The following is a 56,673-nucleotide window of genomic DNA, read 5'->3' on the forward strand; positions in this document are numbered from 1 at the left end:
TGCGGGGGCAGGTGCGGGGCTATTGGGTTAACACAGATCATGGCGCGTTATATCGACGAGATCCTGCAACCGGGCGAGCGTGTGCTGTATTCGACCAATGCGCATTGGATCTTCTATTTTCCGGCCATCGTGGCCTGGATCGTGGCGCTGGCGCTGCTGATCCTGTCGCGGCAGGTCACGGTTGACGGGCTCGTCTTGCTTTGCCTGGGAGGCGCGGGTCTCGTGGCCCTGGCGGCCTTGTACTGGACCATCAAGGGCTGGTTCCATCGCTTCACCACCGAGACCGACGTCACCAATCTCCGGGTCGTGCACAAGACCGGGTTCATCAAGCGCCGTACCTTCGAGATGGCGCTGGACAAGGTCGAGAGCGTCGACGTCGACCAGACCATTCTTGGACGGATTCTCAACTATGGCGACGTGACGATTCGCGGCGTCGGCGAGGGAATCGAGACGATCAAGACCATCGCCTCGCCGCTCGCCTTCCGTAGTTCGATCACCACGCGGTAGGACCGCGCGTAATCATGAGCATGCAGCAAAATACTTCCGCAACTACCGCGCCGGGTTCGACCGTCGACGCCGCCGAGATCGCGAAATTCTCAAAACTCTCGGCGGAGTGGTGGGACCCCAAGGGCAAGATGGCGCCGCTGCACCGGATCAACCCGCTGCGGCTCGGCTACATCCGCGATGCCGCTTGCCGCAAGTTCGAGCGCAATGTGCGCAGTCTCAATTGCCTCGGCGGCCTGCGCGTGCTCGACATCGGCTGCGGCGCTGGCCTGCTCTGCGAGCCGCTGTCGCGCCTGGGGGCGCAGGTCATCGGCATCGACCCTTCGGCGAGCAACATCGCCGCCGCGAAGCTGCATGCCGACAAAAGCCATCTCGCGATCGACTACCGCTGCACCACGGTGGAAGAGATTGATCCGCGCGAGCGCTTCGACATCGTGCTGGCGATGGAGGTGGTCGAGCACGTCACCGACGTCGGCGTTTTCCTGAAGCGCTGCGCATCGATGCTGAAGCCGAACGGCCTGATGGTGGTCTCGACGCTGAACCGGAACTGGAAGAGTTTTGCGCTCGCGATCGTCGGCGCCGAATACGTCCTGCGCTGGCTGCCCCGCGGTACCCACGAGTGGAGCAAGTTCGTCACCCCCGACGAACTCGCAAAATACCTGCTCGACAACCGCCTCGTCATCACCGAGCAGACCGGCGTGGTCTACAGCCCCTTTGCCGACAAATGGACCCTCTCCTCCGACATGGACGTGAACTACATGGTCGTGGCGGAAGGGATGGTGTAAGGCCGCTGCATCCCAACCATTTGGTGTCGTCCTGGCGTGGGCCGCCAAGGAGCCATTATCCCAGGGAGAAGTTGTGGCGCGAGGTGGCAACTCCGAGTCTTCGGAAAGCCACTCCCTGGGTCATGGGTCTCGGATCTGCGCTACGCTTGTCGAGGATGACCGTGAGGGTATGGCGAGAGCATCGCTCCTATGACGCAGGCATGATTGACCTGTTGTCGCGCCGCCGGCAGTTTGCACGAGCCGTCATATAGCCCGCCAACCCATCCCATGTTCACCATCGCCAGCCTCTGGATTCCCTTCACCGTCATTGCCGCGCTCGGGCAGGTCGCACGCAATGCGATGCAGCGGTCGCTGACGAAGCCGCTGGGGACCTGGGGCGCGACCAACATCCGCTTCCTGTTCGGCTTCCCATTCTCGCTGCTGTTTCTCGCGGTGGTGCTCGTCGTCTCCGGCGATCATCTCAGCATGCCGCCGGTCGCGTTCTGGCCGTGGCTCCTGCTCGGCGCACTCAGCCAGATCGTCGCCACCGGGTTGATGCTGCTCGCCATGAATGACCGCTCCTTCGTGGTGACGACGGCCTACCTCAAGACCGAAGCAATCCAGACCGCGATCTTCGGCTTCGTCTTCCTCGGCGATCACCTGACTTGGCTGAAGGTGCTCGCGATCGTGATCGCGACCGCCGGGGTCGTCATCACCGCGCTCCGGCCAGGCGGCGAGAAGAGTTTTGCCGAATTGAAGCCGACCATCACCGGCCTCGTCGCCGCGGCAGCCTTCGCACTCTCCGCGGTCGGCTTTCGCGGCGCGATCATCACGGTGCCGAACGTGTCGTTCGTGACGGCGTCGTCCTTCACGCTAGTGCTCGGCCTGTTCGTGCAGACGCTGGTGCTGACGACCTATCTGCTCTGGCGCGCGCCGAACGTATTGCGGGGCATCCTGGGACTATGGCGGCCGTCGATGCTTGCAGGCTTCACGGGCGCCTTCGCATCACAATTCTGGTTCCTTGCGTTCGCGCTGACCGCGGCCGCCAATGTCCGCACGCTCGCTTTGATCGAGGTGCTGTTCGCGCAAGGCGTGGCGTATTACTCGTTCAAGCAGCCGATCGCGCCGCGCGAGCTTGCAGGCATAGCGTTGATCGTGATCGGGGTCGCTGTTCTGGTAGGGACTTAATTCCGGTCTTCCGGCAGCACCGGTAACGGCGACACCTCGATGCCTTCGTCGATCAGCGACTTGGCTTCGTCGGGCGAGGCCTCGCCATAGATCGGACGGTGCTCCTTGTCGCCATAGTGCATGGCGCGGGCTTCGTTGGCAAAGCGCTCGCCGACATTGTCGGCGTTCTTGACGATGTGGTCGCGCAATTCCTTCAGCTTGGCGCGCAGCTCGCGCTCCTGCGCCATCAGCAGCGAGGTCGGTCCTGACGGCGCTGCCTCGGGTGCAGGCGTAGTGGACGCCGTGGGCTCCGGCGGCGGCGTAGCGCGCCCGCGGCCCTTCTTGCCGACGATGCGCGGGGCCATGATCGCCTTGTCGACCCTGGCCGAGCCGCAGATTGGACAGGTGACGAGCTTGCGCTTCACCTGGGAATCATAGGCCGACGAGCTCTGAAACCAGCTTTCGAAGGCATGGTTCCGGTCGCAGTGCAGTGCGTAGCGGATCATACCGATCCCCGCACGAGATGCAGATAGTCCGGCCCGGCCTTGGCATCGGAGACGCCGAAGCGGCGGCCGTGCTGCAGCGAGGGGATCGCCCGGCGCGCCGTCTCGACCTTGGCCGGGTCGATCTTGGCCATGATGACGCCGGGCTCGACGCCACCCTCGGCGAGGATCTCGCCCCAGGGGTCGATGATAAGGGAGTGGCCGTAGGTCTCGCGCTTGTTCTCGTGTAGGCCGGCTTGCGCCGCGGCGAAGATGAAGCAGCCGGTCTCGATCGCGCGCGAACGCAGCAGCACGTGCCAGTGCGCTTCCCCGGTCTTGCGGGTGAAGGCCGAGGGCACAGTGATGAAGGATGCGCCGCTCTCGGCCAGCGCGCGGTAGAGCGCAGGGAAACGGACATCGTAGCAGATCGTCAGACCGACACGGCCCCAGGGGAGGTCGGAAATTACCGCCGTCTCGCCCGGCTGGTAATTGGCGGATTCGCGATAGCTCTCGCCGTCCGGCAGCTCGATGTCGAACATGTGGATCTTGTCGTAACTCGCGAGCACGTTGCCCTCGGGCCCGATCAGAAAGGAGCGGTTGACCGCTTTCTCCGGCGAGAAACGCAGCGCCAGCGAGCCGACATGGATGTGGATCCCGAGTTCCGCTGCGAGCGCCCGATACGCCTTCAGAGAGGTGTCGTCCTCTTCGCTCTGAAGATGCTCGAACAATGCCTTACGGTTCAGCTGCATCATGTTGCTGACTTCGGGCGTCTGCACGTAGTCGGCGCCGTTTGCCGCAGCCTGCCGGATCAGCTTGGTAGCCTGCGCGAGGCTCGGTTCGGGCAAGAGCCCGGTGCGCATCTGCACCATTGCGGCGGTGAAGGTCCGATCCTCGCTCATGAGACGGCCTTGACGCTGTCGAGCATGCGGTCGAGCTTGCCTTCACGGTCGAGCGCGTAGAGCTCGTCGCAACCGCCGACATGGGTTCCACCGATCCATATCTGCGGGAACGTCGAGCCCTCGCCGGCGCGGTCGTACATGTCCTGGCGCCAGGACGGGTTCTTGGCGACATCGAATTCCGTGAAGATCGCCTTTTTGCGGGTCAACAGCGACCTTGCCGCGGAACAATAGCCGCAGCCCGGCCGGGTGTAGATCTCGACAGCAGCAGTCATGGCGTCCAGCGCTTTCATGTCATGAATTCATTGAATTATATGGGACGAGGGCCGCTTTCGACAACCCGGGCAAAGACCAGCACGTCGACCTGGGCGGCCTTGGCGCGCAGCAGGGCCCGCGCGCAGGCATCCAGCGTGGCACCCGATGTCAGGACATCATCGACCAGGACGATGCGACGGCCCTGAATCTCGGCTTGGCGGTCGGGGGATACCTGGAACGCGCCCTGCACATTGGTGGCGCGCTGGGCCCGCGATAGCCCGATCTGCTGCTCGGTGGCGCGCACCCGCCGCAACACTTCGCCCCGGACCTCGACGCCGCTCTGCCGCGCGATGATGCGCGCCAGCGCGCCGGACTGGTTGTAGCGGCGCCGCCAGGCCCGCCGCCAATGCAGGGGGACGGGAATCAGCATGTCGGTGCCAGAGAGCAGCTCTGCGCCCGCGCGCGTCATCCAGCGGCCCATGGCGGGCGCCAAATCAGTGCGGTCCTGGTATTTCAGCGCATGGACCAGCGTGCGCGCAACATCGTCATAGCGCACCGCCGCGCGTGCCCGCGTGTAAGCCGGCGGGTTCGCGATGGCCTCCATCGACAGCATGTTGGGACCGGGGTCATACACAAAGGGAATGCCGAGCCGCGGGCAATAGGGCCGTTCAATGAACGACAGTCGCGCCCAGCAGGAAGCGCAAACGCCCTCGCCGTCGACAGGCTCGCGGCAGGACACGCACTGCGTCGGCAGTGCGATGTCGAGGGCGAGCCGTGCCGCGCGCGACAGCACCTGACGGCCAGCCGTCCACGCGGCACGCAATGGTGCGGCGATGGATCGGGAGGGAGCGGTTTCGGCTTCCATCAGGGAAGGCTAGCGTTCCAGGATCATCTGCTCAAGTCACCCTCTCGGCCGCGGACGCAGCGCTCTTGCGGCGCGCTGCCGAGCCGGGGCCCAGAAAAGCCGCATGCGCAGAAGCGTGGGTCCCAGCTCTGCGCAGCGTCACTTCGTGCCGCACCGTGTTCGGGACACGAGACCGATTGCAATAGCCAGCATGATCGGCGTAACCAGCGGCATGGCCCAAATTCCGCAAACCCCGCCCGCTTTGTTCGACCGCGCCTTGCTGCATGCACGGCAGCAACGCGCACTTGCGCAAGGCCCGGTCACCTTCCTGCTCGACCGCGTGGCCGAGGATATGTCCGACCGGTTGGCTGCGGTGACGCGGGAATTTCATGCGGCGGTGGATCTGTGGACGCCCGGCGAGGGTCTCGCGGCGTTGCGGACGTGCCTGCCTTCGATCGAGCGGATTGCGTCGGGTGCGGCCGGCGAGGAAAAGCTGCCCTTCGAGCCGGAGAGCCGCGACCTCATCGTCTCGGCGCTGGCGCTGCAATTCGTCAACGACCTGCCGGGTGTGCTCGCGCAAATTCGTCGCGCCCTGAGGCCGGACGGGTTGCTGCTCGCCGCCATGATCGGCGGCGACAGCTTGACCGAGCTGCGTCAGGCGTTTGCGGCCGCCGAAGCCGAATGCGAAGGCGGCGTGTCGCCGCGCGTCGCGCCGTTCGCGGACTTGCGCGACATCGGCGCGCTGTTGCAGCGCGCTGACTTCGCGCTGCCGGTCACCGACGTCGACCGCGTCGTGGTACGCTATGGCAATGCGTTCGCTTTGATGCAGGATCTTCGCCGCATGGGTGCGGCCAATGTGCTGATCGAGCGTCGCCGCGTGCCGAGCCGTCGCACGACGCTGTTGCGGACGGCGGAGATCTATGCCGAACGCTTCGCCGATGCCGACGGCCGCGTCCGTGCGACGTTCGATATCATCTGGCTCTCCGGCTGGGCCCCGCATGCGAGCCAGCAGCAGCCGCTCAAGCCCGGCTCGGCCAAGGCGAGCCTCGCCGAGGCGGTGAAGAAGGCGAGAGAAATATAGGCTGTCTCTCCCCGTCATGGCCGTGCTTGACCTGGTCATCCACATCATTCAGCTCGGCACGAAGATCGTGGATGCCGGAGACAGCCAGCCGTGAGGCTGAGAGCGTGATGGCTCCCTGAGGTCACATCAGCAAATCGATCAAATGCGGGATCAACGGGATGTCGGCGGGCGGCATCGGGTAATCGCGCAGTTTGTTGGCGCGGACCCAGGCCAGAGCCTGGCCTTCGCGCGCCGTAACCTGCCCCTCCCAGCGCCGGCAGATGTAGAGCGGCATCAACAGGTGAAAGGTCTCGTAGCCGTAGCTCGCAAAGGTGAGCGGGGCTAGGCACGGCTCGGCGACCGTGATGCCGAGCTCCTCGTGGAGCTCGCGGATCAGGCTCTGCTCGGGCCGCTCGCCGGGCTCGAGCTTGCCGCCCGGGAATTCCCAAAGGCCGGCCAGCGCCTTACCCTCGGGGCGTTGCGCGATCAGGACGCGCTTGTCGGCGTCGACCAGCGCGCAGGCCACCACCAATGTGAGTTTGAGATCGGCCATGCCCATCGTTTGCTGAAGGATCGCTCGCAACGGTTCGTTAACCCAGCTTGGGGCCGCGTTCTACGGCCTTCATAAGTCATATTTAATCGACGGTTCCTAGAGTGGAAACGCTGAAACCATTCCGGGTCTCGCTCCATGCGCGCTGCCATTGGCATCATCATCCGCCGATTCGTCCACGACCGGCGCGGCAATATCGCGCTGATCTTCGCACTCTGCTGCGTGCCGCTGATCACCGTGGTCGGCTGTGCGGTCGACTACTCTCGTGCGACGCAGATCCGCTCCAAGCTTCAGGGCGCGGCCGATGCGGCCAGCGTCGGCTCGGTGGCCAAGTCCTCGCCGGCCTTTGCCGCCGCGGGCACGATGACCTCGGACGGCCCGATTTCCGTCGGCGTTACCGATGCCCAGAACATTTTTGATGCCAACCGCGCCAACCTGACCGGCTACACGCTCAAGAACATCACGCCGACGGTGGTCAAGAGCGGCTCGACCGTCAAGTCCACGGTCTCATTCAGCGCCGAGCTGAACACCATGTTTCTCGGCGTAATCGGCAAGACCGCGCTGACCGTGAGCGGCACGTCGACCGCGACGGCCAGCATGCCGCTCTATATCGACTTCTACCTGCTACTCGACAACTCGCCTTCGATGGGCGTCGGCGCGACGCCCGGCGACGTGCAGACGATGGTCAACAACACGTCGGACAAGTGCGCGTTCGCCTGCCATGATCTCAAGGACAAGAACAATTATTACGACCTTGCCAGGAAGCTCGGCGTGACCACCCGGATCGACGTGCTTCGGAGTGCCACGCAGTCGCTAATGGACACGGCGAGCGCAACCGAAACCTATTCAAACCAGTTCAGAATGGCGATCTATGATTTCGGCGGCTCCGCAAGCACGCTCGGTCTGCGCAATCTGTTCTCGCTGTCGGCGTCGCTCTCCAGCGCCAAGTCGGCGGCCGGCAAGATCGACTTGATGTCGGTGAACGGCCAGAACGAGAACGGCGATCAGGACACGGCATTCACCGCGATATTTCCTGCGATTGACAAGGAGATCAGTTCACCCGGCCCCGGCACGTCATCCAGCCCGCTCAAATATCTGTTCTTCGTATCTGATGGGGTTGCTGACGAGAGCAACACCGCATGCCTGAAGCCGCTCTCAGGCAGCACACGATGCCAGTCGCCGCTCAACCCATTGCTGTGCAAGGCCATGAGGGATCGCGGGGTCAAGGTTGCGGTCTTGTACACGACGTATCTCGCGCTGCCCACCAACAGCTGGTACATGAAATGGATCAATCCGTTTAATGCTGGGCCCTATGGTCCGTCGCCGAACAGCGAGATCGCGCAGAACATGCAGAGCTGCGCCTCGCCGGGCCTGTATTTCGAGGTCAGCCCGACGCAGGGCATCTCCGAAGCGATGAATGCGCTGTTCAAGAAGGCGGTCGCCGACGCGCGGATCTCCGGGTGAGATGAAGCAGAGCTCCATCGCCGTCATCCTGAGACGGTCGCTTCTTCAGCGGCCCTCGCGGCAGAACGGCGGCCCAGTTCTCCCCGTGCGGCGGTAGCGCGGCCGTTCGTCCTTGGAGGGAAGGCGTGCATCGCTGCGCGCTGCGCGCTTCGCACCTCAATGATGGAGCCTTCAGGACCTGTAGTCGCCGTTGATCGCGACATATTCCTTGGTGAGGTCGCAGGTCATGACGCGGTCGCGGCCCTTGCCAAGGCCGAGCGAGACTTTGATCGCGATCTCCGGTGCCTTCATCGCTTCCGAGACCTGCGCTTCGTCATAGGACGGATCGCGCGCGCCGCTCTTGGCGACGCGAATGCCGTTGAAGGAGATCGAGAGCTTGTCGCGATCGGCCGGCTCGCCGGCCTTGCCGACCGCCATCACCACGCGGCCCCAATTGGCGTCCTCGCCGGCGATCGCGGTCTTGACCAGGGGTGAGTTGGCAATCGACATCGCGATCTTGCGCGCCGAGGCCTTGGTCTTGGCGCCCTCGACGGTGATCTCGACCAGCTTGCGTGCGCCTTCGCCGTCGCGGGCCACCTGCTCGGACAGATTGGCGAGCACCTGGTTGAATGCCTTGACGAAGGCCTTCAGCCTGGGATCGCCGGCCCGGCTGATCTTCGGCGCACCATGTTTCGCCGCGGTGCCGGTCGCGAAGGCGAGCAGCGTGTCCGAGGTCGAGGTGTCGCCGTCGATCGTCACTGCATTGAAGGTGTCCTCGACGCCCCTCTTGAGCATGGCTTGCAGCGCGGCGGGCGCGATCGGCGCGTCCGTGAAGATGAAGGACAGCATGGTCGCCATGTCGGGAGCGATCATGCCGGCGCCCTTAGCCATGCCGTTGATGGTGACCTTGGCCTTGCCGAGCTTGACGGTCGCGGTCGCGACCTTCGGGAAGGTGTCGGTGGTCATGATCGCCTTGGCCGCGGCGAGATAATCGCCGGGCTCCGCGGTCTCGGCGAGGCGGCCGAGCACGCCGTCGAACTTGGTCGCGTCCAGCGGCTCGCCGATCACGCCGGTCGAGGCGAGAAAAATCTCGCTCTCGCTGCATCCAACGGCCTTGGCCGCGATCTTCGCGGTCAGCGCGGTGGAGGCGCGGCCGGTCTTGCCGGTGAAGGCATTGGCGTTGCCGGAGTTGACGACCAGAGCGCGAGCCTTACCGCCCTTCAATTTGGCGCGGCACCATTCGACCGGCGCGGAGGGGCATTTCGACCTGGTGAAGACTCCGGCCACGGCCGTGCCCTGATCCATCACCGCCAGCAGCACGTCGGTGCGGTTCTTGTAACGGATGCCGGCCTCGGCGGTCGCAAGACGGACGCCCGCGATCACGGGCATGTCGGGAACGGTTTTTGGGGCGAGCGGGGAGACGGTTGAAGACATCGCGGGGGCGCCTTGGTGGATCTGACATGCAGATGGCCGGGCGATGCCCGGCCATTGCGATGCTTAGATACTCTTGGCGTCAGCGAAGTGACAGCAAATTCTTACTTCTTCGCCGGCGGCGCCATCTTGCTGTCAGACGGCTTGGCGTCCGACTTGGCGGCGTCCGCTGCCGGCTGGTCCAGCCGCTCGACCTTGGCCTCGGCACGCAGCTTGGCGACGTAGTCGGCCTGGGCCTTGCGGGTGACGTAGTTCTCGATCTGGGTCTTCACCTGCTCGAAGTCCGGCGCCTTGCGGTTGCGCTTTTCCTCGACCTTGATGATGTGCCAGCCGAACTGCGACTTCACGGGGTCGGAGATCTTGCCCGGCTCGAGCGTGAAGGCGACGGCCGAGAATTCCGGCACCATCTGCTCCTTGGTGAAGAAGCCGAGGTCGCCGCCGTCGGCAGAGCCCGGGTCCTTGGATTTCTTCTTGGCAAGCTCGGCGAAATCAGCGCCCTTGTCGAGCTCGGCCTTCACTGCCTTGGCCTCGTCCTCGGTCTCGACCAGGATATGGCGGGCGCGCACCTCCTGCTCGCCGGTGATCTGCTTGGAGGCCTCGTCATAGACCTTCTTCATGGCGTCGGGGGTGGTGGCGGCCTTGCCCTCGCCGGCAAGCAGGCTGTCCATCAGGAGGCGGTTGCGGGCGAATGCCAGGCGCTTCTTGAACTCCTCGCTGTCGGCGACCTTCTTGTCTTCGGCAGCCTTGCTGACGATCTTCATGTCGATCAGGAAGGACAGGACGTTCTCGTCCTTGGTCGCCGGGTCCATCTGGGCCAGGCTGGGTCCGAGTTCTTCCTCGGCCATGGCGACGTCGCTCTTCTTGATTTCCGCGCCATTGACCTTCGCCAGCACCGGATCGTCGGCGGCGCGGAGCGGCCCAGCGCACGCCAGGGACAGCGCCAAAGCGAGGCAGCCGGCCAGGGCGGACGCATGGCGGAAACGCTGGCCGGTGGTTACCGGGAACGAGGTGGTCATGGAAAATCCTTATGTTGAAGCAGGGGGCTGCTCGAGCGGGGCGGACACTCGCCCAATTCAGGGGGGCTTGGCAACGCGAAAAGTCTGTCAAAATGATGAATTAGCCGCAATGCGGCCGCCGTTGACAAGGCTAGAGGCCGGCCATATCTCTGGCCGGTCGCGTCCATGGCGATAGCGTTTATTTTGCTGCGTTTTTGGCCGTTGAACCCAGACTTGCTCAATTCCCACCCATATGGCGGACCACCCCCGCAGTCCGGGCTGAAGGCGCCATCGGCGTCACGGTGAGTTGATAGGCAGGCGGGTGACAACTTCTTGGCTGCAACGCGGTTAAATCGCGAACACAGGAACTAGGCATGATCGGCGCGCTCGCCCGCAAGTTTTTCGGCTCCGCCAACGACCGGCGGGTGAAGGGATATCAGTCCCGCGTCAACGCGATCAACGCGCTGGAGCCCGAAGTCTCGAAACTCTCTGACGAAGCGCTCAAGGCCCGCACCGCCGAGTTCAAGAAGCAACTCGCCGAGGGCAAGACGCTCGACGACCTTCTGGTGCCTGCCTTCGCCACAGTGCGCGAGGCGGCCAAGCGCACGCTCGGCCAGCGCCATTTCGACGTCCAGCTGATCGGCGGCATGGTGCTGCACGAGGGCGACATCGCCGAGATGAAGACCGGCGAAGGCAAGACGCTGGTGGCGACGCTCGCGGTCTACCTCAACGCGCTCGCCGGTAAGGGCGTCCACGTCGTCACCGTCAACGATTATCTCGCCCGCCGCGACTCCGGCTGGATGGGTCAGATCTATGGCTTCCTTGGCATGACCACCGGTGTGATCGTGCACGGCCTCGACGATGCCGAACGCAAGGCGGCCTATGCCTGCGACATTACGTATGGCACCAACAACGAATATGGCTTCGACTATCTGCGCGACAACATGAAGTACCGGCTCGAGGACATGGTCCAGCGGCCGCACTTCTTCGCCATCGTCGACGAGGTCGACTCCATCCTGATCGACGAAGCGCGCACGCCGCTGATCATCTCCGGCCCGCTCGACGACCGCTCCGACTTCTACAACACCATCGATTCGTTCCTGCCCAAGCTCGACAAGACCGATTACGACGTCGACGAGAAGCAGCGCACGGTGACGCTCACCGAAGCCGGCATGGAGAAGATCGAGACCTTGCTGCGCGACGCGGGCCAGCTCAAGGGCGAGTCGCTCTACGACGTCGAGAACGTCTCCGTCGTGCACCACATCAACCAGGCGCTGCGCGCCCATACGCTGTTCACGCGCGACAAGGACTACATCGTCCGCGACAACGAGGTCGTCATCATCGACGAGTTCACCGGCCGCATGATGCCGGGCCGCCGCTATTCGGAGGGCCTGCATCAGGCGCTGGAAGCCAAGGAGCACGTCCAGGTTCAGCCTGAGAACCAGACGCTGGCCTCGATCACCTTCCAGAACTATTTCCGCATGTACGAGAAGCTCGCGGGCATGACCGGCACGGCCGCGACCGAAGCGGACGAATTGTTCGACATCTACAAGCTCGAGGTCGTGGAGATCCCGACCAACCTGCCGGTCGCGCGCCTCGACGAGGACGACGAGGTCTACCGCACCCAGCAGGAAAAATACGGCGCGATCCTCGCCGAGATCGAGCGTGCCAATTCGCGGCTCCAGCCGGTGCTCGTCGGCACCGCCTCGATCGAAAAGTCGGAAGTGCTCGCCGAATTCCTCAAGAAGAACGGCTACAAGCAGATCGATTTCGGCAAGGAGAACGCGCTCGACAAGCTCTATGCTGCGGCCCGCGCCGGCAAGCCGGCAAAGCTGTTCGCGGTGCTGAACGCGCGCTTCCACGAACAGGAAGCCTATATCGTCGCCGAAGCGGGCGTGCCCGGTGCGATCACGATCGCGACCAACATGGCCGGCCGCGGCACCGACATCAAGCTCGGCGGCTCGCTCGAGATGCGTATCCAGCAGGAGACCGCAGGCATCGAGGACGAGGCCGAGAAGGCCAAGAAGATCGAGCAGATCAAGGCCGACATCGCGCACTTCCGCGATCTCGTGCTGAAGGCCGAGGAGACCATCGAGATCGAGCCGGCGAAGGGGAGCAAGCCAGCCAAGACCGTGAAGAAGCCGGGCGGCCTTTATATCATCGGCTCGGAGCGGCACGAATCCCGCCGCATCGACAACCAGCTCCGCGGCCGTTCCGGCCGTCAGGGCGACCCCGGCCGCTCGAAATTCTTCCTGTCGCTCGAAGACGATCTGATGCGCATCTTCGGCTCGGACCGTCTCGACAGCATGCTCCAGCGTCTCGGCCTGCAAGAGGGCGAGGCCATCATCCATCCCTGGATCAACAAGGCGTTGGAGAAGGCGCAGCAGAAGGTCGAGGCGCGCAACTTCGACATCCGCAAGAACCTGCTCAAGTTCGACAACGTCCAGAATGACCAGCGCAAGGTGATCTTCGATCAGCGCGTCGAGCTGATGAAGGACGAGAGCGTTGTCGAGACCGTCACCGACATGCGCCACGCTTTCATCGACGATCTCGTCGCCAAGCACGTGCCCGAGCATGCCTATGCCGAGCAGTGGGACGTGGCGGGCCTGAAGGACGAGCTGAAGCGTGTGCTCGATCTCGACCTGCCGGTCGACGAATGGGCCAAGGAAGAGGGAATCGCCGACGAGGAGCTGCTGAACCGCATTGAGACCAAAGCCGACGAGCACATGGCGGCCAAGGTCGCGCAATGGGGGCCCGACGTGATGCGTTACGTCGAGAAGACCATTCTGTTGCAGACGCTCGACCATCTCTGGCGCGAGCACCTGATCATGCTCGACCATCTGCGCCAGGTCATCGGTCTGCGCGGTTACGGCCAGCGCGATCCCTTGCAGGAGTACAAGACTGAGGCCTTCAATCTCTTCCAGGAGATGAGCGCACATTTGCGCGAGGCCGTCACCGCGCAGCTGATGCGCGTCGAGATCGTCCCGCCGGAGCAGGAAGCCCCGCTGCTGCCGCCGATGGAGGCGCACAAGTTCGACCCGAACACCGGCGAGGACGAAATGGCCATCGCCAGCGTCTCGCTCGGAGCGCAGGCCACTGATGCCGCCCTTCGCGATCCCAAGAACCCGGCAAGCTGGGGCAAGATCGGCCGCAACGAGGACTGCCCGTGCGGCTCGGGCAAGAAGTACAAGCACTGCCACGGCAGGTACGCTTAGCCAGTGATTTCAAACGGTTACACGGACGAACCACCTGCTGTAAATTTTCGGCCGTCCAACTCTTGAAAGCATTTCGATCCTGGTGGTGCTTGCCGAACTTCAGGGGCACCGGCAGTCACCATCACTACCGTGGTCACCAAGTCTAACCGCCAACAATCGCCTGCGGCGATACTCGCTACGCTCGTGTGCCGTGGTTGAAGTTTCGGGTGTTAGGCCAACCTACCATCAAGTCAATCACACTTCAGCCGACGACGGCCAAAGCATGATCGTGCAAGCTTGCATATAGCCCCGTCACACGCCAAATGCAGACACACTTTGGTACGGGGTGGCTGAGCGGTCTTCCTTTTACGTCCTGTTCGTCAGCGCTAGCAGGCACAGCCCCATTTGGCCGAAGCTGTGCAGCTCGAGGGTCGCAGTGCAGCGTTGCCCTCATCATGCCACCGATGTTGGGGCGTCGGCAGCTTGTGACCCATCCAATCTCGTTTTTGAGGTGATGCCCTCACTGAACTCCGCTCGCTTAGTGCAAGCTCGACAGGTTTAGCACCCGAGATCTGCTGTAGGGATAGTCGCTTCTATTTAGTCCAGTGCGGTACTGCAGACGAACAAGTCTTGCCATGCAGGTCTGCATCCCTGGAGCCCATCAAGCCAGCCATTTCTCTATTGGCATTTCGGCCATCACTGCCCTGGCGCAGCTATGGTCACGGTCTCTTCCATGATCTTGGCTTGATCGCCGTCTCGGACGATGATGGCGGTGTAGTAGCCCCGCAGCGGTTGGTCCGCGAGCTTGGCTCGCCATTCGCCAGCATTGAAGACAAAATTCCCAACAGACCGGGTTACGTTCCGCTCTACCGAGTAATCGTGCAGGTCCAGATTGACGACATCCTGCAGATTCCGACGAATGGCTTCTCGGCCCACGAACATCCCGCTCGGCGTTACTCTGATGGCATCCTCAGTGAAGGCGCCCGCCATGGCATCGACGTCTTTGCGATTATAAGCCTCGGCAAAGTTCTTTTGGAGTTCGGCGTACTGGTCGCCACTGACCTGCGGCTCCTGTCCAGCAGCCACACCCGAGATCACCGCCATGCCTAAGGCAAGTACGATCATACGCACCATCGATGTGACTCCCAATTTTACCCGGAGAAACTTGAAAAGTGGTCAAAGCTACACGTTTCAGATTAGAATTGATGCTGGTGGTAGCCGTTCTACTGCTACCGCCGACTTTCACACCGCAGACTTCAAGAGCCAGAGGTAATCAATGATCCCTTGAGGAGGAAGAACATGAATCGACGAACCATACTCGCTATGGGGCTGCTGTCAGCGGCATTCGTCGCAGCAGGATCTCAGATGGGGCTCACGCAGAGCAATCTTCTGCTAGGCACCTGGAAGCTCAACCTCGAAAAATCAAAATTTAGTCCTGGCCCACCACCGAAGAGCCAAACCCTCAATTTCCAACGGGCAGGGCAAGATCTCCAGAATACTGCCGAAACGGTCGACGCACAGGGTCAGGTCACAAAAATAGTCTTCATGCACATCTATGATGGGAAGCCTCACCCCACGACAGGCAATCCCTTGTTTGATGCGACGACCTACACCCCAGTCGATGATCACCACGTGAAGTGGGTCCGATCCAAAGCTGATAAGCCCATTCAAACCGGCTCGAACGAGATATCAGCTGACGGCAAAACCTTTACTGTTACTATCGAGGGCGTCGGTGCCAATGGTCAGCCAATTAGTAACGTAGCCGTTTACGACCGGCAGTAGATTGCGTTTCAATCCTTAGCGCCGCACCAGCGATCTTGGCTTCACTGGTGCGGTGCGTCTGCAAGCAAGTTAGGCGTCAGGAATAGTGGCGCCGGCCAGCCAATATGAAGTAGCCTGGGGCGCTGCAGACGAACAGTCTTGCCATGCCAGTCTGCATCCCTGGAGTCCGTCAAGCCAGCCACGTCATTCTTCTATTGACATTTCAAGCGACGCCAGCCGCTTAGCGAAGCTCGTCAACCCCGATCAGCAAAAACCGGCCAAGCTTTGCAGGGTCACTTCTCTGGGAATTCCCTCGTAAAGGTCGCTGATCCCAAATTTGAATTACCCGGGCCGAAAGCGGTGACGGTGATCTGATAAGAATGGCTGCCGCTCGGCGGGCTTGGTGGCGAGTAGTTCTTCAGAGCTCCACAAGCTACCGTTGATTGCCCTTTGTACGGCACCGTTCCGCCACCGTGATTGTAGCTCGGTACCTGAAGATCAACCATGTGGAATTGCAGCGTCGTCGTCCCCTTCGGCACGCCGCTCAACGAGAACACTGGCGAACTCAATCCGCACCATCGAAAGTTCATCGAGAACGCCGATGCATCTGCCGTGCTCATCGCTAGCAATGCGGCCGCACAAACTACCAACCGAATACGCATTTCTATTTCCTCCAATCGTCTAGAGGCCAACGACAATCGATTGGTTGTCCGCGTACAATACCAACCTGACCCGTTCCAAATAGAGTGCCACCAATCAGCCATTACATCTAATGGCATTCCAAGCGACTCTGCTGCTTGGCGAAGCACTTCTCAGCTATCGCAACCCCATCATCGCTACTTCGGCGGTGCATCGTAGAGCGGCTTGCCCTTGTCGACGATGTGCACCGTCAAGAGCTTGATCGTCTTGTCACCGACGACCTTGTAAGCACCGTGCGGCGTGTCTCGTACGTTCAAGCCAACAGTGCCAGTCGGGATCGGCATCTGCCTTCCATCGGGCAGTTCGATCGTACCCCCTTCGAGGAAGTAATATGACTCGTCGCCATGATGAATGTGGCGCATCGAGACATCCCCGGGCTTCAGCTCGCTAATGCTCGTGATGATCTCCATGTTCGTGCCAGTGAGGTCACCTCGCTTCAGCTCTTTACGAAAGGGAGAGTCCTGCGCACCAGCGGCTGGGGCCACGATGAAAGCCAAAGCAATGCCGAGCAGCACCATCTTCATTGCAATCCTCCCTGGTGTAATTCACGTTGAAAGCTCACCGGTAAAACGGCAGCATCGTTCAGTTTGCAGCCACCCACAAGCTGCTTCCGCAACGCATCAATCCCGGGGAAACTTCGGTCGCTAACAGCAGCCCAAAACGCTAGAGCTACCCCGGCAGCCCAAGACGAGCCCCGACGATGCGTTCGGGCTAGCTGCGCGGTCCAGACACTCGGGCAAAGCAAAACGCATCAGACGCTCTGAGCGAGTTAGGGCGCACCGGGAGCCTACGATGCACAGGAGACGAGACAGGGTTCTCGACAAAAAATTGACAGGGCTAATTTCCGGGGTCGTAAGTTGCTGAAATCATTATCTGCAATGGCAATACAAGCACTGCCGCGGCAGGTACGCGTAAGGCTTGAATGTATTAGTGGGGCGCAACACCGGCGCCTCATTCTCGAGTGTCGTCGCCCGACTGACCGGGCGATCCATTACGCCACGGCTTCTCGGCTCAATCGCGACCGTCTCCGGAATACTGGATCGCCTGTTGCAGTGCGCAAGTGCGCACAAGGCGGGCGATGACAGTTGAGCGTGACGCGCCCAGCTCTCACCCCACCGTCGTCCTGGCGAAGCCAATTACCCAGGGGAAGTCGCGGCGCGACGCAGGCAACCGCCAGTCGTCGCCAAGTAAATGCGGTGGTAATGGGCCCTGGATCAGCGCTCCGCCCCGGACAACGCTGCGCGTTGCCAAGAACTTCGCTTGTCAAGGACGACGTGCTTTGAGAAGCCGAACTTAATCAGCCCTCAATTCGAGCTGTCGATCAAGCTCTCCAGCAGCCGCTTGAGCTCACTCGTCGATTTGTCGCCGTAGCTCTCCAGGATGTGCTCCTCCTGGTCCACCGCAAGCGAGTTGAGCTTCTTGCTCAGCACCTTGCCGCGGTCGGAGATGAACATCAGCACCTTGCGGCGGTCGTTCGGATCCTGCACGCGGTAGACCAACGTGTCCGAGACCATGCGGTCGATCATCTTGGTCAATGTCGGATGGTTGAGCAGCACGGCATCGGCGAGTTCGCCCATCGAATGCCCGTTGCCATCCGACAGCACTTTCAGGATGCGCCATTGCTCGACCGGCACGCCCTCTTTGCTCAACCGTAGTTCGAGCTGCCGGTTGATCTCCCGGTTGGCTTGCGCGAGCAGATAGGCGAGATGATCGGTGATCGGGGAGTTTTCTTTCGAGGATTTTGCCACGGCTAAGACTTCGTCTTGACCCAAATGAGTGAATGTCTTGCAATCAATGCCGCATCTATATGCACTTCAATTGTTGAATATTCAATATTTTCAAAATAGGATCATTGCCCAACAAAAGGGCGGAAGCCGCGGCCGCCTGCTCAATGTGCTTTCAAGTCTGGTCCCAGACAGGAGTTGGCGTGCGCGCGACGGTAAACTTCCCGGCTCACGGCGGCCCGGCGTTGCCGCCGTCCTTGCTGTTCAGGAATCTGTCGTCATCGGCGGCTGATGGTGTCTTGTCGCCCAGGGATCACGCCTTCTTCAAGCGGCGCCGCGCGAACAAGCTACGGATCGGCGGCTTCATCTGCTGCACCGGCTCGCCTGGAGTTTGGGGCCCCTGTGCGACCAACAGCGCCAAGCTCGCCGTTGCCGAGATCAACAAGCGCGGCGGCATTCTCGAGCGCGAAATCGAGCTTTCCATTTACGACGCCGGCGGACCGCTCGACGAGGTGCTGAACCGCGCCGAGCAGGCGATCGCGTTCGACGAGGTCGATCTCATCGTCGGGCTGCACACCAGCGCGGTCCGTGTCGGCTTGCGCGACGTCACTACGCGTCATCGCATCCCCTACATCTATACGCCGGTCTATGAAGGCGGCGAGTGCACGCCGGGCGTGATGGCGATCGGTGAGACGCCGCGCTGGCAGAGCCGGCCCTCGATCCACTGGCTCGCCGAGGTCAAGAAGGCGTCGCGCTGGTACCTGATCGGCAGCGACTATGTCTGGCCCTGGCAGTCGCATCGCGCCGTGAAGAATTACATCAAGGAAACCGGCGGCCTTGTCGTCGGCGAGGAGTTCGTTCCTCTCGGCGAGGACAATCACCAGCCTCATCTGGCGCGCATCCGCGCCGCGAGGCCGGATGTCGTGCTGATCTCGCTGATCGGCACCGACAGCATCACCTTCAACCGTGCCTTCGGCGAATGCGGGCTTGCCGCGACGACGCTGCGGCTGGCCGGCGCGATGGACGAGACGGTCCTGCTCGGCATCGGCGCCGACAACAGCGAGAACATGTTCTGCGCCTCCGGCTATTTCCCGGGCATCGGCTCGCGGAGCAACGACGACTTCCAGATCCGTTATCGCGCGATGTTCGGACCAAACGCTCCGCCGATCGGCTCGCTCGGCCAGTCCAGCTACGAAGGACTGCGTTTCCTCGAAGCCGTCGCGAATAAGGCAGGTTCGTTGTCCATGGCTCCGATGCTCGCGGCGGGGCGCAACATCGTTTATGGCGGCGCGCGCGGCCCGGTCACCGTTCGCAACGGTCACGCCCGGATGCAGATGTATCTCGCCGAGGCTGACGGTCTCGATTTCAAGCTGATCAAGCCGGTCTGAAACGAGATTGTCGAGTGGTCCCGGCGGATTTTCGAAATAATACTTGAAAAGGAAAATATTTCTGTCTGTAATATCGACGCGATGCCGATTGGTTCCGCGCTGTGCAGGCGCGGGACCATGCGGCTTCCGTCCACGCCAGGGATCAAGAAGCCTTTGAGGAGAGCGCCGTGACAGTTGTCCTTCCCACGCCAGCCCAACTTCGCAGCGTCGCCAAGCAGTGCGGCCTTTCGCTGACCGACGACGACGTCGCCTCGTTCCGCGGCCTGATGCAGGGCTCGATCGAAGCCTACAATCTCGTCGCCGCGATGCCGGACGAGGTGCCGGAGGTCAAATACCCGCGCACGCCGGGATATCGACCCTCGGCCGAAGAGAACCCGCGCAATGCCTGGTATCGCAAGTCGACCGTGAAGGGCGCCGCCAGCGGCAAGCTCAAGGGCAAGACCGTCGCGCTGAAGGACAACATCATGCTGGCCGGCGTTCCCATGACCAACGGGTCGTCGACGCTGGAAGGCTATGTGCCCGATTTCGACGCCACGATCGTCACGCGCATGCTGGATGCCGGCGCCGAAATCAAGGGCAAGGTGCATTGCGAGCACTTCTGCCTGTCCGGCGGCAGCCACACCGGCTCGTACGGGCCAGTGCATAATCCGCACAAGATGGGCTACTCGGCTGGCGGCTCGTCGTCAGGCTCTGGCGTCGTGGTTGCACTCGGCGAGGTCCACATGGCGATCGGCGGCGATCAGGGCGGCTCGATCCGCATGCCGTCCTCGTTCTGCGGCATCTACGGCATGAAGCCGACCTGGGGCCTCGTGCCCTATACCGGGATCATGCCGATCGAGATCTACGTCGATCATACCGGACCGATGACTGCGACGGTCGCCGACAACGCGCTGCTGCTCGAAGTGCTCGCCGGCGACGACGGCTATGATCCGCGCATCAAGGCGCCGAAGGTCGAGGAATACACCAAGGCGCTCGGCCAGGGCGTCAAGGGCATGAAGATCGGTATCGTCAAGGAAGGCTTTGAGCAGCCGGTCGCAGAGGCGGCGGTCAATGAAAGTGTGCGCGAGGCGGCAAAACGCTTCAAGGATCTTGGAGCCAGTGTCGAGACGGTATCGATTCCGATGCACCTCCTGGGCGGCGCGATCTGGACCCCGATCGGCACCGAAGGCCTGACCCAGACCATGATGTTCGGCGACGGTTACGGCCTCAGCCGCGGCGATCTCTATTCGACCTCCCTGATGGATTTTCACCGCGGCTGGCGCCGGCAGGCCGACTCGCTGTCCGAGACCACGAAGTTGTTCATGATGCTCGGCACCTACATCAACAACAATTTCGGGCCACGCTTCTACGGCAAGGCGCTCAACATCTCCCGCCGGCTGACCGCGGCCTATGACAAGGCGTTCAGCGATTACGATCTGCTGTTGATGCCGACCACACCGATGAAGGCGACCAAGCTGCCGGAGCCCAATGCCAGCCGCGAGGAATACGTAGCCCGCGCGCTCGAGATGATCTCCAACACCGCGCCGTTCGACATCACCCATCATCCCGCGATGTCGCTGCCCTGCGGCATGGTCGACGGCCTGCCCGTCGGCCTGATGCTGGTCGGCCGCATGTTCGAGGAATCCACGATCTACCGCGCCGCCCATGCCTTCGAGCAGATCGGCGACTGGAAGAAAATGTGAGCGAGGCTTCGATGCAGGCGAACGGAAACGCAACGCATGGCTAACGCGTTCGTCGCGGCGTTCGAGATCCTGAGCTTTGGCGCGATCATCGTCCTGATCGTGCTGGGGCTCGGGATCATCGCCAGCATGATGGGCATCTTCAACTTCGCGCAAGGCGAGTTCGTCCTGCTCGGGGCTTACATCACCTATCTTGCCTACGCCAAGGGGCTGCCGATCTGGGCGGGCATGGCTGCGGCGCCCTTCGCGGTCGGCGCGCTCGGCTTCGTGCTGGAGGCGCTGATCATCCGCCGGTTCTATGCCGCGCCCATCGTCGCCATGCTCGGCACCTATGCGCTCGGCCTCATCATCCGGGAATCCGTGCGCGGGCTGATCGGCGGCTTCTACCTCACCGTGCCGGAGCCGATCGGCGGCTCGCTCGACATCGGCGCCATGCACATCTCGGCCTGGCGTTTCACCATCATCGTGATCACGCTCCTGGTGATGGGCGGTTGCTATCTGCTGCTGTCGCGCACGAGTTTTGGCCTGCGCGTGCGGGCCACGCTGGAGAATCCGTCGCTGGCACGCGCGTCGGGCATCTCCACGCCGCTGATCTACGGCGCTACGTTTGCGTTCGGCGCCGCGCTTGCCGGCCTTGCCGGTGCGCTGATCGTGCCGGTGTTCAGCCTGTTTGCCGATCTCGGCCTGCGCTTTCTGATCCAGGGTTTTGTCGCGGTCATGGTCGGCGGCGTCGGCTCCTTCATCGGACCGGTCGCAGGCGCCGGCGTCATCGGCACGCTCAGCGCGGCGCTGCCGTGGGTGATGGCGCCCGTCGTCGCCGACGTGCTGGTCTTCGTGCTCGCCATTGTCTTCATCAAATTCCGTCCGCAGGGCCTCATCGCAGGAAAAGGGGTTTAGTCACATGTTCGATCGCACTCAGCTCTCACGGCGCCGCTTTCTCTCCAATCTTGCCTTTGCCTCCGGTGCGGTCGCAACCAGCGTCGGCAGCTGGGTGATTCCGGCTCCCTGGGCCAATGCGGCCGAAGCCCCGATCAAGGTCGGCATCGCCACCGACCTCACCGGTCCGATCGCCTATGCCGGCAATGCCGATGCCAACGTCGCCAAGATGGTGATCAAGGAGATCAACGCCGCCGGCGGCCTGCTCGGCCGGCCGCTCGAGCTCTATATCGAGGACACCGCTTCCAACGAATCCGTCGCCGTCGGCAATGTCCGCAAGCTGATCCAGCGCGACAAGGTCGACATGGTCTTGGGCGGCATCACCTCCTCGATGCGCAACGCGATCAAGGATCCGATCGTGGCACGCGGCAAGACGCTCTACATCTATCCGCAGCTCTATGAAGGCAAGGAGTGCACGCCCTATCTGTTCTGCACCGGACCGACGCCGGCGCAGCAATGCGACGAGTTCATCCCCTGGCTGATCAAGAACGGCGGCAAGAAGTTCGCGCTGCCGAGCGCCAATTATGTCTGGCCGCACACGCTCAACGTCTATGCCCGCAAGGTGATCGAGGCGAACGGCGGCGAGATCGTGTTCGAGGAATACTATCCGCTCGACCAGGTCGATTTCTCCGCGACCGTCAACCGCATCATCTCCAACAAGGTCGACGTCGTCTTCAACACCGTCATTCCGCCTGGCGTCGGGCCGTTCTTCAAGCAGCTCTATGAAGCCGGATTCCTCAAGAACGGCGGGCGCCTGGCCTGCGTCTACTATGATGAGAACACGCTCAACATCAATCAGGCCGCCGAGATCGAGGGGCTCGCAAGCTGCCTCGACTATTTCAAGGTGCTGACCAAGGAAAGCCCCTTCGACGCAAAAATCCAGGCGGCCTACGAGAAGGACTTCCCGGGCAACTTCCTGTTCGCCGCCGGCAGCGCCGCCACCGGCACCTATCGCGGCCTGAAGCTGTGGGAAGCGGCGGTCAAGGAAGCGGGCAAGGTCGACCGCGAGTCCGTTGCCGCCGCGCTCGACCACGCCAAGATCGCCGAAGGTCCCGGCGGACCTGCCGAAATGGTGCCGGGCAAGCGGCACTGCAAGATGAAGATGTATACCGCGGTGGCCAAGGGCGGAAATTATGAGATCGTCGCCCGCAGCGACGGGCTTGTCGATCCCAAGGAATGCTGAGGCGGAATGGGAAGCCGATGAGCGTGGTAAGAGAAGCCATCGCCGGCGACGAAGCGGACGACGCGATGGCTGAACGCGTGGCAGCGGGACGGGCCAGGGAACAAATCGAGGCAGGACGAAAAGTCCTGCCGATCGTCGAAGGCGTCGTGCTCGTCGCGGCACTGCTCGCGCCGCTGGTGCTCCAGGACTACCTCACCGTGTTCGCGACGCGCGTGATCATCCTCGCGCTGTTCGCGCTGTCGTTCGACCTCGTCTGGGGTTATGCCGGGATCATGAGCTTCGGTCAGGCCCTGTTCTTCGGATCGGCCGGCTATGGCGTCGCGCTGCTCGCGCGCGACCTCGATATCACCAACATGTTTCTGGTGCTGCCGGCGGGCACGCTGATCGGCCTGACCTTCGCACTGCTGCTCGGCGGCTTTCTGTTGCTGGGGCGGCATCCCTCCAGCGTGATCTTCGTGTCACTGGGCACGCTGACGGGCTCCTACGCGGCCGACCGCCTGGCGCGCGGCTGGTACTATCTTGGCGGTCAGAACGGCATCCCCTCGATCGCGCCAATGTCGCTTGGTTCATACGAACTCTCGGAAGGGCCGGCCTTCTATTATCTCGTGCTCGGCATCCTCGTCGTGGTCTACCTGCTCTGCCGCTTCCTGGTGCGTTCGCAGTTCGGCCTTGCGCTGGCAGGCCTGCGCGAGAACGAACAACGCATCGCCTTCTTCGGCTACAAGGCGCAGCATCTCAAAGCCATCATCTTCACCATCGGCGGCGCCATCGCCGGGCTCGCCGGCAGCCTCTATGCCTTCCATGAAGGCTTCGTCTGGCCCAATATGGTCGGCGTCGTGGTGTCGACCCAGGTGGTGCTCTACGTGCTGTTCGGCGGCTCCGGCACGCTGATCGGCGCCGTCATCGGCGCCGTCATTGTCGAAGGCGTCAGCTTCTGGCTGTCGGACAATTACCGCGATATCTGGCCAATCATTCTCGGCTTGTTGCTGCTGCTCGTGATCCTGTTCCGGCCGCTCGGCTTGATCAGTTTTGTCCTCGGCGAGCGTGAACGCGTCGGCAGCTTCGGTGCCAAACCCAAGGAGAAGCGCAATGCCGCTCCTTGAAGCCGCCGGCATCAGCAAGGTCTTTGGCAAGCTCACCGCGCTCGACGGCGCGGCGCTCAGCGTCGGCGAAAACGAGTTTCACGGGCTGATAGGACCGAACGGCTCCGGCAAGAGCACGCTGATGAAGTGCATCGCCGGGGCCGAAGTGCCGACGCAGGGCAAGGTGAGCTTCGTCAACACCGACATCACCGCCCTCACGCCGACCGAGCGCGCCCGCGCCGGCATGAGCCTGAAATTCCAGATCACGTCCGTGCTGCCGTCGCTGACCCTGTACGACAACATCCTGCTTGCGCTGCAGGCGCAGTCTTCGCTGTTCGATCTCGTATGCTCGCGCACGCGCAGGCTGCTGCACGACCAGGTCATGACCATGCTGACGCAGTTTCGTCTGGCGAACCGCGCCTTCGATGCGGCCGCCGCGCTGTCGCATGGCCAGCAGCAATGGCTGGAGATCGCGATGGCGCTGGCGGGCAAGCCAAAACTCCTGCTGCTGGACGAGCCGACCGGCGGCATGAGCCTCGAGGAGCGCCGCGTCACCGGCGAACTGCTCGAGCCGATCAAGCAGCATTGTTCGCTCGTCATCGTCGAGCACGACCTCGATTTCATCCGCGACATCTGCGATCGCCTCACCGTGCTCGACCAGGGCAGGGTGCTGGCATCAGGCACGGTGTCCGAGATCCAGGCCAACAAAGCCGTCCAGGAGATTTATCTGCGCCGTGCCTGAATTTTTGGACATCAAGCATCTCGATGCTGGCTATGGCCGCAGCCAGGTGCTGTTCGGCGTCAGCCTCGGCATCCCCTGGCGCGGCGGCGTCGCCGTGCTCGGCCGCAACGGCGCCGGCAAGACCACGCTGATGAAGACCATCGTCGGCGAGCTGCCGGCCTGGAAGGGCGAGGTCGCCTTCGACGGCCGCGACATCAGCCGCCGCGCCACCGAGCAGCGCGTGCGCGCCGGTATCGGCTACGTCCCGCAGGAGCATTCGGTGTTCGCGCGCCTGTCGGTGCGGGACAATCTCGCCGTCGGCTCGCTCGCGAACAAGGATTCCTCCGCGGTCGATCGCGTGCTGACCATCTTCCCCAAGCTCGGCCAGCGTCTCGACCAGCCTGCCGGGACCCTTTCCGGCGGCGAGCGCAAGATGCTCGCGATCGGCCGCGCCATGCTGGGGGATCCAAAGCTGCTGCTGCTGGACGAGCCCACCGAAGGGGTCTGGATCGGCGTCATCGAGGAGATCACCGAGCGCCTGATCGAGCTCGCGAAGACCATCGCCGTCATCATCGTGGAGCAGCATCTCGACCTCGCGCTGCGCGTCGCCGATTACGCCTACGTGCTCGATCGCGGCCGCGTCGCGCTTGAGGGTGAGGCGGGTGAGGTGCGGGGCAATCCGGAGCTGATGCGCTATCTGGCGCCGTAGCGAATGCGCGTGAGGCGCGCCGAACCCACAGCGACCACAGCTTTCATGCTCCGCGAAAGCAGGGCATGCAGTACGCCGCAGCCTCTCGGTTGATCACCGTGACTCACCCACGAAGGGCGACAATCTCGACCTGTGGCTCCGGCTCGAACCAGGGCCAAGCGCAACCTCGTTGAGAGCCTCGCTATGCGGGAAGTCGCGACCGATAGGGCGCCGTCAGAAGCAGCATGAAAAGTGCGCGCTCGGCCTGGTATTTTGCGGCGTGTCGACTTGATTCCCGCCCCTGCACCACGACTGCTCCTCCGATGGTGCAAACGCTCCAGGCCCATCTTTTTCGCTTGCGCTGCACCAAAGTCATTTCGAATGTGGGAAACTCCGGTCTAGCCATTGTCGCCGCTTCTCACCTTGGATCCAACCCGACAAACTTGAACGCGGAGGTCCGATACCTGTCTTCACCCATTTGGGTGAAAGGGGCATGTGCCGAGGCAAAGTCCCGGTCTGGGCCGTCGGGCGTAAGGGCGATGAGGGATGTCTCTGCGGGTGGATGGCACTCTAGCCGCCGCGCAACGCCTTGCCAGCGAGTAAGCTGACGAGCTCCTGCTGACGGGAAAGGCCGGTCTTCGACAGCACGGCTTTGAGCTGCGTGCGCACCGTCTCTCGCGTCACGCCGATTCTTGCCGCGAGGGCATCAACCGATCCGGCCTGTGCAACGCCACGTGCGACCTGGGCCTCTGCCGGCGTCAGGTCGAACAGCCCTTGCAGGACTTCCGCGCTCGGGACCGCGCCGCGATCGACGGGTGTCACGATGAGCATGAAGGTGGCTTGCGTGAAGATATCGCACGCCGATCCGCGCACCGGGACGACATGCACGACCATTGGTACGCGGTCCATGGCCGCTGCGATGGCGAGGGACTTGACGCCCCGGCTGTTGCCGACGAACGAGCTCCCCAGCGCCGCCGAGAACAATCCGTCCGCGTTGACATCGGTCAGGGTCAGCCGCTCTGCGCGGTCTTGGAATAGCGACGGCATCAGCGCTTCGAACAGCCCGTTCGCCGCGAGTAATTTGCCCCGTTCGCGCAAGATCGCTCCGGGCAGCCCGATGGCCTGCAATGCATCGGCTTGCGCGCGTGCGCGCTCGAAGCCAAGCCGGTTTGCAGTCAGAGACGCCCGAGCCAGATGCGGCCTCAGGCCATCGAGGAACGAGACGATCTCGCGCGGCACCGGTCCATTGTTTTGGTGTCGCGGCATGACGATCGCAATGGAATCGCCGCTCGGTATTGAAATGATGGTCCCGGCTCTGTAGCCGATTCCGTGCCTGCGGTAGAAATTGCAGTACACGTCATTGGTCGCGATCTCCTCTTCCGATACAAGGTCTCCATCGTTGAGGAAGCCGGCGTAGTTGAGGGCGGCGGCACGCGGCAGCAGCGGATCGCGCTCGCTCCATCCCTCTTCCAAGAAAAGATGCATGGTCTGGTCGTGATTGACGGAATTCATCCCGCTGACATAGCCGTCCCGTACCGCGAAAAGCAGTCCGCCATTGCCGCCGATGGCGTGACCGATTTCATTGAGGACCTCGGGCCACAATGACGGTATCAGCCCGGCCTCGTAAATGCGGTCTATCAGGTGATCGAGATGCCCAAATCCACTCATGCGCAGCGCGTAGGAGCAAACGCCGCAACTATAGCCGCGTGACCGGGCGACGCAATCCGGCACATCCAGAGGCGTTCCGGATTTATGGAGGGAACCAACCCGACGTCGTGCTTGGCTTATGCCGGAAGGCGCGGCATCGTCCCTACTTCATCGCTCCGAAGCGGCTGTCGAACGAGTTCGACGACACCACCGGCGCGGCGCCGGCGATCTGACCGCTCTCACCTGCACCTTCGCTCACCGACGGCTTCAGCGCCGGGCGTGTCTGGGCGAGGCGGGTGTTTGCGGGCTCTGCCGGCTTGGCGGCCACGGTCGCGGCCGGCTTCGGCGCGTCCTTCGCAACGTCCTTGGACTTGTCGTGCCCCGGCACGAACCGGGTCACGGCGGCCTTGAGCCGCGACGCTGCGGTGGGCGGCGTCGGCGTCGTGGCGGCCGGGGCCACGGAGGCGGTGGCTTGCGGCGGCGGGGTGGTCGCCGTGGTGTCGGCGGAGCCAAGGCCCATCTTGCGGCCGAGGTTGGAGAAGAAGCCTCCGGATTTCTCTTGGGTCTTCTCGGCAGGCTGGGCCGCGGCGACGCGGGTGCTGGTCGCGGGCGCGCTGGTAGCTGTGACCGGCTCTTCCTGCGGCGCAGGCGCGGATGCCGCCGCATCGAGATTCGGCTTGGGCGGATTGACATGGCCGGGGATGGTGCCCGGCGCCTTGGCCATCGCCAACATCTGCAGCGTGGTGCCTTCGGCGCTCTCGGACAGGCCCGTGGAGCCTTCCGGAATCTTCGCGGCGAAGACCTTGTTCATGCCGCCGTCGATGCCGGTGTTCATGCGCGCCACCGGCGTGCCCTTGGCGACCAGCCTAGCGTATTCCGCCTCGTCCTTGGCTTGCTTCCCCCGCACGGCGGCGGCGATGTCCTCGGGGATGACATAGGCCGGGCATTTTGCCGAGGCGTCGAACACCGGGTCGCGCTTGGCGTCCGCCGGCTTGGCTGCATCGAACACGTACTTCTTCTCGCAGAAATCGACCTTCGGCTCCTGCCGCGTCACCTCGAAATGATCATAGCCTTCCTTGATCATCTTCCAGAACGGCATGTTCGGATTGTTCCGGTGCTTGGCCATGTTCACCGGGGTCATCTTGAACGGATAGGCCTGGAGCTGGAACGCCTTCTGGCCGCCGAAAAAGGATTCGCGCCCTAGCGAATAGATCTCGGCGATCTGCTCGTCGGTCATGGCGTAACAGCCGCGCGAAGAACAATCGCCATGCACCATCAGCTGCGAGCCGGTGCGCCCGAGCGCCTTGTCGAACGCGTTGGGGTAACCGGTATTGAAGGACAGGTAATAGGCCGATTGCGGATTCATCTGGCTCGGATTGATCGAGTAGAATCCTTCCGGCGCCTGGCGGTCGCCTTCGCGCACCTTGGGGCCGAGATCGCCCGACCAGCGGCAGATCGGATAGGTCTTGAGCAGCGCGAACTGGCCGCTTCGGGTCTGCTTCCAGACTTCGAGCTCGGCCTCCTGCTTGAACAGGCGGACCAGGATCGGCGATTGCAGATCCATGTCCTTCTCGGTCATCGCGGCGAGCAGCTTTGGCGGCACCGGCTGGTTGGCCTTGGCGTTGGTCGCGAGCGAGACCTGGTCGGTGTCGCACCCGGTCAGCAGAACGCCGGCCGTCATCAGCGCAACCGAAGCCAAGAGCGCCCGAGCAAGCGAACGAGAAATCAAGATGGACCCCACACCGTGCCGGGCAGAAAGCGCGACCCCAATCGTTTGGAGCATGATCTGACCGGCGAACCAGACCCGTCGTGACGGGCTTTTCAGATCATGCCCCAGCGCTTATGCCCTGAAGCCATTGATTAAAATTCTAACCTCTGGGTCATGTGGTCGCAACCCGAGCGGGGATCACGAGCCCGTTGGCCCAGTGGCATGGTCAACGAAGACTAAATGGACGCGACTTTGGGCCTTACTTGGGCCTTTCGGCCGGATTGGAACAGAGATCGCCGATTTGGGCAAAAAAAGGGTTAACGCGGGGTTACTAGGGCCATCCGGGCTCTCGGGCCGAATCAGCCCAGTTTCCGGCCGATATCGAGGAATTTCTGCCGCCGCTGCTTGCGGATGGCGTCGCCGTCGAGGCCGCGGAGCTCGTCGAAAGCCTTGGCGATGGCATCGCCGGTGGTGGCGATCATGGCGGCAGGGTCGCGGTGGGCGCCGCCGACCGGCTCCTTCAAAATGCTGTCGATCACGCCGAAGCGGAGCATGTCCTGGGCGGTGATCTTCATGTTGTTGGCGGCTTCCTGCGCCTTGGTGCCGTCGCGCCACAGGATCGAGGAGGCGGCTTCCGGCGAGATCACGCTGTAGATCGCGTGCTCCAGCATCAGCACCTTGTTGGCGGTGGTGATGGCGATGGCGCCGCCCGACATGCCCTCCCCGGTGATGATGGCGACGTTCGGCACGGTCAGCGCCAGGCAGGCATCCGTCGAGCGCGCGATCGCCTCGGCTTGTCCCCGCTCTTCGGCGCCGATGCCGGGATAGGCGCCGGCGGAATCGGCGAGCGACAGCACCGGCAGACCGAACCGCTCGGCCATCTCCATCAGCCGCACGCATTTGCGATAGCCTTCGGGCCGCGCCATGCCGAAATTGTGCCGGATGCGGCTCTCGGTTGAATCGCCTTTTTCCTGGCCCATCACGCAGATCGGCTCGCCGCGGAAGCGGCCGAAGCCGGCGACCAGCGCCTCGTCCTCGCCGAATTTGCGGTCGCCGGCTAGCGGCGTGAACTCGGTGATCAGGCCCTTGATGAAGTCGTTGAAATGCGGCCGCTGCGGGTGCCGCGCCACCAGCGTCTTCTGCCACGGCGTCAGGTTCGCATAGAGGTCGGCCAGCGCTTGCGACGCCTTGTCCTCGATCCGCCCGATCTCCTCGGCGATGTCGGTGCCGGAAGCTGCGAGCGTGCGCAACTCGTCGACCTTGGAGTCGAGCTCGGCGACGGGCTTTTCGAAGTCGAGATAGCTGCGCATCTGGTCTGGCATCAACTCAATATAGGCGGACGGGGCTGGAGAAGCGAAGCGAGGTTGCGGTCGCGGAAAGAACTGTAGATTCTTCAATGGCTTGGCTTGTGTGCTCGTGGGCCGCAAGCCAAATCACTCGTGAAGCCCCGGCTCTTTCTGCGGAGATGTGGCCGAAGTCAAGGCGGTTTCGCCATCGCCGGGGTTGGACTCTCGTGTCCCGGACGCGCTGCAGCGCGCTGTAGCGCTGAGCCGGGACCCGGCAAGAGGCGTGGGGCCCAGCTCAGCGGCGCACCGTTTCACGCTGCGCCGCGGCGGGGGCACGCAAGATTACTTCTCCGCCAGTGGATGCAGGTCGCGCACCAGGCTCTTCAGCCGCTCCTCGACCACGTGGGTGTAGATCTGGGTCGTCGAGATGTCGGTGTGGCCGAGCAGGGTCTGCACGATGCGCAAATCGGCGCCGTTGTGGAGGAGATGGCTGGCGAAGGCGTGGCGCAGCACGTGCGGGGAGACCAGACGGGCCTGAAGCCCGGAGGCGACCGCGAGTTCCTTCAAGTCGCGCGCGAAATGCTGTCGGGTCAGATGTCCGCTCTCGCCGAATGAGGGGAACAGCCATTTCGAAGCAGCCACGCTGTTCTTCTTGTCAGCCTTTGCAGCTTCCATCGCCGCGAGATAATCCGCCATCGCCTGCCGCGAGGCTTCGTTGAGCGGCGCCAGGCGCTCCTTATTGCCCTTGCCGCGCACCACGATCATGCGCGCATCGCGCTTGGCCGCCGAGCGCGGCAGTGCCACCAACTCGGAGACGCGTAGGCCGGTGGCGTAGAGCACCTCGAGCAGGCAATAGAGCCGCAAGCTGCGCAGCCGTTTCGAGGGCGAGGCATCTGCCGCCTCGCTCAATTCCTTGGCGCGGCGGAGCATGCGGTCGACATCCGCAATCGACAGCACTTTCGGCAGGCCGCGGCCGCGCTTCGGCCCCGACAGGATCGCTGCGGGATCCTCGGTACGGATGCGCTCGTTGAGGAGAAAGCGGAACAGATGCCGCATCGCCGACAGCCGCCGCGCGACGCTGGTGGATTTGAAGCCGCGGGCATCGAGATCGGCGAGATAATCGCGCAGCGTTTGCGTCTCCGCATCCGCGAAAGTGTGGCCGACGCGGCCCAGAAATTCCGAGAGATCGGTGAGGTCGCGGCGGTAGGCGTCGAGCGTGTTGGGCCCGGCGCCCTGTTCCGCCGCGAGCATGTCGAGGAACAGGCCGGTGAGCCGGGTGTCGGAGGGTTTGGTGCGCATGCCCAAAGCCTAGCTGCTATTTCTTGAGAAACTTATCAGGCGGGATCGTCACCGTCATTTCCCGCGGCTTCGGACTGACGAAGTTTGCCAGCGCGAAGACCGCGCCATAGACGATGCCGGCGATCACGGCGAGGACCGTCAGGAAGCGGAACAGGCTGGGCATCGGCAAAGGGTCTCGATAGCGGTCTTGGCGGGCAAATTAACCAATGAAATCATCCAACATGTTCGCCGTTTCGTGGCAAGAGTCCTCTGGCGAGGCCCCCTGCGGGGTCGTATAGGTGGCGAAAGCATGCCGCCTTGGCGGCAGATCGAGCGAGATCCATGTCCGACGCCGCGCTGCCGATACCCGGTTCGCCTGAGGCCGACATCCTGTCGGCGCTCGGGGCGCGCTCGATCGTGCTTGTCGGGATGATGGGGGTGGGCAAATCCACCATCGGCCGCCGCATGGCGGCGCGGCTCAAGTTGCCCTTCGTCGATGCCGACACCGAGATCGAGGCGGCGGCCGGCATGAGCATACCGGAAATCTTCGAGCGCCACGGCGAGCCGCATTTCCGCGACGGCGAGGCCCGCGTGATCGCGCGGCTGCTGGACGGCGGACCGATCGTGCTCGCGACCGGTGGCGGCGCGTTCATGCACGAGGAGACGCGCGCGCGCATCGCCGCGAAAGCGGTCTCGATCTGGCTCAAGGCCGACCACGACGTCATCATGCGCCGCGTGCGGCGCCGTGCCGATCGCCCGCTGCTCCAGACCGCCGATCCCGAAGGAACCGTGACGCGCCTGCTCACCGAACGCGAACCGGTCTATCGCCATGCCGACCTCACCATCGCCTCGCGCGACGTGCCGCACGACAAGATCGTCGAGGAATGCATCGAGACCCTGCATGCCCATCTCTGCGGCGTGCCACCTGCAGACCTTGCGAGTGCCGTACGATGACTGCGCCTTTGAAGCATTCCGATCCTGTCAATGTCGATGTCGCGCTCGGTGACCGCGCCTATGGCATCGTCATCGGCCGCGGCGTGCTGGCCTCGCTCGGCGAGCGCGTCGCGCGCTTGCGCCCCGGCGTGCGTACCGCCGTTGTGACCGACCGCACCGTCGCAAAGCACTGGCTCGAGCCCGCCGAGGCGTCGCTTGCCGCAGCCGGCATTCCGACCTCGCGCATCGTGGTCGAGGAAGGCGAGATCTCCAAAACCTATGCGGGCCTGGAAAAGGTCAGCGAGGCCCTGATCGCCGCAAAAATTGAGCGCAACGATCTCGTCATCGCGCTCGGCGGCGGCGTGGTGGGCGATCTCGCCGGCTTTGCCGCGGCGATCCTGCGCCGCGGCGTCGATTTCGTGCAGGTGCCGACCTCGCTCTTGGCGCAGGTCGATTCCAGCGTCGGCGGCAAGACCGGCATCAACTCGCCGCAGGGCAAGAATCTGCTCGGCGCCTTCCACCAGCCGGTCCTTGTCATCGCCGACACCGCCGTGCTCGACACGCTGTCGCCGCGGCAATTCCGCGCCGGCTATGCCGAGGTCGCCAAATATGGCGTGCTCGGCGACGACGCCTTCTTCACCTGGCTGGAGAAGAACCATGCCGATATCTTCAGGGGCGGCTCGGCGCGCGAGCATGCGATCGCGACGTCGTGCCGCGCCAAGGCCGCAATCGTCGCGCGCGACGAGCGCGAGACCGGCGAACGCGCGCTGCTCAATCTCGGCCATACCTTCGGTCATGCGCTGGAGGCGGCGACCGGCTTCTCGGACCGCCTGTTCCACGGCGAGGGCGTCGCGATCGGCATGACGCTGGCGGCGCAGTTCTCGGCCCGGCTCGGCAAGATCGGAGAGGCCGATGCGGCGCGCGTCGAGCGGCATCTGGTCGAAGCCGGCCTGCCGACGCGCTTGCAGGACATCGCGGGTTTTGCGCAGGAAGGCCTTGCCGACGCCGACGCGCTGATGGCGCTGATGGCGCAGGACAAGAAAGTCAAGCGCGGCAAGCTCACCTTCATTCTGCTGGAGGCGGTCGGGCGCGCCGTGATTGCGAAGGACGTCGAGCCGACGCTGGTGCGCGATTTCCTGCAGTCGAAATTAGCGCAGTGATGGCGGGATCGATTGGATCTGCCGCCCGCGAAACGGCGCGGAACGCCGAGGCGGTCGCGAGGCAAACATGAGTTCGATCTCCATCAATCTGCTGCTTGCTGTCCTCCTGCTTGCTGCCAACGCATTTTACGTGGCGGCCGAATTTGCCCTCGTGAAGAGCCGTGGCTTTCGCGTCAAGGCAATGGTCGAGCAGAACCGCTTCGGCGCACGCCTGTTGCAGACGATGATGGGGAATATCGAATCCTATCTCGCCTGCTGCCAGCTCGGCATTACCATGGCCTCCCTTGGTCTTGGCTGGATTGGTGAGCCGACCGTTTCTGCGCTGCTGAGCCCGATCCTCCATCCGCTCGGACTGTCGGAGGCGACGCTGCACTTCACCTCGTTCGTGGCGGGTTTTCTGGTTTTCTCCTCGCTGCACATCATCATCGGCGAACAGGTGCCGAAGACGCTTGCGATCAGGGAGCCGGTGCCGGTGTCGCAGTGGATTGCGTATCCGCTTCATGTCTCCTACCTGGTGTTCTACCCGCTGAGCTGGTGTCTCAACACGGCTTCGAGCGCGATCTTGCGTCTGATCGGCGTTCAGGAGTTTTCGCAGCACGAGATCCTGACGGATTCCGAGATCGAGGGCCTGGTTGAGGAATCGGCCGTACACGGCAAGATCGAGAGCGGCGAAGCCGAGTACATTCACAATGTCTTCCGCCTCGGCGAGCTGACCGTCTCCGACGTGATGGTTCACCGCACCGCGATGGTGATGATCAATGCCGATCTCCCGCCGGAGGAGCTGGTGCGGGAGGTGCTGGCTACCGAATACACCCGCATTCCGCTGTGGCGCGACAAGTCGGAGAACATTATCGGCATTCTGCACGCCAAGGATCTGTTGCGGGCAATCCGCGCGTCGGAAGGCGATACCTCGCGCATCGACGTCACCACCATCATGCTGCCGCCCTGGTTCGTGCCGGAAATGCGGCCGATATCCCAGCAGCTCAAGGCGTTCCGCCGCCGCAAGACCCATTTCGCGCTGGTCGTCGACGAATACGGCGAAGTCGAAGGGCTCGTGACGCTGGAAGACATCCTGGAGGAGATCGTCGGCGACATCGCCGACGAGCATGACGTCGTGGTCGCGGGCGTGCGCCGCCAGCCCGACGGCTCTGTCGTGGTCGACGGCTCGGTGCCGATCCGCGATCTCAACCGCGCGCTTGACTGGCACCTCCCCGACGAAGAGGCAACCACGGTCGCGGGCCTCGTCATCCACGAGGCGCGTTCGATCCCCGACCGCGGCCAGAGCTTCACCTTCCACGGCTTCCGCTTCCGCGTCCTCCGCCGCGAACGCAACCGCATCACCGCGCTCCGTATTTCACCGGTGCCGCGGGAGGCCGAGCTGGAGGAAGCCAAGCCGCGAAGGGCCGGAACTTCGTTTTGACCTCGCTTACCCTCCCTGGAGGTCCCTGGAGGGGAGGGTAAGCAAATCACCCTTCCCCCGGCGCCTGCGCGTGGATCGCGAGCGCATGCACGCCGCCAGCGAGTTCCGCGGCCAACGCCGAATTTATCATGCGGTGGCGATCGACCCGGCCCTTCCCTTTGAAGGCGGCAGATACGATATACACACGGAAGTGCGTCTCGCCGCTCGGCCGATGGCCGGCGTGGCCCTCATGCAAATGGGACTCGTCGACGACTTGCAGGCTCTCTGGCGTGAAAGCTTCCTGCAACTTGTTGCTGATAACGTCTCTGATAGCCATGTGAGCCATTAAGGGACGCGATCGCACTCCGTCAACACCATAGGCCGCCTCTGGTGGCCCGTTCTGAAAAGGCCGAAGTGAAACTTCGGCTACGGGTTTCAAGCTAATTGCAATGTCAAGACTTGAAGGTTTTTGCATTGCGTAGTCAAAGTCAGCCATGCCGATCGATTCATCAAAGTTCTTCGACTCCATCCGGGTCAAGCCGCGGGGCAAGCAGCCGGAAGTGAAGCCGCGCGACACCGTGGTCAATTGCGAATGGACCGGGTGTCAGAACAAGGGCGCGCATCGTGCGCCCAAGGGTCGCGACAATCAGCGTGAGTACTGGCACTTCTGCCTGAACCACGTGCGCGAGTACAATCAGAACTACAATTTCTTCTCCGGCATGAATGCCGACGCGGTCGCGCGCTACCAGAAGGATGCGCTGACCGGCCACCGCCCGACTTGGAAGATGGGCGCTAATGGCGGCGTCAAGAAAGGCGCGGAGGCGGAGATCGACAGCGCCTTCGATCCGTTCAGCATGTTCCAGGAGCTCAACGGCCGCGCCAACTGGCGCGGCGGCCCGCAAGCCCCGCCCAAGGCCGAGACGCGCAAGATCATGAACGCTGAGCGCAAGGCGCTCCAGGTCATGGGCCTCGGACCCGAGTCCACCCTCGCCGACGTCAAGAGCAAGTACAAGGCGCTGGTGAAGCAGCATCATCCCGACGCCAACGGCGGCGACCGCTCTACCGAAGACCGTTTGATCGAGATCATCAAGGCGTATAATTACCTGAAGACGGTGGTCCGCGAGGCCTAGTGCATTCAGGAATGCGTGCATCGGCCTTCAGAGGCTTTGCTTTGGCGACAGTCTAAAGCGCGATGACAAAGCGCGATGACGATGCATCCGGATCTGGTCGCGCTTACTTGGTGACGTCCGGGAACGCCATCTGGCACACCAGCCCTTCCGGCTTCCACCGCCGGGTGATCCTCCCGCGCAAGGTCCGGATGATGCCATCGACCGCGCCGATGCCAAAGCCCTTGCGCGTCGGCGGTTCGTTGACCGGGGGACCGCCGCGCTCTGACCAGTGCAGTACGAGAGGGTCTGCACCATTGGTCTCCCAGCGGATCTCCAGCGTGCCCGAAGGCGTCGACAGCGCCCCGTATTTGGCGGCGTTGGTCGCAAGTTCGTGCACGGCGACCGCGATCGATTGGGCGAGCGTCGCCGGCAGCCGGAGGTCGTCTCCAGCGATGCTGATACGTTCGCCGTCTGCGCCTGCGTAGGGCCGGAGTTCCTCTTCGACGATGGTCTTCAGACTCGCACCGGTCCAGCGCGATTCCGAGAACAGCCTCTGCACATTGGCAAGCGCGCTGAGCCGGCCTTGAAACGCGGCCTGGAATTCTGCAGCGGTCTCGGCCTTCGTCAGCCGCAGCATCGCCTGGGTCACCGCCAGCAGATTGTTCGAACGATGATCGACCTCGTAAGCCAGGAGCATCATCCGCTGCTCGGCCTGCTTGCGAGCCGTGATGTCGACCAGCATGTTCACCGCGCCGACCAGGCGGCCGCCTTCGTCGCGGAGCGGCGTCGGATACGGCATGAAGCAAATCCTTGAGCCGTCCGGCCGTTCGGCCACAGCCTCGACGTCGCGCACCGGCCGGTTCTGCTTGAGCGCGACGGCCATGGGGCACTCATCGTGGGGAAGCGGCGTGCCGTCCGGCAGATAGAGCTTCCATGTCACGCACCACATCTCGCCGATCTTTGGCGTGCGTCCGGCGAACTCGATGCAGGCTTGATTGAAGAAGGTGATGCGGCCCTCTGCGTCGGTGGTGTAGATCGCGGCGGGCAGCGCCTGGAGCAAGTCCCGGAATCGCCTCTCGGAATCCCCGCCGGCAGCGCTCCTGCTCGCTGCTTGCCTCGCGATCTCGCCGATCCTGGCCTCGTCCGAATGTCCAAGCAAGTCCAGCATCGCGTTCCTCTACGGGCCAGATCAGCTAATTCGCCGGCCGCGTATACGTTCCACAGTGCTCGCCCGGGACGTGCAGATCTCGTCAACCAGCATAGATCAGGACTTCGCCCGCACGACAGCGGAGTGGGAGCTCCGCTGTCGCCTTTCCCTTAGTCTTTTAGTCTTTAGTCGCTGGAGCCTTCGGCATGGCGCCCACATAGGACGAACTCGGCCGGATCAGCCGTCCCGTGCGCTGCTGCTCGCGCGCATGCGCGGTCCATCCTGCCGCGCGCGCCACCGCGAAGATCGGCGTGAAGGCCTGCCTCGGAATCGCGAGTGCATCGAGCAGGATGGCGGTGAAGAACTCGACATTGGTCTCCAGCGGCCGGTCCGGATTCTTCTTGCGCAGCGCGCTGCGGATATAGGCTTCGACCTCGCCGGCAAAGGGCAGGTCGGCGCCGTTGGAAGCCAGGGCCTCGATCGCGGTCTTCAGCACGTCGGCACGCGGGTCGCGGACGCGATAGACGCGGTGACCAAAGCCCATCATCCGCTCGCCGCGTGCCAGTGCCGCGTCGACCCAGCTCTGGATGCGTTCGCGCGAGCCGATCGCGTCGAGCATTTCCAGCACGGGCTCCGGCGCGCCGCCATGCAAGGGGCCGGTGAGCGCGCAATAGCCCGCGGTTACGGCGGCGAACAGATCGGCTTGCGTCGAGGCCACCACGCGCGTCGTGAAGGTCGAGGCATTCATGCCGTGGTCGCAGACGGTGACGAGATACGCATCGAGCGCGGTGACCTCGCGCGTTGCAGGCGCCCGCCCGTGCAGCATGCGCAGCGTGTCGGCGGCGTGGCTCATGCTGGGATCGGGCGCCACCGGCTCGAGCCCCCCGGCGCGGCGGGCCAGCGCGCCCGCAATCACCGGAAACGCGCCGACGATAGTTGCTTCATGCTCCAGGCCGTGTTCGGCGCGAAGGCCCGCGACGGCCGCACGAAACCCGTCGACGATGCCCATGCCGCGGGTTGCCGGCAACAGGTCCGGCAATCGCGCGAAGGCGCGCTCCCGCGCGGCCCCCAGGCTCGCCCGCACATCGGCCTCGCTTAAGCTGGTCTTGTTGGCGCCGTTCCAGAGCCGGGCGGTGACGCCCTCAAAACTCGATCTGGCGGCGAGACTGCCGACATGCTCGCCGGCGATGATCAGCTCGCCGCGCTCGCCGTCGACATGGCTCAGCACGGTCTCAGCGGCGGGAACGCCGTCCAGTCCGATCTGGCTTTTGGTGAGGTGGATGTTCATGGCCCAATCTCCCGTTTGATGCAGGGGAAGGTCAGACCTGTCGACAGATTGATCAATCTTGATTACATAAATCAATATGAAAAATTCAAACGAGCTCTACCTCTCCGCCCGGGAAGCCGCCGCCGAGCTCGCGATCTCGCCGGCCACGCTCTATGCCTATGTCAGCCGCGGTCTGATCCGCTCCGAGCCGACGCAGGATTCGCGAAAAAATCGCTACCGGGCCGAGGACGTCCGCGCGCTCAAGGAGCGCCGGGTGCCGTCGCCGGAGCCCAGGGGCCTGCGCAGCTTCGACGCCGATTTGCCGGTGATGGACACGGAGATCTCGACCATCACCGAGGACGGCGCGATCTACCGCGGGGTGAATTGCGTCGATCTCGCCGAGAACGACACGCTCGAGCATACGGCGACGCTGCTGTGGGACGTCTCCGGCGTCGATCCGTTCGATCAGGAGAATCAGCCGCTCCTCTCCGAGGAGATGCGCATGATCGGGCAAGCCGCGCGTCGCGCCGCGCCGATCGACCGCGCCATTGCGGTGCTCGCGCTGGCCGCGAGCGCCGATCCCCGCGCCTTCACCCGCGCGCCCGATGGCCGTGCCATGGTCGGCGCGCGCATCGTCCGCCTGCTGGTCGCGACCATGCTCAATGCCGAGCCGTCGGCCGAGCCGCTGCATCAGCAGGTTGCGAAGGCGTGGGCCGCGGACAACAAGCACGCGAGCGATCTGATCCGCCGCGCGCTCGTGCTGCTTGCCGACCATGAACTGAACGCCTCCACCTTCACAGCGCGCTGTGCCGCATCGACCGGCCTCAATCTCTACGACTCGGTGATCGCCGGGCTCGCCGCGCTCAAAGGGCCCAAGCATGGCGGCGCCGGCGTGCTGGCCTCGCAGCTCGTGAAAACGCTGATCGATCGCGACGTCGAGCCGATGGTGCGCGAGCGCGTCGCGCTCGGCGAGCGCTTTGCCGGCTTCGGCCATGGCGTCTACAAGCGCGGCGATCCCCGCGCGCAATCGCTGCTCAATGCCTTGTCGCGCGCAGGCGCACCGCGGAAGTTCACCCGCGAGGTGCCGGAGCGGATCGCGGAAGCGACCGGCGAGTTCGTCAACATCGACTATGCACTCGCCGTGCTCGTGCATGCCCTGCGCCTGCCCGCCGGCAGCGAGCTCGCTCTGTTCGCCATGGCCCGCAGCGTCGGCTGGATCGCCCATTCCAGCGAGCAATTGCAGTTCGGCAAGCTGATCAGGCCAAGGGCAAGGTATGTGGGACCGGCACCGGGACGGCGGGCGGGAGCTGAGCCCAGGAGCTAAATCTAGACCCTCATGCTGAGGAGCGCGCCCTTCGCGCGCGTCTCGAACCATGAAGGCCCGCCTCTCGCCCGCGGCCATCCTTCGAGACGCCCGCTTCGCGCGCCCTCAGGATGAGGGCGGAGAGCTTGGCGGCCCCTATTCCCGAGGCTTGGCCTTCGCGACGCCGCCGCCGTGCCGGCGGCGGGAGAACCACACCGTTACGCCCACCACGATCGCCACGGCCATTACGGTCAAAATCCAGATGTGCTTGCCGATATGGCCGTGATGATGCAGCCCGGCATATTCGTGGAGCGCTGAGACCGCCAGCACGCCGGGCAGCACATGCGCGGGCGCCCAGGCCAGGATCGCCGGGATGTTGACCGCGTAGAATTTCGCCGGCGCCATGCCGAGCGCGCCGGCGGTAACAGGCACGAAGGCGCGGACCGGGGGCACGAAACGGGCGAAGAACACCGCCCAGGTGCCGAAGCGATGGAAAAAATTCTCGCTCTGCTCGACCACGCGCGGGTAGCTGGTCAGCGGCCAGGTGTTGAGGATCTCGCGCTGCCGCCGGTGCCCGATCCAATAGGCCGATCCGTCGCCGAGCACTGCCCCGAGTGCGGCCGCCAGCAACACCCATGGCAGCTTCAGCTCGCCGCCCGGAACCAGCGCGCTCAGTGCCAGGATGATGGTCGAGCCGGGGATCACCGATCCCACCACCGGCACCGCTTCGAGCAGCGCGGCGAGAAACAGGGTCAGATAGGCCAGCCACGCATGGGCCGAGACGAAGGCGATGAGGGGATCGAGGAAGGATGTCACGTCGTCTCGATGGTGGACTGGAGCACTGGAAGTCAGACCCTACATGGGTCAGTGCATGCGGCAACAGTGGCGTCCGCGCCGGCAGAGGGGTCAACCGCCCGAAATTCGATCATGATTCGCAAGGCAGCCCTCCAAAAACTGCGTTCCTTGCCTATCTAAATGAAAAGACAATGGAACTTTGATAAGTGGGCGGGCTTCTGCCCGCTCGTTGTCTCTGATAGGTTGATTTTCAGCACCCAGCCGCAGCCAACGTGCAAATAACCGGTTTCGGGACCGCCCGGGACCTCGGAGGATTGATGACGACCGCCGCTCTGTCCAAAGTTGAGGAAGTTTCCGGTCTGCCCGACATGAAGGTGTCGGTGCGCCAGGTGTTCGGGATCGACAGCGATCTCGAAGTCCCGGCCTATTCCGAAGTCGATCCTCACGTGCCCGAAGTCGATTCCGACTACCGCTTCGACCGCGCCACCACGCTTGCCATTCTCGCCGGCTTTGCCCGCAACCGCCGCGTGATGGTGACCGGCTATCATGGCACCGGCAAATCCACCCATATCGAGCAGGTCGCCGCGCGGCTGAACTGGCCCTGCGTGCGCGTCAACCTCGACAGCCACATCAGCCGTATCGACCTGGTCGGCAAGGACTCCATCGTGGTCCGCGACGGCAAGCAGGTCACCGAATTCCGCGACGGCATTTTGCCCTGGGCGCTGCAGAACAACGTCGCGCTGGTGTTCGACGAATACGACGCAGGCCGCCCGGACGTGATGTTCGTGATCCAGCGCGTGCTCGAGGTCTCGGGGCGCCTGACCCTGCTCGACCAGAACAAGGTGATCAAGCCGCATCCGGCGTTCCGGCTGTTCGCCACGGCGAACACCGTCGGCCTCGGCGATACCTCCGGCCTCTATCACGGCACCCAGCAGATCAACCAGGGCCAGATGGACCGCTGGTCGATCGTCACCACGCTGAACTATCTCAGCCACGACGAGGAAGTGGAGATCGTGCTGGCCAAGGCCAAGCACTATCGCTCCCAGGAGGGCCGCGACATCGTCAACAAGATGGTGCGTCTCGCTGACCTCACCCGCAACGCCTTCGCCAACGGCGATCTGTCGACGGTGATGAGCCCGCGCACGGTGATCACCTGGGCGGAAAACTCCGACATCTTCGGCGACATCGGCTTTGCCTTCCGCGTCACCTTCCTCAACAAATGTGATGAGCTCGAGCGTCCGCTTGTCGCCGAGTTCTACCAGCGCTGCTTCAATGCGGAGCTGCCGGAATCGGCGGTGAACGTGGCGCTGAGCTAAAGGTTTGAGATGTCGTCCCGGCCTTTCGGGACGACGGATAGGGTGAGATGACCACCTCCAACTCCAAATTCCGCAGCAGCAAGGAAGCGCCCACCGAGCCGTTCAAGCGCTCGGTCGCCTCCTGTCTCAAGGCGATCGCGAAGACGCCCGAGCTCGACGTCTCCTTCGCCGCTGAGCGCCCGGGCCTTGCGCCCGGCAAGGCGCGGCTGCCCGAGCCTGCGCGCAAGATGACCAAGCGGGACGCCGCGGTCGTGCGCGGCCACGCTGATTCCATCGCGCTCAAGCTCGCCTGTCACGATCCGAAAGTGCATCGCAAGCTGATGCCCGGCAATCCGCAGGCGCGCGGCGTGTTCGAGGCGGTGGAGCAGGCGCGGGTCGAGGCAATCGGCGCGCGCCGCATGGCGGGCGTTGCGAAAAACCTCACCGCGATGCTCGACGATCACTTCCATCGCGGCAAGTTCGACGAGATCACCGACCGCGCCGATGCACCGCTGGCGGACGCGCTGGCGATGCTGGTACGCGAGCGCCTGACCGGCATGGCGCCGCCGGCGGCCGCCAGGAAGATGGTCGACCTCTGGCGTCCCATTCTCGAAGACAAGATCGGCAAGCGGCTCGACCGGCTCGACGGCGTGCTCGAGGACCAGACCCGGTTCGGCGATGCCGTGCACGATCTCTTGTCGGCGCTCGAGCTCGGCGACGAACGCAACGCCGACACCGAGGACAATGACGAGAACGACGAGAACCAGGACGGCGACAACGACCAGTCCGGCGCCGAAGGCTCGCCCGATTCCGACGCCGCGCAGGAGATGAGCGCCGATCAGGCCGAGGCGACGTCGGAGGAGATGAGCGAGAGCGCGATGGAGAGCGCGCAGGCCTCGACCTCGGACACCTTCGACGACGGCGAGCTCGGCGACGATGAGACGCCGGGCGAGGCGACGCGGCCGAATTCGCGCGGAGCCAACGAGCCGCGCGGGCCGGAATACCATGCGTTTGCGCCGAAATTCGACGAGGTCATCGCCGCCGAAGACCTCTGCGACCATGACGAACTGGAGCGGCTGCGCGCCTATCTCGACAAGCAGCTCGCGCACCTGCAAGGCATTGTTGCCCGCCTCGCAAACCGCCTGCAGCGCCGCCTGATGGCGCAGCAGAACCGCGCCTGGGAGTTCGATCTCGAAGAGGGCATCCTGGATCCCGCGCGGCTGTCGCGCGTGGTCACCGATCCCTATCACCCGCTGTCCTTCATGCACGAGAAGGAGGCGACGTTCCGCGATACCGTGGTGACGCTGCTGCTCGACAATTCCGGCTCGATGCGCGGACGTCCGATCACGGTCGCCGCCACCTGCGCCGACATCCTCGCCCGCACGCTGGAGCGTTGCGGCGTCAAGGTCGAGATTTTGGGCTTCACCACGCGCGCCTGGAAGGGCGGGCAATCGCGCGAGGCCTGGCTTGCCGCCGGCAAGCCCGCCAATCCCGGCCGCCTCAACGATCTTCGCCACATCATCTACAAATCCGCCGACGCCCCCTGGCGTCGTGCGCGGAAAAATCTCGGCCTGATGATGCGCGAGGGGCTCCTCAAGGAGAACATCGACGGCGAGGCGCTGGACTGGGCGCACAAGCGCCTCTTGGGGAGGGCCGAGCAGCGCAAGATCCTGATGATGATCTCGGACGGCGCGCCGGTCGACGATTCCACGCTGTCGGTCAATCCCGGCAACTATCTCGAGCGGCACCTGCGCCACATCATCGAGGAGATCGAGACCCGCTCACCGGTCGAGCTGATCGCGATCGGCATCGGCCATGATGTGACGCGCTATTACCGCCGCGCGGTGACGATCGTGGACGCCGAGGAGCTCGGCGGCGCCATCACCGAGAAGCTCGCCGAACTCTTCAGCGAGACCAACACCGCGCCAAGCCAGCCGGCCAGCCGGCTGCGCCGCAAACTGCATTCGTGAGCGCAGCTTCATCCCGCCGCAGCTTTCTCGGCCACGCGGCGGCGGGATTTTCCATTCTGACGATGCCGCGATTGGCGCGAGCGCAGGCGCAATTGCAGCCCGCGACCGAGCCGCCGCCGCGCGCGCTCCACCTCGATCACGCCGTCGCCGCGCCCGTCAGCGTCGAGGTCAACGCGCGCACCATCCCCAATTTCGAGCCGCGCGACCGCGCGCGCACGCGCTTCGGCTCGCTGGATTTTCGCAGCGGCTTGGTGCTGACCTCGCCCTATCGCGGTTTTGGCGGCCTGTCCGGTATCCGCTTCCTCGACAACAAAGGTGAACGCTTCCTCGCGATCTCCGACCAGGGCGGCTGGTTCACCGGCGCCATCCGCTATTCCGGCCGCGAGATGGTTGGGCTCGCAGACGTCGAGGCCGCGCCGCTGCTCGGTGCGGACGGGCGGCCGATCACGGACAAGCGGCTCTGGTACGACACCGAGGCGCTCGCGCGCGACGGCAACCTCGTCTATGTCGGCCTCGAGCGCGTTAACCAGATCCTGCGCTACGATTTCGCCAAGGGCGGCACCCGCGCCCGCGGCGAGGTGATTGCGGTGCCGCCGGCGTTGCGCAAGCTGCCCTCCAACAAGGGGCTGGAGGCGATGGTCATGGTGCCGAGAGGGCAAGGCCAGAGCCAGCCGCTCGCCGGCACGCTGATCGCCTTCTCAGAGCGGGGGCTCGATGCCGACGGCAACCTCATAGCCTTCCTGATCGGCGGCCCGACGCCGGGCCAGTTCAGCGTGCGGCGCTCCGAAAATTTTGACATCAGCGACGCCGTGCTGCTGCCCTCGGGCGATCTCCTCATCCTCGAGCGCAAATTCTCCTGGTTCACCGGCGTCAACATCCGCATCCGCGCGATCCCGCTCAAGGCAATCGCGCCGGGTGCGCTGGTCGACGGCCTCACGCTGTTCGCCGCCGATCTCGGCCACGAGATCGACAACATGGAGGGCATCGACGCCCACGTCACGGCCGGGGGCGAGACCGTGCTGACCCTGATCTCCGACGACAATTTCTCGATGCTCCAGCGGACGCTGCTGCTGCAGTTTACGCTTGTGGAGTAGCCGGCGGTCTCTCCCCCTCATTGCCGATGCGGAGGCGGGCTCGCACCGAGCCAACAGCGCAATGCGTGGCATCACTATCCGCCATTCCGCCGCGCGCCTAGCAATCCGCACGTCGGTCACTACACTCCTGCCATTGCCCCTCCATCCTTCGGAACCTCCCCGCATGTCCGTCCTGTTTTCCCCGATCAAGCTGCGCGGCCTGACGTTGAAGAACCGCGTCGTGGTGTCGCCGATGTGCCAGTATTCGGCCGACGACGGCGTCGCCACCGACTGGCACTTCACCCACATCAACAATCTCAGCCTGTCGGGCGCGGCGATGTTCTGCATAGAGGCGACGCATGTCGAGGCGATCGGCCGCATCACGCCGGGCTGTCTCGGGCTCTACAGCGACGCCTGCGAAGCGGCCTTGAAGCCGATCCTCAATTCGGTGCGCAAATATTCCTCCACGGCCATCGCGATGCAGCTCGCCCATGCCGGCCGCAAAGCCTCGAGCGCGCGGCCCTGGGAGGGCGGCCAGCTGATTCCGGTTGAACACGGCGGCTGGCAGACGGTTGCGCCGTCGGCCGTGCCGCACAAGGAGGGCGAGGCCGCGCCGCTGGCGCTCGACGCCGCGGGCCTCAAGCGCATCCGCAACGCCTTCGCCGACTCAGCAAAGCGCGCCGCCCGCCTCGGCGTCGACGCGATCGAGGTGCACGGCGCGCACGGCTATCTCCTGCATCAGTTCCTGTCGCCGATCTCGAACCGGCGCACCGACGAATATGGCGGCAGCCTCGAAAACCGCATGCGGTTTCCGCTGGAGGTGTTCGATGCGGTGCGCGCAGCATTCCCCGCCGACAAGCCGGTCGGCATGCGGGTGTCGTCGACCGACTGGGTCGAGGGCGGCTGGGACCTGGCGCAGACCATCGCATTCGCGAAAGCGCTGAAGGCGCGCGGCGTCGACTGGATCGATGCCTCCTCCGGCGGCGTCTCGCCGCTTCAGAAGATTCCGCTCGGCCCCGGCTATCAGGTGCAGTTCGCAGAGGCGATCAAGCGCGACACCGAATTGCCGACCATCGCCGTCGGCCTGATCAGCGAAGCCAGGCAAGCCGAGGAGATCGTCGCATCCGGCAAGGCCGACATGGTCGCGCTCGCCCGCGGCATGCTCTACGACCCGCGCTGGGCCTGGCACGCGGCCGCCGAGCTCGGCGGCGAAGTCGAAGCCCCGCCGCAATATTGGCGCTCGCAGCCCTCGACGCAAAAGGCGCTGTTCGGCAGGACCACGTTCGGGGCGCGGTGATTTCTTCACCTCTCCCCGCGTGCGGCGCGGCGTGCGGGGGAGTAAACTCACGCATCCGTAACCCCGCTCACCTTCCACCTCCCGCAAAACTGGCCTAACCTCCGTCCCCTCAACGGCTCACGGAGGCCGGCCATGCGTTTTGGTGTTCGCAAAACTGCCCATGTGTTCGAGCGCGTGGGTCTTGCGATGGCGGGCGCGGCGTGCGGATTGTTCGTCGGCGCCTATGTGGGATCGGCGATCCCCACGCTCACCACGCAGGGGTTCTTGCTGCTGATGATGGTGCTCGGCTTCATCGGCTTCTATATCGGCATCGACACGCCGCAAATGCCGTTCGACGAGGCGCACAGCCAGATCGACGCCGCGGAGTTTTTGAGTTCGGCCGGCACGCTCTGCGCCACGCTCACCGCGCTCGCTTCGGTCGCCGTCATCGTGCTCCGCCTCGATCCGCACATCGCCTGGACCTGGCTCGCTCTGCTCGGCTGGATCGGCGGTGTCGCCATGCAGATCGTCGCGGGCACCAAGGCCAGGATGCGGACGTAGCGCGGCTCTTACCCTCCAGGGGAGGGTAAGCGGGGCATCTCGGTGTTCGGCCCTAGAACACCACGCCCACCCGCGTGCCGCGCTTCCACGCGATACGGCAGCGCTTCTTGGTGTTGACGTGCAAGAGCTCGAACCGATCGGGAATGCTCACCTGCCCGCCGAGATCGACGCAGGCCCCGCCGGGCGAATAGTCGATCAGCGTGCAGGGAATCACCGGCGCGCGCGGGTCGGTGATGATCTTGGCCTGGCGCGACACCAATCCCGAAGGTTTCACGCGGGCATATTTGCGCGGATAGTGCGGCACGTCTCCTCCAGCTCCGCTGTCTCGCGGCGATCGGTTCCAATGATGGCCGGCAGATCATGCGATCCCGCTAAAGCAGGCTTGAGAATTTTAACGAAAAGTAGCGGCAAAGAAAGAAAGCGAAGGTAGCGGGTGCTTACCCCTCCAGGGGAGGGTAAGAGAGCGCGGCTCTCCCATCACCCTGTCACGATCTCCTCCGCCCCCGCCGCCACCTCCATCCCCGGCCCTGTCGGCATCGGCACCGTCACAAAATCCTTCGGCAGATTCACCGGCCGATAGTCCGGCTCCACCGCCATCCGCTTCACCACGCTCTCATGCACATGCGCGCCTTCCGGAATGACGCGCGGCTCGCAATCGGGAATGTAGAAGCCGAGCACCACCTTCCGCTCCGGCCATTCCCGGTATTTCGCGCGCTTCGGCAAATATTCCAGCAGCCGCCAGGCGAGCGTCATGGAATCGTGCAGCTCGCCCGTCTTCCCGGTAAAAGCGGGCGCGACATAGCTGAACGGCGAGTTCTTGCGCTGGATGCCGAAGGCGAGCTGGTTCACCGTGCGCGGGTTGAAGTTCAGCCCCGCCTTTGCGGCCTCCTCGATCATCCACAGCAGCGGATATTTCGACTGTCCGCTCTCGGCTTCCGGATAGCTGCCGCCGACATCGCCATGCACGCCGGCGAACCACACCTGCAGAATGTCCTGCGGCACCTTCTTCTCGTCCGGCACATAGCGATTGCTCCAGAACTCCTGCGGCGCGTCATACGCCTTGAGGCGGAACATGCAGCGCCGCTCGTCGATCGCGATCGCCTGCCGGAAGATTTTGACGCTGGGATTGCGCAGCGTGAAGGCGAGCTCCTCGAAGCTCGGCCAATACAGCCGGTCGGCGCGCGGCACGATCACGCTCGCCACCGTGTCCCAGACGCCGACGAAGTGGATGGTCGGCCAGCGCGTCGAGGTGATGCGCGCGAACTGCGCGGCGAGGTCGAATTGGTCTTTCGGCAGCGGCCCCTGCTCGTCGAAAGTGACATCGCTGAGGTCCTCGACGTCGTTGCCGCGCCCGGTGCCGGAATATTGTTTGTAGGCGATGAGGCCGCTGCCTGCGAGGTTCACCTGCTCCGGCGAGATCAGCCCGACCTTGTGGATCAGCCCCGCCAGCACCCGCACCGTATAGGCGCCGCGCGAGAAGCCGAACAGGTAGATCTTGTCTCCGGCTGCGTAATGCTGAACCAGGAAGCAATAGGCGCTGAGCACGTTCTCATCGAGCCCATAGCCGGTGGCGAGCCCCAGCACCATGTTGATATTGGCCTTCCAGCGATGCCACGTCGTCGGCTCCGTCACCGTGCCGACTCCCGGATCGTAAAACACCATCTGCCGCGGCTGCGTCTTGTCGGTCTTGCGCAGGCAGCGATAGAGCTTCAGGACGTTGGAGATGTTCTCGCTGATCTCGTTGCCGGTGCCGTCACAGCAGATGACGAGGTTTTTCGGCTCGGGTTTGCGGTCGGTGCTGGCTGCATGCTCCATGGGATGCGCCTCCGGGTGATGCGACCGCAGTATAGCGGAAATGGATGGCAGCGAGGAGACGAAGCCGGCGCCGCCGGCGTGGTGCCTCATTTATCTTCTGTTGACATTAACCACTTGTTAACCATGCCGACGCCTAATGTGGAGGAGTGGGGGATCACCATGTCGGCCCATGTGACGCGACCGAAGTTGATGCCTGTTTCGGCCCGTCCAGCCTTTGCTGAGCTTGCCAGGCTGGCGGTTCGCGCCACGGCCGTCCTACGGACCAAAACGGCTGTCGTACGGAGCAAAGCCATGTTTGGAAAGGACGACTTAGTGGACAATCTCAGCCGCGATCTCGAGCGCGCGCGCGGAAGACGCGATGCACTCGCATCCGAAGCCACGACCCTGACGGCCCAGATCGCCGAAATTGAAGCCCGCCTTTCGGAGGAGAAGAAAAGGCGGGAGCGTGAGCGCGTCTTGGTCGAGATCGAAGCGATCAAAACCCGAGTCAAGCAGGCCGCCGGCGCGTTTGCGCCCGTCGTCGATGGCCTCTCCAAGGCGATCGAATCGGCTGCGGCCGTCGTGCCCGAGGCGCGCGAGCTCAATAGTTTCCTGGTGTCGGTGGCGACCGAAATCGACAGCGTGCTCGATCCCCTGTTGCGCGAACTGGATCAGCGCGCCGATGCGGTGCGAACAGGGCACGTCGCGCTCGACCTCCCGAGTTCGGCCGACGAAGCTGCCATCGAGCTGCCGAAAGACAGCAACGAACGCCTGCTTCGTTTTCCGGCGTGGCTGTCTCGCGACAAGGAGACGGACAAGAAGGAAACAGCGGAGAGCCCGCGCAGCACGGCAGCGTGAACAATCGGCGCGCCGCGCGGCTCAAGAAGCTTGTCTGCAGATCTGGCGGTTCTGAGTTGCCGATGAAATTCCCGTCGGCAGCGCCAGCGCGCCGACGGCATGCGCCGGCACAAGCTGATGATATTGTTTGATTCGATGCAAGCCGAGAGCTCAGACCACCTCTCCCGTAGGGAGAGGTCGGAGCGCATCGAAAGATGCGATCCGGGTGAGGGGATCCGGTCTCACCGAGCGCAGCGGGCCCTCACCCGGATTGCTCAGGCGCGCAATTGCGCGCCATAGCAATCCGACCTCTCCCCGCTGGGGCGAGGTGGACCTCCGACCGAACCTGATTTCATCGCGCTTTGGAGCCGCCTGGCAGCGGTCCATGTCCGGCATTGGAGACGATTAACTCCCCTCCTGCGACCGCTCAGTTGGCGGCGCGGCGCAGGAAGGCCGGGATATCGAGAACGGCCTCGTCGGGCGCATTGCGCGCAGCGCTGCGGCCGTAAGGATCGAGCGGCCGGTCGGCCGCGTGGCGTGCATGTTCCAGGCTCGGCCTTGCCGGCGGCCCCACCGGGTGGTGCGGCTGCGGCCGGAGCGGCGGGCTTTCGACCTGCGCAAGGGGCGCACTGCGCTCGATGCGATCGGCGATACGGCGGCCGTCATTGCGCAGCCTGCCGGCGAGCTGCGTGAGTGCGGTTTCCACCGGTTGCGACTGCTGCGCCGGGTCGAGATTATCGATTCCGGTTGCGACCACGGAGACGCGGACGATGCCTTCGAGGCTGTCATCAAACGACGCGCCGACGATGATGTTGGCGTCCGGGTCGGCCTCGTCGCGAATGCGGGTCGCGGCTTCGTCGACCTCGTACAGCATGAGATCCTTGCCGCCGGTGATGGAGATGATGAGGCCACTGGCGCGCTTGATCGAGGGATTCTCGATCAATGGATTGGAGATCGCGGCGACAGCGGCGGCAAGCACGCGCTTCTCGCCGGAAGCCTCGCCCCGTCCCATCATGGCCTTGCCCTTCTCCTTCATGACGGAGAGGACGTCGGCAAAATCGAGATTGATCAGGCCTTCCTTGACGATGAGGTCGCTGATGCAGGCGACGCCGGAATAAAGCACCTGGTCGGCAAGGGCGAAGGCATCGGCGAATGTGGTCTTCTCGCTGGCCACCCGGAACAGGTTCTGGTTCGGGATGATCAGGAGCGTGTCGACCGTCTTCAGCAATTCCTCGATGCCGGCTTCGGCAAAGCGCATGCGGCGCTGGCCCTCGAAGTAGAATGGCTTGGTGACCACGCCGATCGTGAGGATGCCGAGCTCGCGCGCGGTCCTGGCGACGATGGGGGCAGCCCCGGTGCCGGTGCCGCCGCCCATGCCGGCCGTCACGAACACCATGTGCGCGCCGGTCAATTGATCGCGGATCGTGTCGATTGCCTCTTCGGCTGCGGCGCGTCCCAATTCCGGCTGCGAGCCGGCGCCGAGGCCTGCGGTCACCTTTGTGCCGAGCTGGATCAGGCGCCTCGCCTTCGACATTGCCAGCGCCTGCGCGTCGGTGTTGGCGACCACGAACTCGACCCCTTGCAGCCCGGCCGTGATCATGTTGTTGACCGCATTGCCGCCGGCGCCGCCGACGCCAAACACGACAATGCGGGCCTTCATTTCGTGGATATCGGTGGTGCCAGTCATACTTCCCTCGTGATTGCTCCGGCAAGCCGGGGATGGAGATGAGTCTCGAGTGCTACCTGCGAGCCGCGCGGTCCGCCTGCACGATCGCAGCGGCCAGATGTCCCAATCGGAGCGCGGCTTGTCCCGCGATCGTGCCGCCCGCCCGGCGACCGGCCTGGAGAACCGCCACTTCGTCTTCCAGTCGTGCCGCCCACGCATTGGCGGCGGTCGTCTCGGCGGCCGCCTGCGTCAGTTCGACCGCCAGGCGATCGGCACGTTCGCGCTCGCGCTCGAACACTGCCCTGTAGGCGGTTGCGACGGCCTCGAGCCGCGCCACCTCCGCCTTGAAGGCCTGGATCTTGATCGCCTCGATCTTCGCCAGGGAGGCATCGATCGGGTCTGCCCGGCGGATGCGTCGTGGGCGGGGCGTGTAGCGGAGCTCTGCGAAATCAACCCTCACCAGGGCCTTGCCGTCCTCCGACCGCGAGCGCGGCAACCGGCGGCGTCGCGCAAGCGAACGCGCGGCCTCTCGGGAGATATCGAGGCGGGCACTGAGATCGGCATACGTCAACAATGCAACGCACATCGGCGCTTCTCCTGGAGCGAACCGGGACGGCATTTCGAGCTAATGATGGCTGGACGATTACCGCAGGCTAGGCTGCGTTGGTTAATGCACGGTTAACGCGCGAGGGGTGTTGTTTACCAGTGCCGGACACCGGGCCGACGTAGGGATGCCGGGCAGCATCTGCCGCGGGCTGTGTCCTGTCGGTCTTGCCCGGAGGCAGGCGATAGAGCTTCAGGATTTGGAGATGTTCTCCGAGATCTCGCTGCCGGTGCCGTCAGAGCAGATGATGAGGTTTCGGGTCGGTTGTTTGGTCGTGCTCAACGGCATGCCCCGGCGATGCTACCGGGGCGAGCATAGCTGGAAAAGGGCGGCAACCGAGGTCCACTTGAGTGACGCGTCCGTCAGAAGCTGATCGGAGGTAAGCTTAGCGGGACGTATGGGCGCAGGTGTGGTCCGCTTTGGTCGCCTGAACCTTGCTCGCAGATGTGGGTGAACGGATAGTTTAGTGCTCTTGAGTTCCTACCTAAGAAATATAGGTCGCTCCGCTTGCCGAGGTGGGAGCTTGCCTTGCGGGCTGAGCGTCGACCTTTCAATGTTGGATTGAATAGCTGGCTAGAATCTAGGACCTGGGCTATTGAAGACCCGGCGGAGATTGCGATGACTAGCGACGTGAAAGTGGCTCTGGAAGAGAGCACCTCATTTGGCGAGGCGAGCGGCATCGAGGTAGAGGCTCGGCCTCTCCTCGAAGACGTAGCTATCGGCGAACCGTTCAACCCCGATGACATAGACGTCGCTACAAGGTCGATGACGATAGATTTGCTGCTGTCTAGGATTGCCGCTGATGCAATCGATCTTGAGCCCGACTTTCAGCGTCGGAGAGGGATTTGGACCGATCGCCAACAGAGTCGTTTGATCGAATCTCTTTTATTGAGAATTCCGCTTCCTACACTTTATGCGGCGGAGGATGAACAAGAGAATTGGGCGATTGTGGATGGTATCCAGCGGCTAACCACCATTACGCGCTTCATTTCGCCTGAATTGATAGAAGAAGCTCCGCTACGTTTGAGTGGTCTGGAGTATCTGGGAAATTCGTTCAATGGCATGGTTTATGATGATCTGCCTGCGCGACTAAAGCGCCGCCTTCGTGAAACTGAGCTGGTTGTTCATTTGATTAGGCATGGCACGCCGCAAGAAGTAAAATTCAATATCTTCGCTCGCATCAACACTGGCGGATTACCTCTCTCCAGCCAAGAATTGCGTCATGCGCTCATTCCCGGTCAGGCCAGAAATTTCCTTAGGGATTTGGCAGCAAGCGATGCGTTCAAGGTCGCAACCACGTACAGCATACGCGACGAACGAATGGCTGATCGAGAAATGGTGCTACGTTTCGTCGCTTTTCGTTTGAATGAGCCTGAGGAGTTTAGAGCGTACGATTTTGATCGCTTCCTTGGTGATGCTATGCGTCAAATAAATACTCTGAGCCGTCGTAAGCTCGATCGTTTGGGGGAGGAGTTCGTTGCTGTGATGAATACAGCAGCGGAGATCTTTGGAGATGATGCGTTTCGAAAGCGCTATCGCGAGCAAGACGCGCGCATGCCCATAAACAAGGCGCTGTTCGAAACTGTTTCAGTGGCGATAGCTTCGCTGGCGGACTCTGAGCGGCGGCGATGTGTTGACAGAGCCACCGAAATACGCGCGCGAATGATGGTCTTAATGCAAGATAGAGTATTCGAGAGCTCAATTTCGCAGGGTACAGGCGATATTGCCAAAGTTCGCTACCGATTCATGGCAATGGAGCGAGTATTTCAGGAGGTGGCGCGTGGCTGACCTTTTGGCGCTCCACAATTTCAAAGCGTTCAAGGACCTTGCGCTTCCTCTTCGGCCGCTCACTGTACTGGCTGGTTTAAACGGTGCGGGCAAGAGCACCGCGCTTCAGGCGCTAGCGTTGGTCAGGCAGTCTCGCGATGCTGGTTTTCTTGACTCGAAGGGCTTCTTGCTCAATGGCGAACTCGTTGAGTTGGGAACGGGATCTGACCTCCTTCACGATCAGCACGAGGATGACGTTATCCGTATAGGTATGCACGATGGGCGAACGCCTTGGGAGTGGGAGGTCGCATACGCTCCTGAGGGTGATGTCTTGCACTTTGCGACCTCGCCCAAGTACGGAATGTTTGCTGGAAACTTTGATGGGGGACTCTTTGGCAATAATTTTCAGTATTTGAGGGCTGATAGAGCCAGCCCGAACGTCAGTTATCCCAAATCATATCATGTCGTAAGCGAACGCCGCTTTCTTGGCACGCGCGGAGAATTTACTGCACATTATCTCAATGCGTTTCGGGATGCTCCTGTACCAGAGCGGCTCCGGCATCCGGCCGAAATGGCTCCTGGCTTGCTGTCACAGACCAACGCTTGGATGCAGGTCTTCAGTCCTGGCGTAAGTCTCAATGTTGCCGAAGTGCCGCGGACCGACTTTGTTCAGCTTGACTATAGTTACGGCGGTTCAGCAGGTCTCAGCGGCTCCAATCCATTTCGACCAACCAATGTCGGATTTGGACTTACTTATGCACTCCCTGTGGTTGTTGCGTGTCTTGCCTTGCCGGCGGGTAGCTGGGTTCTGGTAGAAAATCCAGAGGCTCATTTGCATCCCCAAGGCCAGGCTGCCATGGGCGAAATGATAGCGCGTGCGGTAGCCGCAGGGACGACCATTATAGTAGAGACCCATAGCGACCATCTTCTGAATGGCATCAGAATTGCCGTGAAGGAGGGGGTGCTCTCGCCAGAGCAAGTGGGACTAAATTTCTTTCATCGCCCGATGGGCGCCGTCGAACCTTCTCACGAACAACCAAAGATTTCCGCTGATGGGCGGCTGAGTCATTGGCCGAACGGCTTTTTTGATCAGTGGGATAAATCGCTCGATCGCTTGCTGTCATAAGATGGCATTCTTAACCTTCTTAAATGAGCTCTCTTACCCGCAGGGCTCGCAGACTCAAGCGTCGGCCCGTGAAGTGGTGCGGACGTTGATCGCACTTTTGAAAGAGCTGAAGGCGGAACGATCGGATTTGGCCCTTCATTCATCCGTGCCATTAGGGGCTGTGCCGCTTGGTGATAATCTGTGGCTCAGCGCCTTGCGTGCTGATGCAGACACCATCGATGAGTGGCGCTTTCTTCGTGGCTTGGAAAATCGAGCTCCCTTTCATATTGGCCTGGATCGAAAGATTGCTGCTAACGTAGACTTCGAATTCGAAGATAAGAGCGCGATTGCGCTAGGACTGGCATATGAATTTGATGCTTTGGCAGTTAGCTTTGACTGTGAGACTTGGCGTCGGTCCGAAGTGGACGTCTTCAGGCTCGAACTGCAGGATGAAGCGCTCGAATCGGAAGTTGTCGTTGTCCGAAACGCTTCGATCCGAGGTCACGTCGATCCGGTGCGTGCTTGGATGCGCATTGTGGCGCTGCAGGCGCCTAGCGATGGGGATGATTTGTGGGACAATCGAGCCGAACGCTTCCCGCGCCTTCGTTTCTTGCCGCGTGTAGAGGAGCAAGTGCGTTCGCTAAGATCGGGAGCGCCTGAATTGTTGGCCGTGAACCGGCGCCTATGGGAAATTCAGTGCGCGCTTGCAGAGTGGAATCCTGAGTCACACGCTCTCCCGACTTTTCGTACTAAGGTTACCCCTGAACACGAGCAACGCCGATCCTTATTCAACTTCGTAGATGTGCAAGGAGAGGTGCGCTGCTTCGATCTGCACGCGCGATACACGCCCGGTGCCGGGAGGATCCATTTGTGGTGCGACCGTTCCAATGGAACGGCCGCTATTGGCTACATTGGTGAAAAAGTCCAATCGTGACGAGGTCAGGAATTACGACCTGTCACAAACAAAAACGGCCGGATCTTCCGATCCGGCCGCAACGCAACTCTACTGGCTAAGCCTACGCCACACGACGCAACTTAGCCCCCGCCCAATTCTGAATTCTTAGCTCGCCTTCTTCGCCGGCGCGTCGCCGACCTTCTTCTGGATGGCGCGCTTCAGCTCGAGGGCGCGCGGCGACAGGACGTCGGCGCTGGCCTTGAGCAGGAAGGCATCCAAGCCGCCATTGTGGTCGACGCTCTTGACCGCGTTGGTGGAGACGCGCAGGCGCACGTTGCGCTCGAGGGCTTCCGAGATGAACGTCACGTTGACGAGGTTCGGCAGGAAGCGGCGCTTGGTCTTGATGTTGGAGTGGCTGACCTTGTGGCCGACGAGGGGGCCCTTGGCCGTCAGTTCGCAGCGGCGAGACATGGTAGAAATCCTCAGGTTCGAGCCCCCAACGATTTGCGGCCGCCATTCGGGGCGCCACGGGGGCAAATTCTTTCGTCCTTGCAGGGAGCGGGCGGACGTATAGGGGGGAAGGGGCGGGACGTCAAGGTTTTGGGGTGGATTTAGCCCCACGCCGGGCGTCATCGCCCGCGAAGGCGGGCGATCCAGTATTCCACCGGCGCGGCTGGAGTCGAGGGGCCGCAGCGTGCTGGATGCCCCGCTTTCGCGGGGCATGACCGCGGAGGGGGCGGGGAAAGGTTGGCGCCAAGGGCTACCGCCCGATCACCAAAACGGCAATGATCGGAACGCCTTACCATCACATAAAGGGCGTATTCGCGGCCGAAGAGTCCTGGGGAGTTCCGCCGCTTTTGGCGTCCAGCACATTGTTTGCCGCTGTTTTTGGCTTAACTAACAAGGCCTGACGGCCCCATTGGATGGCTTCGTGAATATCCTGACCTCTCACCCGCCGCGGCGGCGCGCCGGCCAGTTGGCCCTGGCGGCGTTCTGCGGCCTCGTCTTGGCGTGGGGAGCGGCGCCGGCAACGGCGCAAGGCAAGCTCGAGGCGCAATATGAGGCGACACTATCGGGCATTCCCGTCGGCAAGGGCGCCTGGAACATCGACATCCAGGACGACGTGTTCGCGGCCGCGGCTTCCGGCGGCACCACGGGGCTTTTGAAGTCGTTCGCGGGCGGCTCGGGCACCGGCGCCTCGCAGGGCCGCGTCGTCAACGGCGCGCTGGTTGCGACCGGCTATCAGGCCTCCACCACCACCTCGAAGAAGACCGAAGAGATCCGCATCACCCTCGACAAGGGCAATGTGAAGGATTTTGCGATCCTGCCGGAGCCGCCGGTCGACCCCGATC

The 56,673-nt window shown here is 63.3% G+C and carries 54 protein-coding genes (1 of these 54 only partly in view); 29 read left to right on the forward strand and 25 right to left on the reverse strand.

Annotated features, from left to right (window positions below):
* The first annotated feature begins 39 nt into the window (after positions 1-39).
* The 3 genes from IVA98_RS16910 to IVA98_RS16920 all read left to right on the forward strand — a co-directional run bounded on the left by IVA98_RS16910 (position 40) and on the right by IVA98_RS16920 (position 2,456).
* The gene (locus IVA98_RS16910) at positions 40-507 is read left to right on the forward strand and encodes a PH domain-containing protein (RefSeq protein ID WP_247333308.1); all 468 of its coding nucleotides are present in this window, start codon (positions 40-42) and stop codon (positions 505-507) included.
* A 14-nt stretch (positions 508-521) separates the two neighbouring features.
* Positions 522-1,289, forward strand: coding sequence for a bifunctional 2-polyprenyl-6-hydroxyphenol methylase/3-demethylubiquinol 3-O-methyltransferase UbiG (ubiG, locus tag IVA98_RS16915; RefSeq protein WP_247297800.1), 768 nt, complete (start codon positions 522-524; stop codon positions 1,287-1,289).
* A gap of 267 nt (positions 1,290-1,556) precedes the next feature.
* Positions 1,557-2,456 (forward strand): EamA family transporter, encoded by a 900-nt coding sequence (locus IVA98_RS16920; protein ID WP_247297802.1) that lies wholly within the window; start codon positions 1,557-1,559, stop codon positions 2,454-2,456.
* Here IVA98_RS16920 and IVA98_RS16925 read toward each other — a convergent pair.
* Genes IVA98_RS16925 through IVA98_RS16940 form a run of 4 tightly spaced genes read right to left on the reverse strand, consistent with a single transcriptional unit; the run spans position 2,453 to position 4,933 of the window.
* The gene (locus tag IVA98_RS16925; RefSeq protein WP_247276274.1) at positions 2,453-2,941 is read right to left on the reverse strand and encodes a DUF1178 family protein; all 489 of its coding nucleotides are present in this window, start codon (positions 2,939-2,941) and stop codon (positions 2,453-2,455) included. The two genes, IVA98_RS16920 and IVA98_RS16925, sit on opposite strands and share 4 nt — an antisense overlap.
* Entirely contained in the window at positions 2,938-3,816 is an 879-nt protein-coding gene (locus tag IVA98_RS16930) for a carbon-nitrogen hydrolase family protein (protein WP_247297805.1), read from the reverse strand. The genes IVA98_RS16925 and IVA98_RS16930 overlap by 4 nt, the downstream gene beginning before the upstream one ends.
* A complete protein-coding gene (grxC, locus tag IVA98_RS16935) occupies positions 3,813-4,088 on the reverse strand; it encodes a glutaredoxin 3 (RefSeq protein WP_247276437.1) in 276 nt (91 codons plus the stop codon). Before grxC ends, IVA98_RS16930 begins: the two co-directional genes overlap by 4 nt.
* Before the next feature lie 35 nt (positions 4,089-4,123).
* Complete coding sequence (locus tag IVA98_RS16940; protein WP_247297807.1) at positions 4,124-4,933, reverse strand: ComF family protein; 810 nt, start codon at positions 4,931-4,933, stop codon at positions 4,124-4,126.
* 190 nt (positions 4,934-5,123) lie between these two features.
* Between IVA98_RS16940 and IVA98_RS16945 the strand changes: the two genes are divergently transcribed.
* On the forward strand, positions 5,124-5,993 hold the full coding sequence (locus tag IVA98_RS16945; protein WP_247297808.1) for a methyltransferase domain-containing protein: 870 nt from the start codon (positions 5,124-5,126) through the stop codon (positions 5,991-5,993).
* Positions 5,994-6,114: 121 nt separating this feature from the next.
* On the opposite strand, the gene mutT is transcribed toward IVA98_RS16945, so the two are convergent.
* Complete coding sequence (gene mutT, locus IVA98_RS16950) at positions 6,115-6,525, reverse strand: 8-oxo-dGTP diphosphatase MutT (protein ID WP_247276276.1); 411 nt, start codon at positions 6,523-6,525, stop codon at positions 6,115-6,117.
* Positions 6,526-6,660: 135 nt separating this feature from the next.
* On the opposite strand from mutT, the gene IVA98_RS16955 reads away from it, so the two are divergent.
* Positions 6,661-7,986 (forward strand): TadE/TadG family type IV pilus assembly protein, encoded by a 1,326-nt coding sequence (locus IVA98_RS16955; protein WP_247333310.1) that lies wholly within the window; start codon positions 6,661-6,663, stop codon positions 7,984-7,986.
* Between the two features lie 171 nt (positions 7,987-8,157).
* On the opposite strand, the gene argJ is transcribed toward IVA98_RS16955, so the two are convergent.
* Positions 8,158-9,399: a bifunctional glutamate N-acetyltransferase/amino-acid acetyltransferase ArgJ gene (gene argJ, locus IVA98_RS16960; protein ID WP_247297812.1), complete on the reverse strand. Its 1,242-nt coding sequence runs from the start codon at positions 9,397-9,399 to the stop codon at positions 8,158-8,160.
* 101 nt (positions 9,400-9,500) lie between these two features.
* Entirely contained in the window at positions 9,501-10,412 is a 912-nt protein-coding gene (locus IVA98_RS16965; protein WP_247297814.1) for a peptidylprolyl isomerase, read from the reverse strand.
* Between the two features lie 353 nt (positions 10,413-10,765).
* On the opposite strand from IVA98_RS16965, the gene secA reads away from it, so the two are divergent.
* On the forward strand, positions 10,766-13,606 hold the full coding sequence (gene secA, locus IVA98_RS16970; protein WP_247297816.1) for a preprotein translocase subunit SecA: 2,841 nt from the start codon (positions 10,766-10,768) through the stop codon (positions 13,604-13,606).
* Positions 13,607-14,281: 675 nt separating this feature from the next.
* Here the strand turns inward: secA and IVA98_RS16975 are convergent.
* A complete protein-coding gene (locus IVA98_RS16975; RefSeq protein ID WP_247297818.1) occupies positions 14,282-14,719 on the reverse strand; it encodes a YybH family protein in 438 nt (145 codons plus the stop codon).
* A gap of 165 nt (positions 14,720-14,884) precedes the next feature.
* On the opposite strand from IVA98_RS16975, the gene IVA98_RS16980 reads away from it, so the two are divergent.
* The gene (locus IVA98_RS16980; RefSeq protein ID WP_247297820.1) at positions 14,885-15,367 is read left to right on the forward strand and encodes a hypothetical protein; all 483 of its coding nucleotides are present in this window, start codon (positions 14,885-14,887) and stop codon (positions 15,365-15,367) included.
* A gap of 272 nt (positions 15,368-15,639) precedes the next feature.
* Here IVA98_RS16980 and IVA98_RS16985 read toward each other — a convergent pair whose 3' ends face one another.
* The 3 genes from IVA98_RS16985 to IVA98_RS16995 form a co-directional block, all read right to left on the reverse strand.
* Complete coding sequence (locus IVA98_RS16985; protein WP_247297822.1) at positions 15,640-16,008, reverse strand: phospholipid-binding protein; 369 nt, start codon at positions 16,006-16,008, stop codon at positions 15,640-15,642.
* 174 nt (positions 16,009-16,182) lie between these two features.
* The gene (locus IVA98_RS16990; RefSeq protein WP_247297824.1) at positions 16,183-16,569 is read right to left on the reverse strand and encodes a cupin domain-containing protein; all 387 of its coding nucleotides are present in this window, start codon (positions 16,567-16,569) and stop codon (positions 16,183-16,185) included.
* Positions 16,570-17,349: 780 nt separating this feature from the next.
* Positions 17,350-17,793, reverse strand: coding sequence for a MarR family winged helix-turn-helix transcriptional regulator (locus IVA98_RS16995; protein ID WP_247276280.1), 444 nt, complete (start codon positions 17,791-17,793; stop codon positions 17,350-17,352).
* Between the two features lie 179 nt (positions 17,794-17,972).
* Here IVA98_RS16995 and IVA98_RS17000 point away from each other — a divergent pair, with 179 nt between their 5' ends.
* From IVA98_RS17000 to IVA98_RS17030, 7 genes are all read left to right on the forward strand, one after another.
* A complete protein-coding gene (locus IVA98_RS17000) occupies positions 17,973-19,157 on the forward strand; it encodes a substrate-binding domain-containing protein (RefSeq protein ID WP_247355231.1) in 1,185 nt (394 codons plus the stop codon).
* Positions 19,158-19,324: 167 nt separating this feature from the next.
* Positions 19,325-20,839, forward strand: a complete 1,515-nt coding sequence (locus IVA98_RS17005) for an amidase (protein ID WP_247297828.1) — start codon at positions 19,325-19,327, stop codon at positions 20,837-20,839.
* 36 nt (positions 20,840-20,875) lie between these two features.
* The gene (locus tag IVA98_RS17010; RefSeq protein ID WP_247297830.1) at positions 20,876-21,733 is read left to right on the forward strand and encodes a branched-chain amino acid ABC transporter permease; all 858 of its coding nucleotides are present in this window, start codon (positions 20,876-20,878) and stop codon (positions 21,731-21,733) included.
* A 4-nt stretch (positions 21,734-21,737) separates the two neighbouring features.
* Positions 21,738-22,955: a substrate-binding protein gene (locus IVA98_RS17015; protein WP_247297832.1), complete on the forward strand. Its 1,218-nt coding sequence runs from the start codon at positions 21,738-21,740 to the stop codon at positions 22,953-22,955.
* Positions 22,956-22,972: 17 nt separating this feature from the next.
* Positions 22,973-24,058 (forward strand): branched-chain amino acid ABC transporter permease, encoded by a 1,086-nt coding sequence (locus IVA98_RS17020; RefSeq protein WP_247333313.1) that lies wholly within the window; start codon positions 22,973-22,975, stop codon positions 24,056-24,058.
* Positions 24,045-24,779: an ABC transporter ATP-binding protein gene (locus tag IVA98_RS17025; RefSeq protein ID WP_247297836.1), complete on the forward strand. Its 735-nt coding sequence runs from the start codon at positions 24,045-24,047 to the stop codon at positions 24,777-24,779. Before IVA98_RS17020 ends, IVA98_RS17025 begins: the two co-directional genes overlap by 14 nt.
* On the forward strand, positions 24,772-25,467 hold the full coding sequence (locus tag IVA98_RS17030) for an ABC transporter ATP-binding protein (RefSeq protein WP_247297838.1): 696 nt from the start codon (positions 24,772-24,774) through the stop codon (positions 25,465-25,467). Before IVA98_RS17025 ends, IVA98_RS17030 begins: the two co-directional genes overlap by 8 nt.
* A 549-nt stretch (positions 25,468-26,016) precedes the next feature.
* Here the strand turns inward: IVA98_RS17030 and IVA98_RS17035 are convergent.
* The 5 genes from IVA98_RS17035 to IVA98_RS17055 form a co-directional block, all read right to left on the reverse strand.
* A complete protein-coding gene (locus IVA98_RS17035) occupies positions 26,017-27,177 on the reverse strand; it encodes a helix-turn-helix transcriptional regulator (protein ID WP_247355232.1) in 1,161 nt (386 codons plus the stop codon).
* A 79-nt stretch (positions 27,178-27,256) separates the two neighbouring features.
* Complete coding sequence (locus IVA98_RS17040; protein ID WP_247297843.1) at positions 27,257-28,774, reverse strand: L,D-transpeptidase family protein; 1,518 nt, start codon at positions 28,772-28,774, stop codon at positions 27,257-27,259.
* Between the two features lie 386 nt (positions 28,775-29,160).
* Complete coding sequence (locus IVA98_RS17045) at positions 29,161-30,123, reverse strand: acetyl-CoA carboxylase carboxyltransferase subunit alpha (protein WP_247276289.1); 963 nt, start codon at positions 30,121-30,123, stop codon at positions 29,161-29,163.
* 306 nt (positions 30,124-30,429) lie between these two features.
* On the reverse strand, positions 30,430-31,386 hold the full coding sequence (gene xerD, locus IVA98_RS17050) for a site-specific tyrosine recombinase XerD (protein ID WP_247297852.1): 957 nt from the start codon (positions 31,384-31,386) through the stop codon (positions 30,430-30,432).
* A 16-nt stretch (positions 31,387-31,402) separates the two neighbouring features.
* Positions 31,403-31,549 carry a histidine kinase gene (locus IVA98_RS17055; RefSeq protein WP_247276291.1) on the reverse strand — a complete coding sequence of 49 codons (147 nt, stop codon included), beginning with the start codon at positions 31,547-31,549 and terminating at the stop codon, positions 31,403-31,405.
* Between the two features lie 158 nt (positions 31,550-31,707).
* Between IVA98_RS17055 and IVA98_RS17060 the strand changes: the two genes are divergently transcribed.
* From IVA98_RS17060 to IVA98_RS17070, 3 genes are all read left to right on the forward strand, one after another.
* On the forward strand, positions 31,708-32,319 hold the full coding sequence (locus tag IVA98_RS17060; protein WP_247355233.1) for a shikimate kinase: 612 nt from the start codon (positions 31,708-31,710) through the stop codon (positions 32,317-32,319).
* Complete coding sequence (gene aroB / locus IVA98_RS17065; protein WP_247297858.1) at positions 32,316-33,458, forward strand: 3-dehydroquinate synthase; 1,143 nt, start codon at positions 32,316-32,318, stop codon at positions 33,456-33,458. Before IVA98_RS17060 ends, aroB begins: the two co-directional genes overlap by 4 nt.
* Positions 33,459-33,525: 67 nt before the next feature.
* On the forward strand, positions 33,526-34,878 hold the full coding sequence (locus IVA98_RS17070) for a hemolysin family protein (RefSeq protein WP_247297861.1): 1,353 nt from the start codon (positions 33,526-33,528) through the stop codon (positions 34,876-34,878).
* Positions 34,879-34,924: 46 nt separating this feature from the next.
* Here IVA98_RS17070 and IVA98_RS17075 read toward each other — a convergent pair whose 3' ends face one another.
* On the reverse strand, positions 34,925-35,194 hold the full coding sequence (locus IVA98_RS17075) for a BolA family protein (RefSeq protein ID WP_247298010.1): 270 nt from the start codon (positions 35,192-35,194) through the stop codon (positions 34,925-34,927).
* Positions 35,195-35,351: 157 nt separating this feature from the next.
* On the opposite strand from IVA98_RS17075, the gene IVA98_RS17080 reads away from it, so the two are divergent.
* Positions 35,352-35,987, forward strand: coding sequence for a J domain-containing protein (locus IVA98_RS17080; protein ID WP_247276295.1), 636 nt, complete (start codon positions 35,352-35,354; stop codon positions 35,985-35,987).
* Between the two features lie 103 nt (positions 35,988-36,090).
* Here IVA98_RS17080 and IVA98_RS17085 read toward each other — a convergent pair whose 3' ends face one another.
* Together IVA98_RS17085 and IVA98_RS17090 are read right to left on the reverse strand one after the other, a co-directional pair.
* Entirely contained in the window at positions 36,091-37,134 is a 1,044-nt protein-coding gene (locus tag IVA98_RS17085) for a sensor histidine kinase (RefSeq protein WP_247297864.1), read from the reverse strand.
* 157 nt (positions 37,135-37,291) lie between these two features.
* Positions 37,292-38,401 carry a citrate synthase/methylcitrate synthase gene (locus tag IVA98_RS17090; RefSeq protein WP_247297867.1) on the reverse strand — a complete coding sequence of 370 codons (1,110 nt, stop codon included), beginning with the start codon at positions 38,399-38,401 and terminating at the stop codon, positions 37,292-37,294.
* A 76-nt stretch (positions 38,402-38,477) separates the two neighbouring features.
* Here IVA98_RS17090 and IVA98_RS17095 point away from each other — a divergent pair, with 76 nt between their 5' ends.
* Positions 38,478-39,704, forward strand: a complete 1,227-nt coding sequence (locus IVA98_RS17095; RefSeq protein ID WP_247297869.1) for a citrate synthase family protein — start codon at positions 38,478-38,480, stop codon at positions 39,702-39,704.
* 135 nt (positions 39,705-39,839) lie between these two features.
* Here the strand turns inward: IVA98_RS17095 and IVA98_RS17100 are convergent, their stop codons facing one another.
* Entirely contained in the window at positions 39,840-40,499 is a 660-nt protein-coding gene (locus IVA98_RS17100) for a DedA family protein (protein ID WP_247297871.1), read from the reverse strand.
* 296 nt (positions 40,500-40,795) lie between these two features.
* On the opposite strand from IVA98_RS17100, the gene cobS reads away from it, so the two are divergent.
* The 5 genes from cobS (at position 40,796) to IVA98_RS17125 (ending at position 46,653) form a co-directional block, all read left to right on the forward strand.
* Entirely contained in the window at positions 40,796-41,794 is a 999-nt protein-coding gene (gene cobS / locus IVA98_RS17105) for a cobaltochelatase subunit CobS (protein WP_247276300.1), read from the forward strand.
* 47 nt (positions 41,795-41,841) lie between these two features.
* Positions 41,842-43,743 (forward strand): cobaltochelatase subunit CobT, encoded by a 1,902-nt coding sequence (gene cobT / locus IVA98_RS17110; RefSeq protein WP_247333319.1) that lies wholly within the window; start codon positions 41,842-41,844, stop codon positions 43,741-43,743.
* A complete protein-coding gene (locus IVA98_RS17115; protein ID WP_247297878.1) occupies positions 43,740-44,837 on the forward strand; it encodes an esterase-like activity of phytase family protein in 1,098 nt (365 codons plus the stop codon). The genes cobT and IVA98_RS17115 overlap by 4 nt, the downstream gene beginning before the upstream one ends.
* A 163-nt stretch (positions 44,838-45,000) precedes the next feature.
* The gene (locus IVA98_RS17120; RefSeq protein WP_247297879.1) at positions 45,001-46,113 is read left to right on the forward strand and encodes an NADH:flavin oxidoreductase/NADH oxidase; all 1,113 of its coding nucleotides are present in this window, start codon (positions 45,001-45,003) and stop codon (positions 46,111-46,113) included.
* Positions 46,114-46,245: 132 nt separating this feature from the next.
* The gene (locus IVA98_RS17125) at positions 46,246-46,653 is read left to right on the forward strand and encodes a hypothetical protein (protein WP_247297882.1); all 408 of its coding nucleotides are present in this window, start codon (positions 46,246-46,248) and stop codon (positions 46,651-46,653) included.
* A gap of 52 nt (positions 46,654-46,705) precedes the next feature.
* Here the strand turns inward: IVA98_RS17125 and IVA98_RS17130 are convergent, their stop codons facing one another.
* Positions 46,706-46,957 carry a PilZ domain-containing protein gene (locus IVA98_RS17130; protein WP_091893446.1) on the reverse strand — a complete coding sequence of 84 codons (252 nt, stop codon included), beginning with the start codon at positions 46,955-46,957 and terminating at the stop codon, positions 46,706-46,708.
* A 173-nt stretch (positions 46,958-47,130) separates the two neighbouring features.
* Positions 47,131-48,468, reverse strand: coding sequence for a T6SS phospholipase effector Tle1-like catalytic domain-containing protein (locus IVA98_RS17135; RefSeq protein WP_247298013.1), 1,338 nt, complete (start codon positions 48,466-48,468; stop codon positions 47,131-47,133).
* Positions 48,469-48,486: 18 nt separating this feature from the next.
* On the opposite strand from IVA98_RS17135, the gene IVA98_RS17140 reads away from it, so the two are divergent.
* Positions 48,487-49,305: a hypothetical protein gene (locus IVA98_RS17140; RefSeq protein WP_247355238.1), complete on the forward strand. Its 819-nt coding sequence runs from the start codon at positions 48,487-48,489 to the stop codon at positions 49,303-49,305.
* Positions 49,306-49,711: 406 nt separating this feature from the next.
* Here the strand turns inward: IVA98_RS17140 and ftsZ are convergent, their stop codons facing one another.
* Positions 49,712-50,971 carry a cell division protein FtsZ gene (gene ftsZ, locus IVA98_RS17145; protein ID WP_346657724.1) on the reverse strand — a complete coding sequence of 420 codons (1,260 nt, stop codon included), beginning with the start codon at positions 50,969-50,971 and terminating at the stop codon, positions 49,712-49,714.
* Positions 50,972-51,023: 52 nt separating this feature from the next.
* A complete protein-coding gene (locus IVA98_RS17150; protein WP_247297886.1) occupies positions 51,024-51,536 on the reverse strand; it encodes a hypothetical protein in 513 nt (170 codons plus the stop codon).
* 636 nt (positions 51,537-52,172) lie between these two features.
* Here IVA98_RS17150 and IVA98_RS17155 point away from each other — a divergent pair.
* Genes IVA98_RS17155 through IVA98_RS17165 form a run of 3 tightly spaced genes read left to right on the forward strand, consistent with a single transcriptional unit; the run spans position 52,173 to position 55,360 of the window.
* Positions 52,173-53,342, forward strand: coding sequence for a GmrSD restriction endonuclease domain-containing protein (locus tag IVA98_RS17155; RefSeq protein ID WP_247355234.1), 1,170 nt, complete (start codon positions 52,173-52,175; stop codon positions 53,340-53,342).
* Positions 53,335-54,447, forward strand: coding sequence for a DUF3696 domain-containing protein (locus tag IVA98_RS17160; protein WP_247297892.1), 1,113 nt, complete (start codon positions 53,335-53,337; stop codon positions 54,445-54,447). The genes IVA98_RS17155 and IVA98_RS17160 overlap by 8 nt, the downstream gene beginning before the upstream one ends.
* A 1-nt stretch (position 54,448) precedes the next feature.
* Positions 54,449-55,360 (forward strand): hypothetical protein, encoded by a 912-nt coding sequence (locus IVA98_RS17165; protein WP_247355235.1) that lies wholly within the window; start codon positions 54,449-54,451, stop codon positions 55,358-55,360.
* A 126-nt stretch (positions 55,361-55,486) separates the two neighbouring features.
* Here IVA98_RS17165 and rpmB read toward each other — a convergent pair whose 3' ends face one another.
* On the reverse strand, positions 55,487-55,792 hold the full coding sequence (gene rpmB / locus IVA98_RS17170) for a 50S ribosomal protein L28 (protein ID WP_247276313.1): 306 nt from the start codon (positions 55,790-55,792) through the stop codon (positions 55,487-55,489).
* A 511-nt stretch (positions 55,793-56,303) separates the two neighbouring features.
* Here rpmB and IVA98_RS17175 point away from each other — a divergent pair.
* Positions 56,304-56,673 carry the start of a DUF3108 domain-containing protein gene (locus IVA98_RS17175; RefSeq protein ID WP_247298015.1) on the forward strand. It continues 440 nt past the right edge of the window, so the window shows 370 of its 810 coding nt (coding positions 1-370); its start codon is at positions 56,304-56,306; its stop codon lies off the right edge, out of view.

The sequence above is a fragment of the Bradyrhizobium sp. 160 genome, assembly GCF_023073735.1.
Classification (GTDB): domain Bacteria; phylum Pseudomonadota; class Alphaproteobacteria; order Rhizobiales; family Xanthobacteraceae; genus Bradyrhizobium.

Coding starts and splice junctions, on each gene's coding strand:
- rpmB (WP_247276313.1), bottom strand. CDS start 55,792: ATGTCTCGCCGCTGCGAACTGACGGCCAAGGGCCCCCTCGTCGGCCAC.
- IVA98_RS17120 (WP_247297879.1), top strand. CDS start 45,001: ATGTCCGTCCTGTTTTCCCCGATCAAGCTGCGCGGCCTGACGTTGAAG.
- IVA98_RS17015 (WP_247297832.1), top strand. CDS start 21,738: ATGTTCGATCGCACTCAGCTCTCACGGCGCCGCTTTCTCTCCAATCTT.
- argJ (WP_247297812.1), bottom strand. CDS start 9,399: ATGTCTTCAACCGTCTCCCCGCTCGCCCCAAAAACCGTTCCCGACATG.
- IVA98_RS16975 (WP_247297818.1), bottom strand. CDS start 14,719: ATGGTGCGTATGATCGTACTTGCCTTAGGCATGGCGGTGATCTCGGGT.
- grxC (WP_247276437.1), bottom strand. CDS start 4,088: ATGACTGCTGCTGTCGAGATCTACACCCGGCCGGGCTGCGGCTATTGT.
- IVA98_RS17040 (WP_247297843.1), bottom strand. CDS start 28,774: ATGACGGCCGGCGTTCTGCTGACCGGGTGCGACACCGACCAGGTCTCG.
- secA (WP_247297816.1), top strand. CDS start 10,766: ATGATCGGCGCGCTCGCCCGCAAGTTTTTCGGCTCCGCCAACGACCGG.
- IVA98_RS16940 (WP_247297807.1), bottom strand. CDS start 4,933: ATGGAAGCCGAAACCGCTCCCTCCCGATCCATCGCCGCACCATTGCGT.
- IVA98_RS17085 (WP_247297864.1), bottom strand. CDS start 37,134: ATGCTGGACTTGCTTGGACATTCGGACGAGGCCAGGATCGGCGAGATC.
- cobT (WP_247333319.1), top strand. CDS start 41,842: ATGACCACCTCCAACTCCAAATTCCGCAGCAGCAAGGAAGCGCCCACC.
- IVA98_RS17165 (WP_247355235.1), top strand. CDS start 54,449: ATGGCATTCTTAACCTTCTTAAATGAGCTCTCTTACCCGCAGGGCTCG.
- IVA98_RS16910 (WP_247333308.1), top strand. CDS start 40: ATGGCGCGTTATATCGACGAGATCCTGCAACCGGGCGAGCGTGTGCTG.
- IVA98_RS16920 (WP_247297802.1), top strand. CDS start 1,557: ATGTTCACCATCGCCAGCCTCTGGATTCCCTTCACCGTCATTGCCGCG.
- IVA98_RS16925 (WP_247276274.1), bottom strand. CDS start 2,941: ATGATCCGCTACGCACTGCACTGCGACCGGAACCATGCCTTCGAAAGC.
- cobS (WP_247276300.1), top strand. CDS start 40,796: ATGACGACCGCCGCTCTGTCCAAAGTTGAGGAAGTTTCCGGTCTGCCC.
- IVA98_RS17025 (WP_247297836.1), top strand. CDS start 24,045: ATGCCGCTCCTTGAAGCCGCCGGCATCAGCAAGGTCTTTGGCAAGCTC.
- IVA98_RS17095 (WP_247297869.1), top strand. CDS start 38,478: ATGAAAAATTCAAACGAGCTCTACCTCTCCGCCCGGGAAGCCGCCGCC.
- IVA98_RS17080 (WP_247276295.1), top strand. CDS start 35,352: ATGCCGATCGATTCATCAAAGTTCTTCGACTCCATCCGGGTCAAGCCG.
- IVA98_RS16930 (WP_247297805.1), bottom strand. CDS start 3,816: ATGAGCGAGGATCGGACCTTCACCGCCGCAATGGTGCAGATGCGCACC.
- IVA98_RS16980 (WP_247297820.1), top strand. CDS start 14,885: ATGAATCGACGAACCATACTCGCTATGGGGCTGCTGTCAGCGGCATTC.
- IVA98_RS17055 (WP_247276291.1), bottom strand. CDS start 31,549: ATGCCCAGCCTGTTCCGCTTCCTGACGGTCCTCGCCGTGATCGCCGGC.
- aroB (WP_247297858.1), top strand. CDS start 32,316: ATGACTGCGCCTTTGAAGCATTCCGATCCTGTCAATGTCGATGTCGCG.
- ubiG (WP_247297800.1), top strand. CDS start 522: ATGAGCATGCAGCAAAATACTTCCGCAACTACCGCGCCGGGTTCGACC.
- IVA98_RS17125 (WP_247297882.1), top strand. CDS start 46,246: ATGCGTTTTGGTGTTCGCAAAACTGCCCATGTGTTCGAGCGCGTGGGT.
- IVA98_RS17045 (WP_247276289.1), bottom strand. CDS start 30,123: ATGCCAGACCAGATGCGCAGCTATCTCGACTTCGAAAAGCCCGTCGCC.
- IVA98_RS16990 (WP_247297824.1), bottom strand. CDS start 16,569: ATGAAGATGGTGCTGCTCGGCATTGCTTTGGCTTTCATCGTGGCCCCA.
- ftsZ (WP_346657724.1), bottom strand. CDS start 50,971: ATGACTGGCACCACCGATATCCACGAAATGAAGGCCCGCATTGTCGTG.
- xerD (WP_247297852.1), bottom strand. CDS start 31,386: ATGCGCACCAAACCCTCCGACACCCGGCTCACCGGCCTGTTCCTCGAC.
- IVA98_RS17020 (WP_247333313.1), top strand. CDS start 22,973: ATGAGCGTGGTAAGAGAAGCCATCGCCGGCGACGAAGCGGACGACGCG.
- IVA98_RS17075 (WP_247298010.1), bottom strand. CDS start 35,194: ATGGCTATCAGAGACGTTATCAGCAACAAGTTGCAGGAAGCTTTCACG.
- IVA98_RS17010 (WP_247297830.1), top strand. CDS start 20,876: ATGGCTAACGCGTTCGTCGCGGCGTTCGAGATCCTGAGCTTTGGCGCG.
- IVA98_RS17140 (WP_247355238.1), top strand. CDS start 48,487: ATGCGACCGCAGTATAGCGGAAATGGATGGCAGCGAGGAGACGAAGCC.
- IVA98_RS17090 (WP_247297867.1), bottom strand. CDS start 38,401: ATGAACATCCACCTCACCAAAAGCCAGATCGGACTGGACGGCGTTCCC.
- IVA98_RS17135 (WP_247298013.1), bottom strand. CDS start 48,468: ATGGAGCATGCAGCCAGCACCGACCGCAAACCCGAGCCGAAAAACCTC.
- mutT (WP_247276276.1), bottom strand. CDS start 6,525: ATGGCCGATCTCAAACTCACATTGGTGGTGGCCTGCGCGCTGGTCGAC.
- IVA98_RS17155 (WP_247355234.1), top strand. CDS start 52,173: ATGACTAGCGACGTGAAAGTGGCTCTGGAAGAGAGCACCTCATTTGGC.
- IVA98_RS17070 (WP_247297861.1), top strand. CDS start 33,526: ATGAGTTCGATCTCCATCAATCTGCTGCTTGCTGTCCTCCTGCTTGCT.
- IVA98_RS17060 (WP_247355233.1), top strand. CDS start 31,708: ATGTCCGACGCCGCGCTGCCGATACCCGGTTCGCCTGAGGCCGACATC.
- IVA98_RS16945 (WP_247297808.1), top strand. CDS start 5,124: ATGATCGGCGTAACCAGCGGCATGGCCCAAATTCCGCAAACCCCGCCC.
- IVA98_RS17150 (WP_247297886.1), bottom strand. CDS start 51,536: ATGTGCGTTGCATTGTTGACGTATGCCGATCTCAGTGCCCGCCTCGAT.
- IVA98_RS16985 (WP_247297822.1), bottom strand. CDS start 16,008: ATGCGTATTCGGTTGGTAGTTTGTGCGGCCGCATTGCTAGCGATGAGC.
- IVA98_RS16965 (WP_247297814.1), bottom strand. CDS start 10,412: ATGACCACCTCGTTCCCGGTAACCACCGGCCAGCGTTTCCGCCATGCG.
- IVA98_RS16955 (WP_247333310.1), top strand. CDS start 6,661: ATGCGCGCTGCCATTGGCATCATCATCCGCCGATTCGTCCACGACCGG.